Here is a 57,671-nt window from a genome sequence, read left to right on the forward strand (position 1 = left end):
TTACGTAAATGTAATACTTGATAGAGTTGTGTCGTGGTCAGTTGGGCGTGATGTAAATCCAACCAAATAGTTTTTATCATAAGATATCCTGAGCGATAATTAACAGTCAGTTAAATTGATAGAGATTAAGAAAGTATGTAAAAAAATACCATGTTCATAAAGAGAACAACTTGTATTAATGATATTATTGCAAGATTATAGACAGATAACTATCAAATAATTAATTATTAAAAACGAAAAAGAGACTTAGGAACTGCGGAATGAGCAATACTTCTCAACTAGCGCGTGGCTTAACAGCGCGACATATTTTATTTATTGCGTTAGGCTCTGCCATTGGTACAGGGCTTTTTTATGGTTCAGCCAAAGCGATTCAAATGGCTGGCCCTGCCGTGCTATTAGCCTATTTTATCGGTGGTGCTGCTGTTTTTATGATGATGCGTGCGCTCGGTGAAATGTCTGTTCGTGACCCTGTTTCTGGGTCTTTTAGTCACTATGCTACCAAGTATTTAGGTCCAATGGCTGGCTTTATTACAGGGTGGACTTATACCTTTGAAATGGTGGTGGTTTGTATTGCGGATGTCACGGCATTTGGTATTTACATGCGGGTGTGGTTTCCTTTCGTTGATCAGTGGATCTGGGCATTGGCGGTTATTTTATTAATTGGTGGCATTAACTTATTTCATGTTAAAGCTTTTGGTGAAATGGAGTTTTGGCTTTGTTTAGTGAAAGTATTGGCCATCATTGCGATGATTGTGGGTGGAGGTATTTTACTATTAATCGGTTCTAATTTGGGGCATCCCATAGGCATTAGCAACCTTTGGACAAACGGTGGCTTTATGCCCAATGGCATTATGGGGGTGATTGCTTCGCTTGCCATTGTCATGTTTGCTTTTGGTGGTGTTGAGGTTATCGGGGTCACTTCCAGTGAGGCGGAAAGTCCAGAAAAGACAATTCCTAAGGCAATTAATGCAGTTCCTTTTAGAATTTTATTTTTCTATGTATTTACTTTATTTATTTTAATGTCGCTGTTCCCATGGAATGAAATTGGTTTAGAAGGTAGCCCATTTGTGACTATTTTCGAAAAACTGGGTATTCCGTATGCGCCTCATATTTTAAATGTGGTTGTGATTGTAGCGGCTGTTTCAGCGATTAATAGCGATGTTTTTGGTGCAGGCCGTGTCATGTATGGTATGGCAAAAAATAAACAAGCCCCACAGGCCTTTTTAAAAGTTAACAAGCACGGCGTACCTTGGGTTACAGCTATTGTATTATCTGTGGCTTTAGGGGTTGGTGTTTATTTAAATTACCTTATTCCTAAAGATGTTTTTATGTTGGTTGCTTCCATTGCAACATTTGCAACAGTATGGGTGTGGTTGATGATTTTATGCTCGCACCTAATGATGCGCCGTAAGATGACTAAACAAGAAGTCGCTGAGCTTAAATTTCCTGTCCCTTTCTGGCCGATAGCTCCTATATTAACAACACTGTTTATGGTGTTTGTCGTCGTACTCTTAGGTGTTTTTAAAGATTCTCGTATTGCTTTATACGTTGGGTGTGTGTGGGTTGTTTTATTGGTGGTTGCGTATACTTTATTTGTTAAAAATAAAGCATTAAAAAGCTAAACCACTTAAGCGCACAGTTTGCCGTTTGATGGCCTCATCAAGAATACGTTGTTGGCTTTCAATTAGGGTGAACTTGTGTCGTGCTCTTGTAATAGCCGTATAAAGTAGCTCTCTATTTAGAACAGGATTTAGTTGGTCAGGAAGAATGAGAGCTGTATGTGAAAACTCAGAACCCTGGGATTTATGTACGGTCATAGCAAAAACAGTTTCTGCCGAGCTTAAACGGCTTGGCAAAACCTCTCTTAAATTTTGAGTGCCATCATTATAAGGGAACACTACTTTCAGAACGGTTTGTTCTGGTGCGTTTTCAATAGGGAATGCAAGGGTGATCCCCACATCGCCATTCATCAAGCCCAGCGCATAATCATTATGCGTGATTAGTACGGGGCGCCCCTCGTACCAACCATCAAAATGGTTAATATAGCCATGGTGATATAGATGGTAAGCAATACGTTTATTGAGCTCACTCACCCCCCAAATTCCCTCACGTAGTACAGCCAACACTTGGAATTGATTAAAAGCACTGAGTACTTGATTAGCCCATTGTTTCCAAGCAGGGTCGTAAATGGGCGTTGTATTGTTAGGGCGTTGTTTTTTCAAAATTGTTAGGTAGTGATGATAACCGTCATGAGGTTGGCTACCCTGTAAAATGAATTGTTCAAAGGCTTTGTCATTAGGCTGATTAAGCATTAAATGCCTCAAATCATTTGAGGTCTTTTCTAATAAATGACGTGCCTGCTTAATATTGCCTGTATTTACTTGTTGTGCTAACTGGCCAATACCGCTATCACTAGCAAAGCGTCGGGAGTGGCGTAGCATAACAGTTTGTTGGGCTAGCGGGTGCTGTTGGTTATTGCCGGCTTTTAATGGTAACGAATTAAGCGCTTCCCCCGTGGTTGTTTCCAGCCATTTCAGAGTTTCGGGGCTGTAAAAGCCTTGCTCTGCATTGCGACATAAGTCACCTAAAACAGCCCCTGCTTCTACGGAGGCTAATTGGTCTTTATCACCCAGTAAGATAAGCCGAGCTTGTGTGGGAAGTGCTTCGAGTAAATGAGCAAATAATTCCAGATCAATCATGGAGGCTTCGTCAATAATTAAAATATCCAAGGCTAACGGATTAGTTTTATTGTGTTGAAAATGTCTAGTATCAGGCCGGCTTCCGAGTAAGCGATGCAGTGTACTCACACTGGTTGGAATGTAAGACCTTACTTGCTCATCAATCTTCAAGGAGGCAACTTGCATTCCTATAGATTCTGAGAGTCTTGCAGCAGCTTTCCCTGTGGGGGCAGCAAGTTGGATGTTAAGTGGTTTTCCGGCTTCTACAGCCGGTGTTTGTAAAAGCGCAAGTAAGCGGATAACGGTGGTTGTTTTCCCTGTGCCAGGACCGCCAGTAATAATGCTAAAAGCTGTTCGCGTAGCGATGGCACAAGCGATTTTTTGCCAATCAGGTTTATCATTATTATTGTTAAAGAGCTTATTTAAGCGTGCTGATAAATCTTTTGGGGGTAGAAGTGTTGTATTGAGTCGTTGATTAATATGGATTGTTAATAGTTTTTCATAATACCAAAAACGCCATAGATAGAGTCTACCGTTATGCCATACCAATGGAGCTTGTTGTTCTCCCGTCGAAACAAGGCGACTGTCTTCAATAGCCAGTTGCCACTCATGGAGTTTAATTTGCTTGAGTAGCTGGCTTGGAAACCAAGGTTGCTGTTGAAACTGATGAGTTAACGATAAAGTAAAAGCAGGCTGTTCAATTGACAAAGCCAAATCTAAGCACACATGCCCATGGCTTAGTTGATAACTGGTTAATGCAGCAGCTAGTAATACCGTGGGTGTGACGGTTGGCTCTTGCTCCGCCAAAAAGGCAGTAAATGCATGGTCTAAAGGACGTAACCAACCTGCGCTTACCCAAAGCTGTAAAACCAATAACATATCTGTGTTCGAGTTTAATGGGCGCAACGTTAGCCATTGGTCTGTTTGTTCAAGTTGCTGTAATGGGATGGGTAGTAGAGGGTTTAACTTCATACATTACCTTTCGTTTTCTTTGCAAACAACCGATCTAACTTTTCAATGAGTTCAAATGGAGCACGCTCATAAAATACCCCGTTTGTTTGGCTGTGTATCCCTCGTAAGAAGAGATAGAGTATACCACCGGTATGTTGTTCATAATCATATTGGGGGAGACGAGCGGTTAACTGGCGGTGTAACGCCAGTTGATACAGTGCAAGCTGCAAGTCATAACGATGAGTTAACATGGATTCTTGAATAGCTTGTGTGGTATAAGCTGCATTATTTTCACCTAACCAGTTTGATTTATAGTCTGCTATATAATAGCGTCCTTCGTACTCAAACGTTAAGTCAATAAATCCCTTGAACATACCATTTAGCATACCCGGTTCAAGTTTGGGGCGTACTTGATCGGGGAGAATGTAGTGACTAACCAACTGATCCAATTGCTCCAGATTAAGGTAGTGGCTAGCAAACATAAACTCCATTTCTGAAAGGTAATAGGAGAGTTCGGCTAAACAGGCCGTTGTATTAGAAAGAGGTAGCGGTTGTTTTAAAAAATCTTGTAGCCACCTATGTAAAATATCAATCCAATGCTCCCAGCCTCTGATATTACAGCGCCTAGCAATAATGTCGCGCGTTTCTTCTGGGGTAGCCAAAACGGCTTGAAACCCTTTGTCTGCTGCCCACTCTAAAATATCATGTAAGAAAGTACCCGCTAATGCGCCTTTAGGAAAGCCATGAATATCTTGTGTCATCACGGTGTTAACTAACGACAATGGTTGTGTATCATCATCCAATAGGTTTTGGTTGGTAGCCGTTTCAGGTGGTGTGGTTTGTTCATCAAGTGGATTGATGTTTTTGGCAGCTAATTGTAATGAGCTATAAGATGAGATCCACCAAAAACGGGAAATAGCTTTTTCCATTTCTCTGGCTTGAGGTTTTGTTGTTGTGAGCGGCTGTTCGTTAAAAGTCAGCGCGGTGGGTTCGGGTAATGGTTGGAGCTGAATATTCTGACAACCCTCGGTTAGCTTCGATAAACAGGCAGTGAGTTGGTTGCTGTCTTCAAGTGCTAGACCATTATTAAGTAAGTAGCCAAGGGCAGATAAATGTAAAACAGAAGACTTCGTGTTTCCCTGTTTTAAATCACTAATGCCTAACCAGCAACTGTATTTGGCGCGGGTTATAGCAACATAAAGTAAGCGCAGATCTTCTGCTAAACGCTCTTGGTCGGCTTGTTGGATAATCTCTGGCTTTCTAAAAAGGGAAACTTGTTGTTTTCCTCGCTCATCGTGGTAACGAATGGGTAAAAAATGGCCATTCACGGCTTTGAAAGAGCAAATAAAAGGTAAAAAAATGAGTGGGTATTCAAGCCCTTTGGATTTATGAATGGTGATAACTTTAACTAACTGTTCATCACTCTCTAAACGAACAATGTATTCATTATTTTGTGTCTTGTTTTCGGAGAGTCTTTCGGCCAAATAACGAATCAACGCTTGTTCACCATCTAACTCATTAGCCGCTTGTTGCAGTAATTCAGCTAGATGTAATAAGTTAGTGAGTTTTCTTTCCCCTTCTTGTGAGTTGCTTAATAAGCGTTCGGGTAACTCAAAGTCTTGTAACAGGCGGCGTAACATGGGCAATACCCCTTGTGCGCGCCAAAGCGATTGGTAGTCCCTAAACTGGAGAATTCGTTGCTCCCAAATATTCTCATGCAGATTATAACTGTCTAATTCTTGTAACGATAAGTTAAGTGTCGCACTGGCGAGCGCTGCTCTTAATAAATATTCATTTTCGGGTTGGTAGCAGGCTTCAAGCCATAGCAATAAATCTTGTGCTTCTTGGGTATCTAATACAGAGTCTTTATCTGATAAGTAAACACTGCGAATATTACGTGCACTGAGTGCATCACGAATAATTCTTGCTTCTTTCCCACTGCGTACGAGTATTGCAATATCAGATGGACGCAAAGGGAGCAGATATTTTTCTTGTTGAAAGCCTGCTTTACTTTGTTGGCCTAGATTCAGTAGGCGGACTATTTCGGTTGCACAGCCCTCTGCAAAGCTTAGATAGTACTGTGTTGTAGTTAAAGGCTCAGGTGTTTCTTGATACCATAAGGTTAATGCTGTTTGTTGTTGGTTATTGATAACAAATGCATCTTTTTTTCCTTGTGCTTTGACGGGGTGGAAAGGGAGTGCATTGGTTTCAGGTGTTTTAAAGAGAAATGCCCCGCGATTATTATGTTGTTCTGCATAGTTAAATAAATGGTTGGTTGCATTAACCATGGCTTGACTAGAACGGTAGTTAGTATCAAGCTGATGAAGTCGTTGTTCGATATGTCGCCGTGCTTGTAGGTAGGTATAAATATCTGCACCGCGAAAGGCATAAATAGCTTGCTTAGGGTCGCCAATCAAAAATAACCCAGTTCCCTCTGCGTCTTCTAGGTAAACTTTACTTAAAATACGGTATTGGATGGGGTCAGTGTCTTGAAACTCATCCACCATCGCAACAGGAAACTGCTGGCGAATAACCTTGGCTAAGCGTTTACTCGATGACCTCTGTAACGCATCATCTAAACGGGTCAGTAAGTCATCAAAGCCGATTTCAGCGCGACGAATTTTTTCTTGATGAAAACGTTGCTTCACCCAGTTTACCGCATGGCTTAGTAAGTCAAGTGTGGGGTTAGGTAAGTTGTTTAAGGAATGACGTAGTGTCGATATGGCCGTTAATGCGGGATGATCAGGCGGTGTGCCTTCTTTCCAAGCTTCTTCCAAACCTTCTTTTGTTAAACGTTGAAAGCCTGCTGCTAGATTAAGGTCAATAAGGTCTGGATCACTTGCCCAGACAATGAGCTTATTGCACCAATCATTATAAAAGCGCTCATGTAGTTTTCTTTTATCTACTTGCTTTTTAGCAATAGCTTCATTGCATAGTAAACGCAACTCTTCCGCCCAAACTAGCCAAGGTTTTTTTAATTCGGCTAATTGCTCTTTTTGTAATGTCAGTTGTGTTTCAATAAGCGCTGTAGGTGTCTGAGTTATGACGGGTAGTTCCGTATCAAGTAAATCAAGTAATTTATTTTGTAAATGCTCGGGTGTTTGCCAATGCTCTCTTACCCAGTCGAGTGCTAGTCCTGTCATGGGATAGCAGAAAATTCGCCAATAATCTCGAATAACACTGGCTAAAAGTTCGCTATGATCCGTTTCTAGATGTTGGTGGAATAGGTTGCCACTATCAAATGCATGCTCTCTTAACATGCGTTGGCACCATGAGTGGATGGTGGATACCGATGCTTCATCCATCCACTGTGCTGCTATTTCAAGTTGTTGTGCACAGTTTGGCCATTCCATTTCAAGATAATCATTACGTAAGCAGGTGAGAATTTCATCGGGTGTTGCTAATTCATTACGAAAATAACGCGCAGCTTCTGATAGTCGGCTTCTAATTCTATCACGAAGCTCTTGTGTTGCCGCCTCAGTAAATGTCATTACCAATATTTCTGGTGGTAATAGTGGCTTATTAAACCGTGTTTTCTCACTTCCGTGTCCTAGCACTAATCGCAGGTACAGTGTGGAGATGGTAAATGTTTTACCTGTTCCTGCGCTGGCCTCAATAAGTTGACTTCCTTGTAGTGGAAAGTTTAAAGAGAAGGGAAGTGGTTGTGTCATAAGTCATTATATTATCAGTAGAATAGCCTTGGCTATTCTACAAAAAAAACAAGGCATGAGTGATTTTATTTATGCATGCAATTCATTTATTAGAGCACAGCATTAAAACATTCCAACTGTGGAGGCCCTAAGTAAATCTCTCTTGTACTTGGATTACCCGCATTAGCGTGAGCTTTACGAAAGGCTTCTGATTGTGTCCAGTTTTTGAATGCCTCTTCTGATTCCCACTGGGCATGAGAGGCAAAAAGAGTATAGCCCTCTTGGGTTGATCCTTGTAAAAGGTTGAAGTTAATAAAACCGGGAACTTCTTTAAGCTGGCTATCTCGGTTTCTCCATAATTCAATAAAGCGTTGCTCTTCACCTTGTTTTATTTTAAAGCGATTCATGGCTATGTACATCTTTTATATCCTTTTGTGTTTTATTTGTCAGAATTATAGTAGATAAAAAATACAAGGTATAATAGTTCGAGTTTTAGCTAATAGAGTTATAATAAAGAAATTGTTATATATTTTGCGAAACAGTATTGTTAATAACGATAAAGTTATTTCATAGATTTTAAGGGAAGTATTAATGGATATTATCAAAAAATTAAAAGATTATCAGCCAATGGATTGGAGAAGTACAACAGGAAAAAGTACTGAAGTTGCGAGGAATGAAGATTCGCCTAGCAAAGAAGTGTTTGATTGGCGCTTTGCGATAGAAGATGTGCAACAAAGAGCACTACCTCCTTTTCCTGGGTTTATGAGAGTTTTTTCTGTATTAGAGGGAACGGTCGCGGATGTTGTTATTAACAGCCAGTTCGAAAATACTCTCAAAATTCATGAGCATGTCCGAGTGGATGCTGATAGCGTAACTATGGTTAGTTTACCGTTAGGGCCAGTAAAAGATTTAAGTTTATTGTATAACGATGATCTTTATACAGGAGCTTATCAATGGTGTGATGTGGGGCTTGAACCCAAAACTTTTGCTTCTATGGCTGATACGTTATTGATTTTTTGTTCTGCACCTAAAATTACGGTACAAAGAACTGGTGATATTCCTAAGCCGTTAGATAATTATGACACTTATATTACATCAGGCGGACAAGAAATTACCATTGCAGGTTTTTTACCAACAGATCATGCTTGTGTTGTAGAGCTTTTTAGAAATGCTTAAAAAGCCTTTGTAAGTTATTAAAAAAAGCTTAGCAAGTCATAGATAGTCTGAACAATTTTTTTAAAGTGTGGAGTTAAATTTGTATGAATTTAATTTCGCATGGCTTTTTTTGTATCTCCTCTTCTTTATTTTTCATGTGGTTCATATCAGTTTAAAACAATATATATCATTTTTAGTGTTTTAAAAATATTAGACTTAGGTCGTTATTGTTTGGTCAATAGGTATTATATTAAATTACTTAATGAAGCCTTCAATGAAAGGTTTTTAAAATTTATTCTGGCTTCTGGCTTATCTTTATACTATCAATATTAAAAGTTATTGGTAGTTATGTATTGTCAGGAATATGTATAAATATCGCTATTGCTTAAATGGACAGTTAGCTGAAGTTGTTGATATTTATTAGTCTAACAGGGAATTTGTTTGATAAGAGATTACAGGGTTATGTCAACAGAGACTGAAGTGGTTATTCAGGACAAAGCAAAAGTAAAATTAACACCTTACCAATTGATTTTTTACTATGAATGGCTACAAAATCCACTACGTAGTGATTATAGTATTGTCATAGATAACAATGTTGAAGGTGAAATTGACTTTAATAAAGTTAACCAGAGTTTTTTAGCAGTAGCTAATGAGCACTTTATTCTATCTCACAGTATTTGTGATCAGGATGATGAAATCTATTGGAAGCCGAGGAAACCTGCAAAAAGTATTGCAATTTATCATCCTACCCCTCTCTCGGATCAAGAAATTTACAACATTATTTCTGCCCCTTTTGATCTTGAAAATGATTTGTACATGCGGGTACATCTGATTCGGTTGTCAGATAAAAAGTATCGAATGATTTTTATCCTGCATCACATTGTTGTTGATGGTGTGAGTACAGCTGAAATATGGGATAAGTTTAGAAAAAATTATAATGGAATTACTTACGATAACTTCTCCATGAATCAGCAAAGAGCTCTTCATGAGGAAGTTAATCAATATTTTAAAGGGTTATTAGTAGAGCATAAAGAAACGATTGTTGATTTTTGGAAAAAGCATTTACAAGGTATCGAGGGAATCGACCTAGGCTTTTTGAAAAAGAAAGATACTACACCGTCGACTTTACGTCGCGTTGTTGATGAGTATATGTTTAGTTTTGATGAAGAAACATATAATCAAGTTAAAAAACTAAGGTATCAATATAAGATAACCCCCTATATTTTAGGGCAAATGGTATTAGCGATTGTATTCCATAAATTAACTAATAAGAATGAGCTAGCATTGGCTTATCCTATCGCATTCACAGAAGCTAAAGAGTTAATGTATGGTTCACATATCAATACAATGTTAATTGATTATCGGTTTGATCAAGAGACAACTCTTAAGTCGTTAATGGATTATACGACGTCCTACTTCAAAGAACAAAAGCAAACAAAAGCAAAATACCTACCGATCAAGGAAATCGTACAATACGCTGATGCGGCTAATGTATTGGATGTAGCCTTTGCACAAACCTTTTTTCGCGACCATCAAAGCGGCTTAAATGGTGTGATTGATGGCGAAGTGAACCATGATTTTCATATTGACCTTGTCAGTACTTTACTTTTTGAACAGCAAGAGCATAACAGTAAGATTAACTATAGGATTAGGTTTGATCGTGATGTATTGGATGCAAAAGCGATTGAGCAACTGGTATCCATTTATCAGTATTTATTCCGTCAAATCGTTGCGCTTTTGTCAAGTAATCAAGCCGATACGGCTATTAAAGACTTAAGTTTATTGGATGAGCAAACCAGAGATCTTTTGGTTTATCAATACAATACGACGTATTCTACTGATTTTTTAAATGATACTATCATTGAGCATTTTGAGTCGTTAGTTGAAAAAATACCTGATCAGACGGCTGTTGTTTATAAAGATCAACGTTTGTCTTATCAAGAGTTAAATAAACGTGCTAATTTATTGGCGGCTTATTTAAAAGATAAGCTTTCATTAGAAGCCAATGACATTGTTGCGCTTTGCTTAGACCGCTCGGAGCTGATGCTCATCAGTATGCTGGCGGTATTAAAGGCAGGGGCTGCATATGTTCCAATCTCTCCGTCTGCACCTGATGAGCGGATCGCTTTTATTGTTACAGATGCCAATGCTAAAGGCATTGTAACTAACGAGGTTTATCAAGAGCGATTTACTCAATTATTATCAGAAACCCCTGCCGTTATTCTTGAACAACACACGCCGGAGTCTTTAGCAGAGAATTATTCAACACATAACCTTTTAGTGAATGTGTTCCCTAAGCATTTGGCTTATGTCATCTATACCAGTGGTACTACAGGGACACCTAAAGGGGTAATGATTGAGCATAAAGGGCTAATGAACTTATCTGTTATGCAGGGCAAGTCATTTGGTCTTGTTGAAAAGGGCTTGGGACAACATTGCTTGTGGTATTCTGATTATGTGTTTGATGCCCATGTGTCTGAGATTTATACGGCAATTGTTAATGGTCATACGCTATTTATTTTAGAAGAAGAAAAGCGTTTAGATTTTCAGGCATTACAGCAGTATATTGCTACTAACCGAATTGCGATTGCGACTATTCCTCCTGTGTTATTGGATAAAGACTCACTACTTGCTTTGCAAACGTTAGTGGTTGCAGGGGATGTGACACATCCAAGCATTATGGACAGTTACCGCAAGCAAGGGACCTGTGTGATTAATGCCTATGGTCCAAGTGAAGGGAGTGTTTGCTCAAGCCTACACTATTATGAAATAGGGGATGGTTATACCAACATTGGTCGTCCTTTAGGAAACGTTACCTGTTATATATTAAATCAATATTTAGAGCCTGTTCCCGCTGGTGTTACAGGGATGCTCTATATTGGTGGGATTGGTATAGCACGAGGCTATTTAAATAATATTACCCTAACTGATCAGACATTTATGGCCAATCCTTTCCAGAGAGAAGAGGAAAAAATTAGCCATTATAACGATCGTCTTTATAAAACAGGGGATTTAGCGCGCTATACAAAAGATGGTTCTATTGAATATATGGGTCGTAATGACTTTCAGGTAAAAATACGAGGTTTTCGTATTGAGCTTGAGGAAATAGAAAGTCGTTTATTGACCTTCCCAGAAGTAGATAAAGTAACGGTTTTGGTAAAGGAAAATCCTACCACTAAGGCCAAATACCTAGCGGCGTATTATGTGGCCAAGCAAGCATTAAATAATAATGAGTTAATCGCCCATTTAGCACAAACGTTACCTGATTATATGGTACCGAATGTATTTGTTTTTATGGATGCATTTCCAGTGTTGTTGAGTGGTAAGATCGATCGTAAAGCGCTTCCAGAACCACAGCTTTCAACAAATACCCATTATGTAGCGCCAACCAATGAAATGGAGCATAAACTCTGTGCCTTATTTGCACAAGTATTAGGTTTAGAGCTTTCTCAAGTAGGTATTGAGGACGATTTCTTCCGCCTTGGTGGTGACAGTATTAAAGGGATACAGCTTGTCAGCCGTATTCGCCAGCAGTTAGGCGTTAATATTGGTGTTAATGACATCTTTAGTTGTCGTACCATTAAGTCACTGTGTCATCACTTTTATTTAAATCAAGGCACGATCTTCAAGTCCATTGAAACAGAACAAGGTATTTTAGAAGGATTAGTTCCTCTATTACCTATTCAGGCTTGGTTTTTCAATAAATGGAAGAGAGGAACTTTCAAAAATGTTAACCATTGGAATCAATGTTTTGTGCTTCAGATCCCCTCATTGTGTAAGGCAACCTTACAAGAGGCGGTGGCTAAATTAATTAATTATCATGATGCATTTCGATTGTCTTATACGATAAAGACTGAAGGATATCAAGCTGAGCAGTTTTATAATAAATCGCTGGAGAACGTACCTATTGAGTTTGTTAATGAAAGCTCTTTAACACCCAGTTTGTTGGATGAAAAACTAGCTATTTTAAATACAGATTTTGATATTAGTCAACCTCCGTTATTAAGAGTATTAGGCATTACAGATCAAAATAATCGCTGTGTGAAACTCTATTTTATCGTGCATCACTTAATTATTGATGCTGTCAGTTGGCGCATTATCAAAAGCGATTTACAAAAAATCTATGATGGATTAATTGAAGACAAAACGGCAAATGTTGAACAACTCTTAGGGGATAAAACCAGTAGTTACCGCCAGTGGTCAAATGCGATAAAAAATTATCAGGCAGATAATTTAGAAGGCATGGTTTTTGAAAAAAATCATTGGACAGACGTTGCTCAACGAGCAGGTGTTATCAATAAAGCCATTGAGTCAATTGCACTAGAAGAAACCACTGAGCAAAAAATTGTTTTTGATAAAGCATTTACAAAACAATTAACGCAAACAATCCCTGAGGTCTTTAATACACAAATTAATGATTTACTGCTTTGTGCATTAGCGTTGTCTATTCATCAATTGACAGGTCAGGTAGGGTTGGCTGTTACTGTTGAGGGGCATGGGCGACAAGCAGATATTGAAACACTTGATATTACTAATACAGTGGGTTGGTTTACCTGTATTTACCCTGTTGTTTTATCAGTAGTTGCCGATGATCCTTTATTGACACTTGTTAATACCAAGGATTATTTAAGACGTATTCCCAACAGTGGTATAGGTTACGGTGCTTTAAAAGGCTATTCAGAAAGCTCGCTACCAAGCATTAGCTTCAACTATTTAGGACAGTTTGATAGCACAGATGATGAGCAAAGTTGGTGTTTTATTAATGACCAACATGCAGGGCTTAATAGTTCTCCAGAAAATAAGGATGATAGCCTGCTAGCACTTAATGGTGGCATCATTGATGAAGCATTACAGTTTTTAGTGGCAGCCCGTTTATCGGCGGAGCAATTACAACGTTTTACTTCAGCGTTTGAGCAACAGTTAAAAAATATAGTCAACTCTCTGGCGCAGAAGAAGCGTAATTATTTAACGTTGTCAGATATTGATTATAGAATCAGTGCTTCATTATTAAATACCTTGCAAGCTAGCCGAGAAGTTGAAAGTATCTATCTGGCTAATAGTTTACAGCAAGGTTTTATATACCACGCCATTAGTCAGGGTGATGAGGATGAGGCTTATCGCTCACAGCTTTTATGGGATTATCATGTCGCGATTGATGTTGATAAGCTAAAACAAGCATGGCAATTAACACAACAAAAATACCCGTCTCTAAGATTACGTTTCTCATGGGATGAAACGCTAATTCAAATAGTTGATAAGAAAGGCGAGGTTGACTGGCGCTTTATTGATGTAACGAATACAACCGAAGCTGAAAAACAACATACTTTTGAACGTGTGTTAGCACAAGATACTAAAGAACCTTATGATTTAACAGCGGGCAACCTATTTAGAGTGTACGTGATTAAATACAGTGATAATTTCTACCGTTGTATTTTTAATAATCATCACGCTATTTTAGATGGTTGGAGTAACCCTATTTTATTAAGCTTTGTTCATAATAGTTACTTAGCATTGCTTGATAACCAGAAGGTTACAATTAATGAAGATACTTGTTATCTGAAAGCGCAAGCTCATGTACAGCAACATAAGCAAACACAACAAAAGTATTGGCAAGAGTATTTACAAGTTGCTCAAGATAAAGAGCAAGAAAATTTAAGTGCATTGTTTAAAGTAGAACATAAGCAAGTACTGCTATCTGAGCATAAAGAAGTTAAAGAACCGCAATCAACTACTGTTATTATTGAGAGTGATCGTTATGTGGCCATGAAAGATTTTTGTATGGCGCACGGCGTGACAGTTAATGCGCTATTACAATACTTGTGGCACAAATTGTTGAGTTTATACAGCCGTAGTGATATTACGGTAGTGGGCATGACTGTGGCAGGTAGAAGCTTGCCGCTCGCAGGAATTGAAGAGTCTGTCGGGCTATACATTAATACCTTGCCGATTGTTCTCAGCCATACGGATGTAGAGGTCATTACCTTAATTAAGCAGTTGCAAGAAGCGATTAACGAAGGAAATCACCGCAGTAATATTGATTTGGTAACACTGCAAAAAGCGGGTGAGCGTTTATTTAATACCCTCTTTGTGTATGAAAACTACCCAATGCCTGAAGATATTAAAAAGGGTGATCAATTAGCCATTAAGTTTAATAAAGCTATTGAAAAACAAGATTATCCTTTGGTTGTTACTGTGCATGAACTGTATCAACAAGTCAGCATAAAAATACAATATGCTGGAGAATTGTTCGAGAGTAAAGCAATTGAATTATTGATGGCGCGTTTCCCACTGCTGCTTTCACAACTGTTAGCCTGTCCTGACATTAAAGCTAATGCCTTTAGCTATTTACAGCCTAATGAATATCAACAGTTTGTTGAAAGAAATACCTATCCGCAATCATCAACGCCTGCGCAAACCATCAATACCGTGTTTGCGAAGCAAGTGGCAGAACATGTGGATTGTGTGGCCGTTAAGTCACAAAATCAGCAGTTAACTTACCGTGAGTTAGAGGACAAATCGAATCGGTTAGCAGCGTATTTACAAACCCAATATGCGCTTAAACCCAATGATTTTGTAGCATTGTGCTTAGAACGTTCAACCTATCAGCTAGTGGCTATTTTAGCTGTATTAAAAGCAGGTGCGGCTTATGTACCAATGGATCCTAAGGCAGCAACAGAGCGTCTAAGCTTCATGGTTGAAGACACCCAATCTAAAGTGGTTTTGGTTGATCGAGTAAATCAAGTACATTTACAACAGATTTTACCAGCGCATGTTGATGTTAAAGCCATTGATGAGCTAACGTTTGAGCAAATGTTGGCAGATAGTTTTGCAGAGCAAAAGCCCATTGATAACGTCACGCCAAGTGATTTGGCATATATTATTTACACCAGTGGTACAACGGGTCAGCCTAAAGGAGTGATGGTTGAGCACCGTAATGTGATTAACTTATTCACTTGTACGGATGAGCTTTATCATTTTAATCATCAAGATGTCTGGACACTTTTCCATTCCTATACGTTTGATTTTAGTGTTTGGGAAATTTGGGGTGCCTTGCTGTTTGGTGGTAAGTTGCTAGTTCCTGATGCGGATACCGTTAAAGACACTGATGTGTTTTATGATTTATGCATTAAAGAATCCGTTACGGTATTGAATCAAACACCGAGTGCGTTTTATCAGTTTATTGAGGTAGCTAAAGATAAAGCAAGCAGATTAAACGCACTTCGTTATGTGATTTTTGGTGGTGAAGCATTAAACTTCACCCAATTAAAACCTTGGTATCAGCTCTATAAAGATGATCAACCTTGTTTAATTAACATGTACGGTATCACTGAAACAACGGTGCATGTGACTTATAAAAAACTCGTCGCTGATGATTTAGGTGCTGCCTCTTTAATTGGTAGTGCATTACCTAGCTATACCTCGTATTTACTTGACCCTGCATTGCGCCATGTTCCTGCTGGCGTGGTAGGTGAGTTGTATATTGGGGGATATGGTGTAACACGAGGTTATCTCAATAATACAGCGTTAACAGAACAACGTTTTATTAATAATCCATTCCAAACGGCTGAGCAGAAACAGCAACATTATAATGACAGGCTCTATAAAACAGGTGACTTAGCAAGGTTAATGGCTGATGGAACGCTTGAATATATTGGTCGTGCTGATTTCCAAGTAAAAATTCGTGGGTTTAGAATTGAGCTAGGTGAAATCGAAGCGAAACTGTCTTCTTTTGATGGTATCAAAAAATCTGCGGTGTTAGTGCTTGATCAAGGAGCTAATAAGCTGCTTGTGGCTTATTATGTGGCAGATAAGGTTATTAGCGAAGAAGCCATTGTTGCTTATTTAAAACAGTATTTACCTGATTACATGATCCCCATGGCATTTATTGCCATGGATTCATTCCCATTAACGGTGAATGGAAAGTTAGATCGTCATAAAATGCCGAACCCTGTTATGACACAGTCAACACAGTATGTGGCAGCAACCAATGAGCTTGAGCTCAAGCTGTGTCAGTTATTTGCAGATGTTCTAGGTATTGATTCTGATAGCGTTGGTATTGAAGATGATTTCTTTAGATTAGGTGGCGATAGTATTAGTTGTATCCAGTTGATTAGTCGTATTCGCCAACAGCTTAATGCTAAAGTCTCTGTGAAAGAAGTTTTCGCGAGTCGCACCGTTAAAGCATTAGCACAAAAAGTCTCCTCGCAAGGGCACGTCAATATTATTACTGAGCAAGGGGCTTTATCAGGTAATATTACATTACTACCTATTCAAGAATGGTTCTTTGATCAAACCAAAAAGGGACTTTATAACGCCCCTAATCATTGGAACCAATCGGTAGTTGTGAATGTTCCAACCTTAAATAGTGAGTTGCTTAAGCTTACCGTAGCGAAGCTTGTGAGCTATCACGATGCTTTGCGGATGGTGTTTACAGCAAATCAACGGGCTGAGTTTGGTTATGAGCAAAGCTATCAAGAAAACATAGCCGCTATTGGCTTTACTGCGGTATCGGTTAAAGACTATGCATCGTCTGAACAGCAAGCTAAGCTTTTCACGCAGTGGCAAGCACATTTTAATATTGAAAAAGGTCAGCTTTACCATATAGGTTATTTAGCCGATTACGAGGATGGCCGTGCACGCTTACATATTACATTGCACCACTTGATTGTTGATGCGGTGAGCTTGCGTATTATTAAAGACCATCTGCAGCTGATTTATCAATACCTTGTAGAGCATCCAGAAGAGGCTGAAACAGTCACTGCTGAACATATTCTAGGGGCAAAGGGAACAAGTTATCGCCAATGGAGTGATGCATTAGCACGTTATGCACAAGCTCAACAATCACAAGTGGACTATTGGCAAAATATTATGGCTGAGGGCGAAGCAGTTAATCGCTATTTAATAGAGAAAGCCACCGCCTCAACTTCATTGGTTCAGCTACGTTTAACAGAACAGCAAACACGTCATATCATGCGAGATGTGCACGATGTGTATCAAACACAAATTAATGATTTGCTATTAACTGCGTTAACTTTATCATTAGAGTCATGCTTCCACTTAGGTAAATATGCTGTACTTCTAGAGGGGCATGGGCGTGAGGAAATTGACGAGCAAGTTGATATTAATCGTACCGTTGGCTGGTTTACGTCGTTCTATCCCGTGTTATTGTCAGCAGATATAACAGATGTAAAACAGTTACTAGTATCTGTAAAAGACCAATTAAGAACGATTCCTGATCACGGTGTTGGTTATGGTGCAATAGAGGGTTATTGTCATCGAACACTGCCTAAAATAGCGTTTAACTATTTAGGTAATTTTACTACAGAAGCACAAGAGCAAAGCTGGTATTTTACCCGTGAAGATGCCGGTGTTAGCGTTTCTACCCAAAATACGGATGATTTAGTATTAAATATCAATGGTCTTGTGATTGATAATACGTTGTCATTTTCGATTGCCGGTAAGTTATCAGTTGATCAGTTAGACTTGCTAGCAGAATCTTATAAAGAACACCTGCAACAGTTAATTAATGCGTTATTAGCCGAAAAACATCATTATTTAACGCTGTCTGATATCGACTCGATTATTTCTAAATCCTTATTAGATAAATTGCAAGAAAACCAAGAGTTGGAAGCAGTTTATAAAGCCAATAGCTTGCAACAAGGTTTTGTATACCATGCATTAAGCCAAGGCGATAAAGATGAGGCGTATAGAACACAGATGGTATGGGAGTACCATCGTGAATTGAATACACCGTTATTGCAAAAGGCTTGGTTACTTGCGCAGCAACATTACCCCGTATTACGTTTAAGATTCTCTTGGGATGAAGAAATTGTACAAGTGATTGATAAGCAAAGCCAACTCTCATGGCGTTTTATTGACTTAACAGATCAAACCGTTGCAGCTCAGCAAAATGAAGTAAATGAGATTCTTTTGGCAGACAGAGCACAGGGCTATGATTTAGGTGTGAGTGGCTTGTTTAGAATTACGCTGATTAAGCAAAAAGCGAATCACTTTGTGTGTGTATTTAATAATCACCATGCCATTTTAGACGGATGGAGTAATCCACTTTTAATAACGTTTGTACATGATCTTTATTTACAGTTATTAAATGGCCATACGCCTGAACTCAGTGTTGATAAGAGTTATTTAAAGGCACAAGCTTATTTACAGGAACACGATCAGCAAGATAAGCAGTTCTGGGATGATTATTTAGGGCAACTAGAAGAAGCAGAGGACTTAAGCGCACTGTTAAAACCTGTCTTAAAATCAATTAAGTTATCTGATTATAAGCATATTAAAGAGCCTAAAGAACAAGAGTTAGCGATAAAAAATCTTGATTATCAAGCATTAAAACAGTTATGCCATAGTCATGGTATTACCCTTAATGCAGTGATGCAGTATTGTTGGCATAAGTTATTAAGTATTTACGGCAATACGCAAACCAGTGTTTTAGGTATGACCGTATCGGGGCGTAACATCCCTGTGGACGACATTGAACAGTCCGTTGGATTATTTATTAATACCTTGCCTGTTGTGTTAACGCACAGCGAAAAAATGGTCACAGATAAATTAGTTGAGCTACAAAACTCGATTAATGAAGTTAATAATCGTAGCCATGTTGAGTTGGTGAAGTTACAAAAAAATGGACAACGGTTATTTAATTCGTTGTTTATTTTTGAAAACTACCCAGCGCCAGATGAAGGCCAAGATAATCCTCTTGGCTTGTACTTTAATGCCATTCAAGAAAAAATGGATTATCCGTTAGCGATTACAGCGTATGAAGCAGATGCAAGCCTTATTATGAAGTTAAGGTATGCGGGTGAGCTATTTAGCGAAAGTACCATTGCTAAGCTGTTGACGGGTATTAATGGCTTGCTTAAACAATTATTGGCTAATCCATTTATTACTGAGAATAATTTCCAGTATTTAACCAATGCTGACTATAACAAGGTGATTGTTGATTGGAATAAGACCCAAAAGGATTATCCAAAAGATAAAACTATGAGTAGTTTGTTTGTCGATCAAGCGGCAATAACGCCTGATGCAATAGCAATAAAACATAAGGATACAACGCTTTCTTATCGTCAGTTAGATGAGCAAACAAACTTATTAGCGAATCATTTAAAAACGAAATATCAGATCAAACCTGATGATATTGTGGCTATCTGTTTAGATCGTTCGCCCTTCATGCTCATTTCTATTCTGGCTATCTTAAAGGCGGGTGGTGCTTATGTGCCTATAGATGTGCATGCACCGGATGATCGTTTTGCTTATATTTTAGAGCAAACCAATGCTAAGGCGGTGATTACGGATCATGCTAACCAACACCGATTTGATTCTCTCTTAAGTTCAGCACTTCAGCTTGAGTTGATTGATGATGAAAGCTATTGGCAGTGGTTGGCAAAAAACTATACCAATACGAAGCCTAGCACAGAGACAAAATCAAATAATCTTGCCTATGTATTATTTACCAGTGGTACAACGGGCAACCCTAAAGGGGTGATGATTGAGCAACGTGCATATATTAATTTAGTTTATCATTACAAAAATACTTATTTTAATGAGTTGCCTAAGGTTGATACCTTCTCAATCACTAATTATGTTTTTGATATTTGGGGGCTTGAATATGGCTTGCCGTTGTTCTCAGGCGGTTTTATTGAGCTAGCCACCAGTGATTTTGAGAAGATCAATACGGCAGATTACAGCTTTATTCAAATGACACCGAGTGTATGGTCAGCCTGCCTTGATAAAATAACATTTAATAACCCTCAGTTGTATGTTTTAGCGGGGGGGGAGCCTGTTACTCATCAGCTACTTGATAAATTCTTTACAGGGCATGAGTTAGCTGGTGTACTCAATGTTTATGGGCCAACAGAAACCACGATTTGGTCAACTACTGAGCTCAATACGGCAACGCATTACAGTAATAGTATTGGTCGACCCATTAGTAATACCAGTATTTATGTATTAAATACCTCGTTACAGCCTGTACCTGTCGGAGTATTAGGTGAGTTATATATTGGTGGCGACGGGGTGGCGCGCGGTTATTTAAATAATCCTGATTTGACGCATAAGAGCTTCATTAATAACCCCTATCAGACTCAGCAAGAAAAAGACAGTGGCTACAACGATCGGCTTTATAAAACGGGTGATTTAGTCCGCTATTTAGAAGATGGGTGTTTAGATTTTGTTGGGCGCAACGATTTCCAAGTAAAAATTCGTGGCTTTAGAATTGAGCTGGGTGAAATTGAATCAAGAATTAGTGCATACCCTACCATTAAGCAAGCTATTGTGGTGGCTAAAGAACATAGCTCAGGTAATAAATACCTTGTAGCTTATTATTTAGCCAATGAACCTATTGTAGAAGAAGAGCTTAAAGCGCACCTTAGCCAGTATTTGACGGATTACATGATTCCGTCAGTTTTTATTGGTTTAACCGAATTCCCATTAACACCAAGTGGCAAGGTTAATCGAAAAGCATTGCCTGATGCGGCATTTGGTGGCGATGAAGCGCGTTATGTTGCACCAGAAACCTCTCTGGAAGTATCCCTCTGTGGTTTATTTGCTAAGGTATTGGCACAGCCAGTGTCTACAATAGGCATCGAGGATAACTTTTTTGAGTTAGGTGGTGACAGTATTTTGGTGATTAAGTTAGTGAACCTCATTAACAAATCAGCATTAGGTTCTCTACAGTTGGTTGATGTGTTTAATTGTCCAACAGTAAAAATGCTTGCACAAAAATTACAGAGTGATGAGAGCGTAGAGAAGGGGATTACCATTGATCAATCAATAAACGAGCAAGAGAAAATCTTATCTTTTGCACAAGAGCGATTATGGTTTATTGAAAAATATGAAAAAGGCAGCAACGCTTATAATATTCCGATGGTTTTTAAACTAAAAGATCAGGTAAATATTAGCCGCCTACAGTTAGCCTTGCAAACGGTGATGAATCGCCATGAGGTGCTCAGAAGTTTAATTAAAGAAAATGATTTAGGCGAGGGTTATCAAGAGGTTTTAGACTATCCATTAGTTATTGATAGTGTCACTTTAGAGTCTCGTAAAGAGTTGGACAATGCTCTTGAAAGTGCTATTAATCATATCTTTAATTTAGCGGTTGAATATCCGATTAAAGCAACTGTTTATCGCCTGCAAAATAGTCATTATATGACGGTGGTTGTTCATCACATCGCTTTTGATGGATGGTCGACAGATATTTTCATTAATGAAGTCATTAATCACTATTATTATTTTGAGTCAGCAGCGGTTGGTGCTTATGAAACAGCTCAAAAATACATCATGCCTGCGCTCAATTTGCAATACAAAGATTATGCGCGTTGGCAAAAGAATCATTTAAGTGGTGATTTTTTAAATCAACAAAAAGCCTATTGGGTTAATAAACTCACTGACTTTGAAACACTTAACTTACCTACAGACAACGTAAGACCTCCTAAAGTCAATTATCAGGGCGAAGATTTTGTTTTTGAACTTGATGCTGAGTTAAGTGAAGCCCTGCATAAGATAGCCAAAAAACTGGGTGTGACTTTATACAGTGTATTACTCAGTGCTTATTACTTGATGTTAGGTGTCTTTAGTAATCAAAAAGATATTGTGGTGGGTGCGCCTATTGCAAACCGTAATTACAGTGATATTGCAAACTTGATCGGTTTCTTTGTCAATACGCTAGCATTACGTCAACAGATTGATAAAACGCAAACCCTGCAACAGTTTATTAAGCAAGTGGGTACGGCTATTGCCGAGGCCCAGGCTTATCAAGAGTTGCCTTTTGAGCGATTAGTAGAAGAGCTTAAGCTAGATAAAGATCCTTCTAGACATCCTATTTTCCAAGTGACTTTTGGGATGGAGTCTTTTGGTAAAGATCAAATGGAGGAAGTATCTCGGCTATTTGAACCTTACCATGAGATTATGCCTAAAGTAGCTAAGTTTGATTTAAGCTTGGTGTTGAAAGATATAGATGGTCAATTGTCGGGAACATTTAACTATGCCACGGCGTTATTTAATAAGCCAACAATTGACTCGTTTGCACAGACTTATAAAGTGTTATTAAGTCAGTTTGCAGATAGCGTTTTCTTAGAGGCACCTATAAAAGAATTAAACTATGTAACTGAGGCGCAGTTTAATCAAATCATTCACCAGTGGAATAAAACGGACTATCCTTATCCTGCAAATCAAACACTTCATAGTCTCTTTGAAGAGCATGCTGCTGCAATACCAGAGTGCATAGCCTTGGTATGTAACGGACGGTCATTGAGCTATCATGAGCTCAATACCCGTGCTAACCAATTAGCGCATTATTTAAAAGAGCAGTGCCAATTAGACCCTGAAGCGATGATAGGCCTTTATTTAGATCGCTCTGAGCTAATGATTATTGCGATGTTGGCTGTCATGAAAGCTGGTGCGGCGTATGTACCCATTGCCCCTGATGCGCCTACGGAAAGAGTATCGCACATTATTAATGATACTCAAATGACGGTTATTTTAACCAATCAGGCCTATATCAATACATTAAGTCAGTTGGTTGATACCGATTCTGTCGTTTTATTAGGGATTGATTGTGAAGAGGTTATTAAAGCACTAGGATCCATGACAGATAAAAACCTACCTGCTGTAGGTGTTCATCAGTTGGCGTATGTTATTTATACCAGTGGTACAACAGGTTTGCCTAAAGGGGTAATGATAGAGCATACAACAGTGCTTAACTTCATTTGGTCCGTTTCTTGTCGAATGGGTCTATTATTTGATAAAGGGAATCAAAAAAATATTTTATGGATTTCTAATTATGTTTTCGATGCCCATGTTTTCGATATTTACTCAACTTTATTGCAAGGACACTGTTTATACATTTTAACTGGTGAGGAGCGGACTGATTTATTAAAAATAAAACAGGCGGTTAAAGATAACAACATCGATATGGGATATATTCCACCGGTATTACTCGATAAAGAAAATATTATTCCGCTTAAGACATTAATTGTTGCGGGTGAGGTAGCTAATGCCGAAGTAGTTGAAAGTTATCTGCAAAAAGGTATCACTGTCTTTAATATGTATGGTCCAACGGAAATCTCTGTGGGCTCTAATACTCATTGCTTTAAGCTAGGTGATAAGAATACTAATATTGGTAAGGCAGTGGCGAATGACCGCTTATACCTTGCTGATGAGTATATGAAACTCTTGCCGATAGGCGCATTGGGTGAGTTATACATTGGTGGTGTTGGGGTCGGGCGTGGTTATTTAAATAATCCTGAACTGACAAAAGAGCGTTTTTTATCTAACCCATTTAGAACAGAGGAAGATAAGCAAAAAGACATTAATCACCGTGTGTATAAGAGTGGTGATGTTGTTAAGTATTTAGCCAATGGTGATATTGAGTACATAGGCCGCAACGACTTTCAAGTGAAAATCAGAGGGCTACGTATTGAGTTGGCAGAGATAGAGAACAAGCTTTCTGGTTATGACATCATTCAAAAAGTAGCTGTATTAACGCGTAAATATCCCAGTGGTGAAGCCTACATTGCTGCTTATTATGTGGCTGATCATGAGATTGATAAGGATCATTTAAATGAATACCTTGCTCAATATCTACCAGACTATATGTTACCAAGTAGCTATGTGTATATGGATGATTTCCCTTATACGTTAAATGGCAAGCTAGACCAAAGAAAACTACCAGACCCTATGCTTAACTATCAGAAAAATTTAGTTGAACCCATTAATGATACAGAGGTTCAATTAAGAGGCTTGTTTGCTGAGGTCTTAAAACTAGAGGCTTACAATGTCAGCGTAGAGGATAGCTTCTTTGAGTTGGGCGGTAACAGTATTTTAGTGATTAAACTGGCTAATTTAGTAAAAAAAACGTTTGGTAGTGAACTTCCGATTGCGGTTATTTTTACTCATAAAACGATTAGAAAATTAGCCCATTATCTTTTAACAACAGGTGTTTCTGAAAGCATTACTATTAACCCTGTAGTGGTTGAAAGGCCAGAGCAAGAACTGCTATCGTTTGCTCAGCAAAGACTTTGGTTTATTGAGTCATTCCAAGGGGGAAGTAGTGCTTATAATATCCCTATCTTGTTAGCATTAGAGCTTTCGACGGATAAAGCGATTTTTATTCAGGCCTTACGAGCAATTATTCATCGCCATCAAGTGCTTCGCACGGTGATTAAAAAGAACGATGAAGCCAATGCTTATCAGCAAATTATTGATGATGAAGTCTCACCTTTAGAAATAAATAGTGTGAATGTTGCAAGCGAAGATGAGTTAAAGCAACGCTTATTGGCCGATATTAATTACCTGTTTAAGCTAGACCGTGAATACCCGATTAAGGTAACGCTGTATCAAGTAGCAGATAAGTATTATATGAGCATTGTAGTGCATCATATCGCGTTTGATGGTTGGTCAGCTGATATTTTAATCAGGGAAATGGATCAGTTTTACCATTATTACTTGTTGTTGCAACAGGGTAAAACAGAAGAGGCATTAAGCTATTTACCTCAAGAATTACCTATTCAATACAAAGACTACGCGTTATGGCAAAGGGCTTATTTAGCCAGCGAAAAGGCACGTGATCAGCTTGATTTTTGGAAAAATAAATTAGTTGATTATCGAATGTTAGCACTGCCTTTAGATAAGCCTAGACCTGCACGGGCCGATTTTAGTGGTGATAATGTTAGCTTCAGTTTAAGTATTGACGTGAGTAGAGATTTGCGAACAGTAGCAAAAAACCTAGATATTAGTCTCAATAGCTTATTGCTCAGTGGTTATTATCTTTTATTGATGGCCTATTCAAACCAAGATGACATCGTGTTGGGTATTCCTGTGGCGAATAGGAACATCCATGAAGTGGAGTCATTAATTGGATTTTTTGTGAACTCATTAGCGTTAAGGCAACAAGTTGATCGCGAAGTATCACTCGTTGACTTTATCCATAACGTGGCAGAGTCGATTACTCAAGCACAGCTGAATCAAGATTTACCTTTTGATTTATTGGTGAGTGAGTTAAAAATTGAACAAGACTTGTCGAGAAATCCTATTTTCCAAGTAATGTTTAGTTTGCAATCTTTTGGTGAAATGAAAGAAAGTGGTGTGAATGATCTGGTAACACTGTATAACATTGAGGATTATCTAAAGCAAACCGTGGCTAAATTTGATTTAACTACCATGATTGACGACTCAGCAGAATCCATTACAGGCATATTTAATTTTGCAACCAGCTTATTTGAACGCCAAACCATTGTTTCTTATGTTGATACCTATGTATTGATATTAGAGCAACTAACGTGCCTATGTCATAAAGATTCGCATGATTTAACGATAGGTGATTTGACTTATGTTAGTAATCACAGCGTTTCTGATGATGTTGAAGCAATAGATGACGATTGGTCTCAATACGAAGTATAAATTAGGGATAAACATGCATATTTACGAACTTAATGGTAAGAAGTATAAAATTCCAACAGAGAAAGTGAGCGATTTTTTGATCGCTAACCCTAATGCAAAATGGATTTTTGAACCTGTAAAGGTGTTGTTTGAGCAGCAAGTCATACAAAAGCCAGATAGTATGGCGCTTGCTGATGATGAGCAAAAGCTAACCTATCAAGAGCTTAACGCTCGAGTGAATCAATTAGCCCATTATTTAATAACACGCTATCATCTTCAAGCGGATGATTTAGTGGCTGTCGTATTAGATAGAACGGTTAATACAGTGATTACTATGTTAGCGGTACTTAAGGCCGGTGGGGCTTATGTTCCTATTGACCCTTCTGTTCCTGATGAACGTATCAGCTATATATTAGGAGATGCTAAGCCCCGAATCGTCTTAACACAAGGGCATTATGTACAAAAGCTTAGTCAGTTAGACAATAGTTTATTGATTAAAGCGATTGATGATGAGGCTTTTATTACAGAGCTTGAAAACTATAGTACTGAGAACCCTAGTGTCAACATTACGGCTCATCAATTGGCGTATGTCATTTATACGAGTGGTACAACAGGTAATCCTAAAGGTGTAATGGTTGAGCAAGGGAACATGGTAGGGTTTCTTTCTGCTGTTAATAGGTTATATAAAACGATTTGGCATGACCCCCTCAACCGTCCAAAGCATTACTTGTGGTATGCTAACTATGTATTTGACTCTCATATTTATGAGGTTTATCCCTGCTTAATAACAGGTGCTACCTTATTTGTTGTGAGTGGTGATACGCGCTATGATTTATCTTTATTAAAGCAATATATTGAACGAAATCATATCGAAGCCGCTTGTATTCCCCCTGTGTTATTGGATAAAGATGACCTGTTACCGTTGACTTTATTAACCGTGGCGGGTGACACTACAAACCAAGAGATTATTGACAGTTATCTTGATCATCAAGTTAATGTTTTAAATGCGTATGGCCCAACAGAGTGTTCTGTATGTACGAACATTAATTTGTACAAGAAAGGGGATAAAAACACCAATATAGGCCCTGTTTTATCAGGTTATAAGGTGTATGTGGTTAGCGAGAAAATGCAGCAGTTGCCTGCTGGGGCGATAGGCGAGCTTTGCGCTGCTGGGGTTGGTGTGACAAGGGGCTATTTAAACAATCCACAGTTAACGGCTGAACGCTTTCCGATTAATCCTTTTCAAACAGATACTGAGAAGAAACTTACTATCAATGAACGTATTTATAGAACCGGGGATCTAGTTAGAAAATTACCAGATGGTCGTTTTGAGTATTTTGGGCGTAATGACTGCCAAGTTAAAATTAGGGGCTATCGTATTGAGTTAGGCGAGATAGAAGCACGCCTAGCCGCTTATAAAGCAATTAAAAAAGCAGCGGTGTTAGCAAAAGAACATAGCTCAGGGATGTTATATTTGGCTGCTTATTATGTTTCTGAGAAAATTTATGAGCAAGAAGAGTTAGCCAATTATTTAGCTGAGTTTTTACCTGATTACATGATTCCATCGGCGTATGTTCGTATGGAACAGTTCCCAATGAATGTTTCTGGTAAGCTAGACCGCAAAGCGCTGCCTGAACCAACTGTTACCCTTGAGCAATACAAAGCGCCAGAAAATGAGTTAGAAGAGCAATTACAAGCGTGCTTTGCAAAAGTTTTAGGAGTGAATACAACAGAGATTAGTGTTGAAGGTAATTTCTTTCGTTTGGGCGGAAACAGCATTTTAGCCATTAAATTGATTGATCACATCAATCATACATTAAAGACCAACATCAATATAGCTGCCGCGTTTACGTATAATACTGTTCGTAAGTTTGCAAATAATTTTGATGCTTTGCAAGGAAGCAGTGTAGTTATCAGTAGTCAGCCTGTAGAGAGTGTTGAGGCGCAATTACTATCCTTTGCACAAGAGCGCTTAAAATTTATTGATCTATATGAAGGAAAAAGTAAGGCATACAATATTCCATTAATTTTTAAGTTAAAAAAATCTATTCATATTGATCATTTATTAACAGCCATTAAAGCGGTTATTCATAAGCACCATGTCTTAAGAAGTCTGATTAAAACCAATAGTCAAGGTGTTAATTATCAGGTAGTACAAGATGATATTGAAAATCCTGTATTAATTGATGTTAAAACCGTGCATGACCAAGAGGCATTAAATACTATACTGGGCAAGCAGGTTGATTATTTATTTGATTTAGAAAATGAATACCCCATCAAGATTAGCCTGTTAAAGCAGGCTGATGATTTGTATATGGCGATTGTTGTGCATCACATTGCTTTTGACGGTTGGTCAGGGGATATTTTTATCAATGACTTGTTACAGGCTTATGATAAATTACAAGAAAAAGGTCAAGTACTGTTAAATGAACCGAATCATTTTTCAACACTGCTAGACCCTCTTGCGATTCAATATAAAGATTTTGCTTTATGGCAACAAAGCTATTTAAGCGGAGAGGTGTTAGAAAAGCAGCTGGCTTTCTGGAAAGATCAGTTAGCAGGTTATGAAGCGCTCAACCTGCCAACCGATAAACCAAGACCTAGTCAAGTGAGTTACCATGGAGATACCATTAATTTTGTACTCGATGAGTCGTTAAGTACAGCACTAAGAAATACTGCCCAAACAATGGATGTCAGCTTATTCGCTTTATTATTAAGTGGCTATTATTTGCTATTGTCGACTTATTCTAATCAAAAAGATATTGTGGTTGGTTCTCCCATTGCAAACCGTAATCATAAAGAAATCATGGACATGATCGGTTTCTTTGTGAACAGTGTTGCGTTAAGGCAGCAGATCAATACAGAAGAAACGCTGCTTAATTTTGTTAAAAAGGTAGGGCATTTAACCAATGATGTCCAACAGTATCAAGACTTACCTTTTGAACATTTAGTTGATGCATTGAAGGTCAAGAAGGACACTTCACGCCATCCTATTTTCCAAGTGATGTTTAGTGTGCAATCTTTTGGACATGAACAACAACAAAGATTAAACGAGTTTTTAGAATCTTATGGTGAAGAACTTGGGCAGGATGTTGCTAAATTTGATCTCACCACGATGCTTGATGATAATGGTGTACAGATTAAAGGATTCTTCAATTATGCAACCAGTTTATTTAATAAGGAAACGATTGAGTCTTTTATTACCAGCTATCAATTAATTCTTAATGAGCTAGTGAGCAGTTTAGCTGCGAGTAAAAAAATAAAAGAGTTATCGCTCTTAAATACACAGGATTATCAAAAGATTATTTATGATTGGAATAAAACAACTGCAGTTTTCTCTGATACCACGGTTGTGTCGCTATTTAATGAGCAAGTAAAGCGCACGCCTAATCATATTGCTGCTGTGTTTGACGATCGACGACTCACTTATAAAGAATTAGACAGTATTGCCAATCAATTGGCGCATTATTTAAAAGAAACTTATACCATTCAACCGGATGATATTGTCGCATTGGCACTGTCACGTTCGATGGAAACGGTCATTACTATTTTGGCAGTGTTAAAAGCGGGGGCAGCCTATGTTCCTATGGTACCTGAAGCGCCTAAAGAGCGTGTGAGTTATATTGTTAAAGATACCAAGGCGAAAGTGCTTTTAACCAATCAAGCGCATCAAGCCAATTTCACGTATGTTGAGCAAACGTTAGATGTTCGTGTTGAGGCCATTGATGATCAAGCCTTTGTTCGTCAGAAGTTAGCTCAATATCCAACGACTAGCCCCTTGGCGGCGCTTACGCCTCAGAATTTGGCTTATATTATTTACACCAGTGGTACGACAGGTAATCCAAAAGGGGTGATGGTTGAGCATCATAATGTTGCTCACCTATTTATAGGGGCTGAGCAGTTATATCATTTTAATGAGCAAGACGTGTGGACGCTATTCCACTCTTATGTCTTTGATTTTAGTGTGTGGGAACTGTGGGGATCATTGCTCTTTGGTGGGCGTTTAGTCATCCCTAATCAAGAGCAAAGTTATGATATTGGGCTTTTCTATCACCTTTGCTTAAAAGAGCAAGTTACGATTTTAAACCAAACGCCCAGTGTGTTTTATCAGTTTATTGAGTCAGCGATTAGTCAAGGCGTGAAGATAGATGCTTTACGTTATGTGATCTTTGGTGGTGAACCACTGAATGTGGCCCAATTAAAACCTTGGTACACCTTATATGCTGATAATGCGCCTTATTTGGTTAACATGTACGGTATTACTGAAACCACTGTGTTTGCAACCTATCCTGATGCATTAACGGTAAAAGATTTAGATAAGTTACCGCTGATCGGGCGAGTGCTAAATGGTTACACAGGGTATGTGTTGAATAATGAGCGCATCCCTTTGCCTATTGGCGCGGTTGGTGAATTATATTTAGGGGGAGATGGTGTCACTCGTGGTTATCTAAATAACCTTGAATTAACGGCTGATCGTTTTATTGACAATCCTTTCCAAAGTGATGAGGAAAAAGAAAAGGGAATTAACGGACGACTTTATAAGTCAGGTGATTTAGTCCGTTATGCGCAAGATGGGCAGTTAGAATACATTGGCCGTAACGACTTCCAAGTTAAAATCCGTGGTTTTAGAATTGAGTTGGAAGAGATTGCTACCCGTTTATCGAATTACCCTGAGATTAAACAGTCGGTAGTGTTGACGAAAGAAAACCATCTTAATGAAAAGTATATTGTGGCCTATTATGTGTGTGATCATGAGATTAATAGACACGATATCGTTAGTTACCTATCGTCTTATTTACCCAGTTACATGATTCCTTCGTACTTTATTCAGTTAACGAAATTACCTGTAACCATCAATGGCAAGTTAGATCGTCATCAGTTGCCTGAACCAAGTTTTGTTGCTAAAAACTATGTTGCCCCTGAGACACCTATTGAGAAAGTTATTTGTGAGTTGGTTGCGTCATTCCTTGATTTAGTGGTGAATGATGTTGGATCAACGGATAATTATTTTGAACTGGGTGGTAACAGCATTACTGCAACGCGCTTAATTTATGAAATTAATACTCAATTTAATGCCAAATTAAAAATTGTTGATCTTTTTATGTTACCAACATTAGGAGATTTGGCGAAGTTTGCTGAAGAGGCAAAACAGGCTTACCAAGCGGTTGTTTCGCTTAATGGGAGCGAAGCAAGCACTCATTTAATTATGGTGCATCCAGGTGGGGGAGGTTGTGAAGCTTATTTACCTATTGCTCGAGCCGTACAGGAATGCTACCGCTGTTATGGTGTTGAACCTTATAATATTTATCATGATCAAAAAATTGATAATTTACGTGTGTTAGCTGAGTTATATTTACGTAATATTGAATCAACGTTGCCTAAACAATCAACTTATCACTTGTTAGGCTGGTCATTAGGTGGTTTACTTGCGTTAGAAATGGCCTCTATTCTTGAATCAAAAGGCGTTACAGATATTAAAGTGTATTTATTAGATACTATTTTAATAGGTAGCGCCGAACAAGATAAAGTAGCACCTCCTACAGATGAAAGAATCAAAGAAATGATTAAAGATTATACAGGGCTTGATTTTGAGGCAGCTAAAGCCGTGTTGTTGACAGAAAATAAACTGATTAATCAACAAGTTTCAACCTCATTAAATAGCACAGAAATTGTTTTATTTAGAGCTATGTTGAGTAATCAGGAGAAACACGAGGCTGTAGAGAAACGTTATAATCAAATGCTTACCAATCAGGCACAGCTAACGATTGTTAATCTAGACCATTCAAGTCATGATGATTTATTGGAGCAAGAACCAACAGTAATCATTGATAAAATATTACAAGATGCAAGGGCGCTTTAATGACATTACAAACATTTATTATAAAAGGTAATGCGAAGCCTTTGAGTTTGTTGATTCTGCTGAGTTTATTGGCAGGTGGTTTGCACATCGGCTTATTGGTGTTGATTAATACGACACTGTCATGGCTTATTTCAGGGAGAAACGTCGGGGTTAATGAATTTACAAGTGCATTAGCACTGCTGATCGGTTATCTTGTGTTTTCTCGTCTAGCCATTGGCGTGACAGCTAAGTTTTGCCTGAAAATTATCCATGGTATTCGTATGCAATTAGTGCGTGCTGCTTTAGGCGCTTCTTATATGGAGATGAAGAATAAACAAGATTTGCTTTATTCGGCGGTGACTAAGGATATCGTTACTTTATCACAAGCGATTATGGGCGTAACCCAGTTTATTATTTCCAGTCTTGTGGTGGTGGGGTGTCTTATTTATTTGGCTGTCCTATCATTGACGGTGTTTATCTTTATTGTATTGGCTATTGTATTATCGACGCTGGTGTATTTGACCTTTTCAGCTAAAAGCTTTAAACACATTCAATCAGCGAGAGAGAGTGAAGAAGAGTTGTTTATGCACACTCGCCAGTTAATTGATGGTTTTAAAGAGATTTTACTCAATCACAATAAGGGTGATGATCTAGTCGAAGATGCTTTACAAACAGCCTCTAAAGAGAATATTGAAAAAAGTTACCGTGGTTTTTCGGGCTTTTTTAATATGTCCATTATTGGGCAGTTATTATTTTATACGGTGATTCTGTTTTTACTGTTCGCAAGTAGTTTATGGCTTGATTTGGCGATTCCTACTCTAGTAAGTTGCATGATTGTTACGCTCTTTATTGTGGGGCCTGTTGAGAATTTAACAGCGCTTATTCCACGATTAGCAGAAGGGAATGTAGCGGCTAATCGTTTGAGTGATATTTTGACTGCGTTTAAACAAACAGTACCTGCCATCAGAAAAAATACGGTAAAAGAAGATTTTCAACAGCTTGTGTATGATGGTTACCATTATCAATACGATAATAAGTTAGAAACAGGCTTTAAAGTAGGGCCAATCAACTTTGAGCTTAAAAAAGGCGAGATTACCTTTATTCACGGTAGTAATGGTGCAGGGAAAACAACTTTTGTGCATTTGTTATTAGGTTTATTAGAAAAGCAGCAAGGTGCTTCGGTGTTAAACCAACAAGTACTAGATGACTCTTTGTTAAATTATAATTTATTTTCCCCTGTATTCTCGGACTTTCATTTGTTTGATCGTTTTTATGGTCTAAAAGAGGTTGATCTTAATAAAGCCAAGGACTATTTACAGCTCTTTGAGCTAGATAAAAAAGTCAGTTTGGAAAATGGCTATTTTTCGACGATTAATTTATCAACAGGTCAGCGCAAGCGATTGGCACTGATTGCTATTTTATTGGAGAAGCGCCCTATCCTCGTGTTGGATGAGTGGGCAGCCGATCAAGACCCTGCGTTTCGCCAGAAATTTTACACCGAAATATTGCCTTTATTAAAACAAGAAGGCTTTACCATTCTAGCGATTACCCATGATGATAAATATTATCACTGTGCTGATTACCTTTACCGTATGGATGATGGGCAGTTATTAAGGGTAACAAACACCGATTAAGAAGCTTGCCGCCCTTTCAAAAAGGGCGGAATAGCGGCATTGTATTATTTTGTTGCCGCTTTTGTTTTTGCTTGAGTGAAGGCTGCCAACGTTTTTTCACGTGCATCTTTATGTAGTACTATTGGGAGTGGATAATCTAAGGGTTGGCCTGCTTTTTCAGCCCATAGCTGTGGTGTGTGGATATATTTATTAGGGACTTGGCTCAGTTCAGGAAGCCACTGACGAATGAACTTACCCTCGGGGTCAAAGCGTTCTCCTTGAGTCGTTGGGTTGAAAATGCGAAAATAAGGTGCAGCATCAGTACCTGTTGAGGCAGCCCATTGCCAGCCCCCATTATTGGCAGCTAAATTACCATCGGTAAGCTTTGACATAAAATACTGCTCACCCCAACGCCAATCAATGAGTAAATCTTTAACCAGAAAGCTTGCAGTCACCATTCTTAACCGATTATGCATCCAGCCTGTTTGATTAAGTTGGCGCATAGCAGCATCTACGATAGGGAAACCTGTTCGCCCCTCTTTCCATTGTTCAAACGCTTTTTTATCATAATTCCAGTTGATAGCATCTGTCCACTCAATAAACGGTTTGTTTTTGCTTAGGCGTGGATAGGCAATAAGAAGGTGATGGTAGAACTCACGCCAGATTAACTCATTTAACCAGCATAAAGCGCCACTTTTCGGGTTTTGCCAGAAAAGAGGGTGTTCAAGTTGTAGGCGTTGAAAACATTGTCTAACGGAGAGTGAACCAACAGAAAGATAAGCAGAGAGTTTACTGGTGTTATCAAGACTGGGTATATCGCGCGTGATAGCGTAATCAGCAACCTGTTCTTGGCAAAAGCTTATTAATCGCTCTTGTGCTACTTTCTCTCCCGCTTTCATATTGTGATAAGAAGCTAAAGGATAATTAAAGGATTCAAGTTTTTGCTGGGCAACTGTTTGATGACGTTTTTTGGGTATGGGATAAATGATCTGTTCTGTTTGTAACAGTTTACCAACAAATGCTTTGCTAAAGGGGGTAAACACTTTATACATTTCTCGTTGCCCATTAAGAATTGTCATGGGTGGGAAAAATAAATTACCATCAAAACCTTCGCATAGGGTATGGGGTAGAAGCTCTTCCTCTAGTAGAGTATCCCTTTGTCTTTCATTAAATTCATATTGATTATTATAAAATACCTTATCAATAGCTTGTGTTTTACATATCGTTTTAATGAATTCAATAGAGTCTGGAAAATCATCGCATTGCTGATAAATAAAAGAAATGCCTAGTTTAGCTAATGCTTCTTGTAACTGTATTAGGTGATCGTAAATAAAGGCTGCTTGGCTAGCGGACATATGATGTGTTTGCCATTGCTTAGGTGTCGCAATAAAAAGGGCAAAAACTTTTGCCTCGCTATCTTCACAAGCTTTTGATAGTGCAGGGTTGTCAAACGTGCGTAAATCATTTCTAAACCAAACGAGGTGTTTTTTCATAGGATAAGCTCAGTTGTGACGACAGCTATTAAAAAGAGAACGATAAACTAACATAGCGCTAAACCAAGATAGGATGCAATCAGACTATGATAGGGGAAGAGATAACCTTGAGTACTTATTATTGAAATAAGTACTCAGGTAAAATGGATATTTCATTATTTGGCAGAAATATCGAATAAGTCAGTTGAACCAGTTTTTACAAAGTTACCACTGCCTGTATCAACGAGAAAAGCATCTTTATCTTTTCCTTCGGGTAACGGCTTTTCTTTAGAGAGTAAACTGGGGTCAGATATGATAGTGCAGTACCGACCATCACAATAAGCAGTTACATCAGGTGGTAAAGCGGATATCCCGATACTGATATAAGCAGTTTTTAGTAATGACTTTCCTGTTGTTAAGTCATAATTATAAGTACGTTGTGTTCCCGTGCTTGGAACGCATGTTTTTTTATCGGTATTGAAGGGGATAAATGTATTAAACACTAGACGATCAAAATTTGCATAGCCATCAGTGATTACCTTTTCACCTTCAGCTGAAAGTTTAATCATAAATCCGTTTGTCAAATCTCCTGATATCGATTGGCCGTCACTAGAGGCTATCCCAAGCATCTCTTCAGTAATTATTGTCTGGGTCGTAGAGTCTTTTGGGACCCGTAGGGAGTAGATCCTATCTTTTATTACCATATTTAGAGGATGGTTTCTAAAGCCTGAGCCAATATTAACGGATAATGTTTCTATACCATTAATTTTAGTTTCATAAACGGCAGGTGCTTGATAAAATTTACGTTCATCTGCTGCCGATGAACCTGCTAATTGAGCAATAACTTTACCTGTTATGCTCAATTGATTGGTGCTATTTGATTTTGCATTATCAATACTTAGGCGCCAAACTTGTCCACCCATGTCACCAAAGATAATATCGGTAACTAGTTTGTCTTCACTGTCATCGGTTACTAAAGCAACAGCGCTAGGAATACTATAACTCATATTGCCTGTTAAATTTGAGTTAGAGGCTGACCAAATCAAATTACCTGTTTCAGCATTGACAATATAGAGATCATTTCCTTTCGCATTGGTACGGATGCTTTGTGTGTCTTCTTCTTGCGGAGACTTATCATAACCACCACCAAAAACTAAAACAGCTGTTACCTCTCCATTTATTTTCATTTTGCCAAGCATAGGTGTAGACCATGTATAGCCTAATTTAGAAAAGCTGCCTTTTCCTCCCTCGATTTGCCAAGCAAGTTTAATAGCATTTCGAGAGGAAATGTCAAGTGCATAAATATATGCCCCCCCTCTCCCTGATGCAATATAAGCATAGGCATGTTCACCATTATTAATGTAGTGATCATTATTTTTATCATGGTGGTAAATTACGGGTTTGCCATCTAAGCCGTAATAACGTGGTTTTTTAAAAGAGACAACTTCACGGCGCTGTAGCTTTTGAATAAGAGGAAGCATTTCTTCGGGCATGTACTCATAGATTGCTTCTCCAGTATTGATATTATAACCTCGAATAAAACCATCATTACTGGCCAGTAATGCCACTTGGTCTAACTGGAGGCAGTTAATGACATCGCTTTTACCTGATGTATCAGGGGTAATACAGTCATAGGTTGCGAGTGAGATTCTTCCTCGAGCGGCATCCCCCATTTTTTTATCGGCAACAGTTAACGCATTACTATCTGTGTTATAAGTATATCCACGGATAAAGTTTAAAAGTGCATTTTTTTCAGTGAGATCATTCACCCCTAAATCAATACTGGCGGTAGGGTTAGCTTTTAAATCAACTATTTCTGTTTTATTTTGGACCGTAAAAATTTTACGATCCGCAGGGCTTTTTAACTGCTCAAGCACGCCCCCCGACATTACTTTGCCACCGTCACTCTCAGACCAGAAACTTGATGCCGTATTATAAAAAGTACCATCTGGACTCATCGCAGAAGTTCCTTTTTTATCAACAAGTACCGCACGCTGACCTTTCTTAGTACTATTGAATAGGGTGGTTTCAACATACTCTATTTTAAAACGCTTCATATTGCCGGGCCAATAGTTATAGGCATCAGAGGCATAAAGAGAGTAGAAAACTTCTGTTCTTTGCTCGTAACGCGCTTGCTCCCCTACAGTGACTGTTCCACTTGCAGAAGGGCTATCGGCAGCCCTAACGTCACTGATGATTTCTCTAAAGGCTTTGACTAGCGTTTCATCACTATTGGCTTCAAAAGATTTTCCCCCACCATATTTAGCTAAATCCGTTAGAAAGTTTTGTGCATTTTTTCCATCAGAACGATCGGGTTGAGTACCGTTTTGATTTCTGAGGGCAAATCCAATGGTATGTGTTCTGATATAGTTATCACCCTCAAGCTTAGGCGCCTGATCTGTTCTTGACATCCATGAGGTCAATGCACGTCCACAGGTTTCATTAGAGTAGTTGCTGCTACTTTGTCCTAGGGTGCGGTCTAATGTTCTTACTAAGCTACCATCGGTATTTACTTGAGTAACAACACTGCAGTTACTAGCTGACCCTGCACCTATGTAACTTGCAACTTGACTACCATAGTTATTCCCTTCGGGCTTTCCATCCGTCATTAAAATGATATGGCTGAGTTGACAACCTTCGAGTATAGGGCTACTCCCTAGTTTAGTTGCGTGATAAGGGCCTTTAGATCCAGTGTTAGGGCTTATATATTGCCCAACGTCATAAAGTGCTTGTACAGTAGGTGTTCCACCTGCAGCTTTAAGGTCTTGAGCTTTATTCCTAAGTGTTTGGCGTTGATTTCCATTATCTATATCCGCAACAGGTACCACCGTACTTATACCTTGTGAACCTGAGAATTTAACTATGCCTGCTCTAATCCCTGTCGTTGCAGATTCATCAGCCAATACTTTATCTAGAGAAGATTTTAAAATATCCATGCGACTTGAGACGCCCTTTGGAGGAGTTTTTTTGTTGTCGGCGTAAGGGTACCAAGCCATTGATCCGGATACGTCAAGTAGAAAAATAACATTGGGTTTGGCGGGGGCGAGTTTGTCATTAAAGAAAATTTCACCATCGTCGGCAGAGCAAGAATATGAGTAGCTGGTTAGAAGAGAGGAAAGCGCAATAAGATTAATTGTTTTTTTCATAACGATCCATTGATATATGTTGTAATTTCCTATAAACCCATCTAAAAATGCATGTTTATTAAATTTAAGTACGTAGCATACTGAAATTTTTTTTAACATTATTTGATGATAATACCATACTACTTTAGGAGTAAAAAATAAACAAATGATTTGTACGGTATTTTAAAAGGCGATTGCAGAAGATATTCAAAGGGAGAGGTTGCGTATAACATTAAATATTTTCAAAAGTCATAACTTTTCATGGATAAGTCTGTAATCCTGACGATAAAACAGTATATAATCGTAAATCTATAACTTTTTTAGGCAAAGTTATCGTTTTGAGTAATGCTATACTGTAAAATGAGCGATAACGACGAACGGTTATTTGGATGATGATTCCCAGATAATACATGTATTAAAAATTTCAAGAGAAGCGAATAAGTTTATGATGCGCAGTCACTATTGCGGACAATTAAATAAAAGTTTAGACGGACAAGAAGTTACTCTTTGTGGATGGGTAAATCGCCGTCGTGACCATGGTGGAGTAATCTTCTTTGATGTCCGTGACAGAGAGGGATTAGCTCAAGTGGTGTTTGACCCTGAACGCCAAGAAACCTTTGCTAAGGCAGACCGCGTGCGTAGTGAGTATGTGGTTAAAGTCACAGGTAAAGTGAGACCACGCCCAGAGGGTACGGTTAACCCTAATTTGGCTTCAGGTGAAATTGAAGTGGAAGGCATTGAGTTAGAAGTATTAAATGCCTCTGAAACACCACCGTTTGTTTTAGATGAGCATTCTGAGGTAAGCGAAGAAACACGTTTACGTTATCGTTTCTTAGATTTACGTCGCCCTGAAATGGCCAATAAACTAAAATTACGTGCCCGTATTACTTCCAGTATTCGTCGCTATTTAGATGAGCATGGTTTCCTTGATATTGAAACTCCAATTTTAACACGTGCTACCCCTGAGGGCGCGCGTGATTACCTTGTGCCAAGCAGAACTTATCCAGGGCATTTCTTTGCTTTACCTCAATCTCCACAACTTTTTAAACAGTTATTGATGGTGGCGGGGTTTGATCGTTATTACCAAGTGGCTAAATGCTTCCGTGATGAAGATTTACGTGCTGATCGTCAGCCAGAGTTTACTCAAATTGATATTGAAACCAGCTTTTTAGATGAAAATGACATCATGTCGATCACTGAAAATATGGTACGTAAGCTTTTTAAAGAAGTATTAAATGTTGAGTTTGCTGACTTTCCACGCATGACCTATGCTGAAGCAATGCGTCGTTATGGTTCTGATAAACCTGATTTACGTAATCCGCTTGAATTGGTTGATGTGGCTGACCAATTAAAAGATGTTGAGTTTAAAGTGTTTGCTGGCCCAGCAAACGATCCTAAAGCCCGTGTAACGGCATTACGTGTTCCAGGTGGTGCAAGTATGCCTCGTAGCCGTATTGATGACTATACTAAGTTTGTAGGTATCTACGGTGCGAAAGGATTAGCTTATATTAAAGTGAATGAGCGTGCTAAAGGGGTAGAAGGTTTACAGTCTCCGATTGTAAAAAATATTCCATTAGAGAATCTCAACAACATTCTTGACCGCGTTGGTGCGGTGGATGGTGATATTGTATTCTTTGGTGCCGATACAGCTAAAATTGTTAGTGATGCGTTAGGCGCTTTACGTATTCGTTTAGGTTCAGATTTAGATCTATTAACTTGTAAGTGGACGCCAATGTGGGTGATTGATTTCCCTGCATTTGAAGAGAATAGTGAGGGTGGTGTTAGTGCATTGCATCATCCATTTACAGCACCTAGTTGCACACCTGCTGAGCTGAAAGCCAATCCATTAGCAGTCTTATCACGTGCTTATGATATGGTGCTTAATGGTGTCGAATTAGGTGGTGGTTCAATTCGTATTCATAATAAAGAAATGCAACAGGCTGTATTTGATGTGTTAGGCATTAATGAAGAAGAACAGCAAGAAAAATTCGGCTTCTTACTGGATGCGTTAAAATATGGTGCGCCTCCTCACGGTGGTTTAGCCTTTGGTTTAGACCGTTTAGTCATGCTGATGACTGATTCTAGCTCAATTCGTGAAGTGATTGCATTCCCTAAAACACAAAGTGCAGCAGATTTAATGACAGATGCTCCTGGGCTTGTTGATACAAAAGCATTGCGTGAATTACATATTCGTTTACGTGAACAACCTAAAGCAGAAGAGTAAGTAATAAATAGTCGTTGTGGTACAAAGCTGTACCACAATAGTATCCATTAATAGATAAAGTACGGAGTTATGTATGGCTGGACATTCCAAGTGGGCCAACATCAAGCACCGCAAAGGGCGTCAAGATGCTAAGCGCGGTAAAATATTTACTAAAGTAATTCGTGAGCTGACGGTAGCAGCAAGCCAAGGTGGAGGTATTCCTGCTGATAACCCTCGATTACGTTTAGCCGTAGATAAAGCGCTTGCCGTCAACATGACAAGAGATACGATTGATCGCGCTATTGCTAGAGGTGCAGGTACTAACGAAGCAGCTAATGTTGAAGAGTTAACCTACGAGGGTTATGGACCCAATGGTGTTGCTGTTTTTGTTGAGGCGATGACCGATAACCGTAATCGTACTGCGGCAGAAGTGCGTCACGCCTTTAGTAAGTCTGGTGGAAACTTAGGTACCGATGGTTCAGTTGCTTATCTCTTTGAGCGTAAAGGGCAAATTTCTTTTGAACCTGGTGTGGATGAAGAAGCATTATTGGATGTGGCATTAGAAGCTGGCGCTGATGATGTCGTGACCAATGACGATGGTTCAGTGGATGTTTTTACAACATTCCAAGATTTTATTACAGTCAAAGAAGCACTTATTGCAGCTGGTTATAAGTCAGATAATGCAGAAATCACGATGATTGCTACCACAGAAGCTGATTTAACTGATGTAGAGTCTGCGCAAAAAATTATTAGGCTGATTGATGCATTAGAAGATCTAGATGATGTACAAAACGTATACTCTAATGCCAATATTGCAGACGAAATTATGGAGCAGTTAGGCGACTAACTGCTTTGATAGTCGTTTAGAGAGGTAGTGACGTGACAATTGTTTTGGGCGTTGACCCTGGGTCGCGCATTACTGGTTTTGGTGTTGTAAGAGAAAATGGTCAGAAGTGTGAGTATATTGCTTCTGGCTGTATTCGAACGCCTGAGGCTAATTTGCCCGAAAAACTGCATACTATATTCCAGGGCCTTCAAGAAATTATTCAAACTTATCAACCAACCACCATGGGCATAGAACAAGTGTTTATGGCAAAAAGTGCGGACTCTGCGCTTAAGCTTGGTCAGGCGCGCGGTGCAGCTATCGTGGCTGGGGCAACTCAAGGGCTTGATATTTCTGAATACAGTGCGCGTCAAGTTAAAAAAACTGTAACAGGTTCAGGGGCTGCCGATAAAGAGCAAGTCATGCTGATGGTTATGCACTTATTAAAACTTGAAAAGCGTCCGCAAGTGGATGCATCTGATGCATTGGCCATTGCTTTGTGTCATATTCACCACCGTCAAACACTGATTCCATTGGGCTTAGAGACCGCGAAAAGGCGACGAGGTCGATTAAGGCTTTCATTATGATTGGGGTAACTTTAACACAGGTATCAGCAAGTACATGCCCGTACTGCTACAAATGTATCAATGCCGAGTTATTAAAAACAAGACTGTTTAGGCGCAATCAGTATCAATGTTCTAATTGTCTTAACATTGTGTACATTTGTGGTTCAAGTGATTGTAATAATTATGTGAAATCTGAGAAGAAAAGCAGTCGATTTTGTGCTCCGTGCTCTATGGGGCGATCTGATTGTGGCGGAACATATGATGTTGGTGGTGTTGACTCCTCTTCGAACTCAAGCGAATATATTGCCTGTAAGCAAAAAGCACCTGAGTGCATGGGGTCTGGTGATAGCATTAATGATGTCAGTAGTGATTGTGGTGGTAGTGGTGATTAATTATACAAGAGGTGTCTTTTGATAGGTCGTTTGCAAGGGCTATTGGCTGAAAAGCAGCCTCCCCATTTATTAATCGATGTCAATGGTGTGGGTTACGCTGTTGAAGTGCCGATGAGTACCTACTATCAATTACCTAGTCTTGATGAAAGGGTGATATTACATATTCATCAAGTGGTGAGAGAAGATGCCCATCTATTGTATGGTTTTTACGAAAAGAAAGAGCGTGAATTATTTCGAGAACTTATTCGTTTAAATGGTGTAGGGCCAAAGCTTGCGCTTGCGCTGATGTCGACGTTGTCTGTTAATGAAATGATTGAAACAGTCCGTCAGCAAAATACAGCGGCATTAATCAAAGTGCCCGGTGTGGGTAAGAAAACAGCAGAGCGTTTACTTATTGAGTTAAGAGACCGCTTTAAAGCTTGGGAGGGAGGCACAGAGCCAACGACACCGCTTTCTGCTGAAGTAGCGATGACAAGTACTGCAACAAGTGCGGAAATGGATGCTGTTAGTGCTTTGGTTGCTTTGGGGTATAAACCACAAGAAGCAAGCCGCGCAGTAGCTGCCGTGCAAAATAAAGATGCGCTAAGTAGTGAAGAGCTTATTCGTCGAGCACTACAAGGTAAGGGCTAACGATGATAGAAAGTGACCGTTTTTTAACCAGTAATGCACGCGATCGTGAAGAGCAACAGGACCGTGCAATTCGTCCTTTAACACTGGCTGACTATATCGGCCAAAAAGTGGTTAGAGAACAAATGGAGTTGTTCATTAAGGCGGCAAGGGCTCGGCAGGAGTCATTAGACCATACTTTGATCTTTGGCCCACCGGGTTTGGGTAAAACTACCTTAGCCAATATTATTGCCAATGAAATGGGTGTGTCTGTTAAAAGCACTTCTGGGCCTGTTTTAGAGAAAGCAGGTGATTTGGCGGCGCTGTTAACTAACTTAGAACCGGGCGATGTGCTATTTGTAGATGAAATTCATCGCTTATCTCCTGTGGTGGAAGAAGTGCTTTATCCGGCCATGGAAGATTATCAACTGGACATTATGATTGGAGAGGGACCCGCTGCGCGCTCTATAAAGTTAGACTTGCCACCCTTTACATTGGTTGGAGCAACAACGCGTGCAGGCATGCTCACTAATCCACTCCGAGATCGTTTTGGTATTGTTCAGCGTCTAGAGTTTTATGAGGTGGCAGACTTAACGGTTATTGTCACCCGCTCTGCTAATATTTTAGGTATCCCGATTGAACCAGAAGGTGCACAGGAAATTGCTAAACGCTCAAGGGGGACACCACGTATTGCTAATCGGATTTTACGTCGTGTTCGTGATTATGCCGAAGTAAAAGGTCAGGGTGTTATCACCAAATATATGGCAGATCAAGCTCTCAATATGCTTGATGTAGATGCGAGCGGTTTCGATCATTTAGACAGACGCTTATTACTCACCATCATGGATAAGTTCGATGGCGGCCCTGTAGGGTTAGATAATTTAGCGGCGGCTATCAGTGAAGAGCGTAATACTATTGAAGATGTTTTAGAACCTTATCTAATTCAGCAAGGATTTATCATGCGTACTCCCAGAGGTCGTATGGTAACTCGACATGCTTATTTACATTTTGGTTTAAATATTCCAAAAAAAATGGCGGAATCCACTACCCCCGATTTATTTAATGAGTAAAATAGTACAATAAAATAATCATTATTGATTAGCTAGGGTGTAAAGTTTAAACAATGCAAAGCGACAATAAAAATCCAGTGTTTAGCCAGGTGTATCGTGTGTACTATGAAGACACCGATGCTGGCGGTGTGATTTATCATAGCAATTATTTAAAGTTTATGGAGCGTGTGCGTACTGAATGGTTGCGTAGTTTTGGATATTCACAACATGAGTTAGCAAAAGAGGGCTTATTATTTGTTGTGTATTCCATTGCTTTGCGTTATCTGGCACCGGGTCGTTTGGACGATGAGTTAATCGTTACTGCTACGGTTAAAGAAGCCAAAAGAGCAAGTTTTGTTTTTTTTCAACAAATTTATAAACAATGTGTGGATGGTGATAATGTACTGTTATGTGAGGGCGATGTGAGATTGTCTTTAATTGATGGTGTTCATTTTAAAAGTAAACCGTTGCCTGTTGGTTTTATAGATAAATTTTTAAGTTAAATATATAACAGTAGGAGTTTTACCGTGCAGCCAGCCGTACATGACATGTCTTTATGGGGATTAGTTTCCCAAGCGACTTGGGTGGTGCAGTTAATTATGCTTGCATTATTCACGGCATCTTTAATTTCGTGGGTGATTATATTTCAACGCGGTAAAGTGATGCGTTCAGCCAAAAGAGGACTCGATGATTTTGAAGATCAGTTCTGGTCAGGTATGGATCTTTCTAAACTTTACCGACAAGTCACTAATGACCCTGATCCAGATTGTGGTGTTGAGCAAGTGTTTAAATCAGGGTTTAAAGAATTCTCGCGTCTAAGCCAATTACCGGGTATGGAACCTGAAGCTATTACAGTAGGTACACAACGTGCTATGCGTGTAGCCATTGCGAGAGAAGAAGAAAAGTTGCAAAACCACCTGCCTTTCTTAGCAACGGTTGGTTCTACTAGCCCTTACGTAGGTTTATTTGGAACAGTCTGGGGGATCATGCACGCCTTTATGGGATTGGCCAATGTTCAACAGGCAACACTATCAACTGTAGCTCCAGGTATTGCAGAAGCACTCATTGCAACTGCCATCGGGTTATTTGCTGCTATTCCTGCTGTGATAGGTTACAACCGATTTACAGCAAGATCGGAAACATTGCTTAATCGCTATGAAACCTTTGCCGAAGAATTCCAAGCTATTTTACATCGCAAAGTTCACACATACAGTGAATAAAGAGGCTGATTAAGGTGTCCAGACGTAATAAGCGTAAACCTGTTGCTGAGATGAATGTTGTTCCTTACATTGACGTCATGTTGGTGTTGTTGGTGATATTCATGGTGACAGCACCTATGTTAAATCAAGGTGTTAAGGTTGATTTACCCCAAGTAACCAGTGAACCCCTGCCATCCGATACCAATCAAAAGATTTTGACTGTCTCAGTTAAGGCAGATGGTAGTTATTACCTGACTTATGGTGAAGGTGTAGATAATACAGGGGAGGGCGAAAAAGCAGTTTCGCTACCTGAGATGACAGAGAAAGTCGGTAAGATACTAGGCGTACCTGGTAATGAAAAGAGCCAAGTTTTTGTGCGTGGTGATAAGTCTGCTAGCTATGGATTGGTAATGGGAGCGATGTCAGCTTTGCAACAAGCTGGCGTGACGAATGTAGGGCTTGTGACTGAGGCACCTAATGGCTAAGCGTCTGATCTCTTCGGAGAACTATGTCATTCCTGTTATTTTAGCGGTAGGTATTGAACTTATCGTGCTCGTAGGGTTATTTTATAGCTGGTCGAGTACGCCAGATATTCCACCTGCAAAACCTACCATGATCGCTACTTTATATGAGCTAAATTCAAAGAGCCCAGCAACGAAACAGTCGTCAGAAAAATTTGCAGGGGAGTCACAAAAAACAAAAGCAAAAACGACACAAGAAGATCAATTAGCTTCACAGTTAGAAGATCAAAAGAAAATAGCTGATGCCAGAGCCAAAGCAGACGCAGAGGCCAAGAAAAAAGCGGATGCTAAAGCTAAAACAGATGCTGAAGTGAAAAAGAAAGCAGAGGCTAAATCCAAAGCGGATGCAGAGGCCAAGAAAAAGGCGGAAGCTAAGGCTAAAGCTGACGAAGCAAAAAAAATAGCGGATGCAAAAGCCAAAGCAGAGGCCAAGAAAAAGGCAGAGGAAAAAGCTAAAGCAGATGCTGAGGCTAAGAAAAAAGCCGATGCAAAAGCCAAAGCGGATGCTGAAGCGAAAAAGAAAGCTGATGCAAAAAACAAGGCGGATGCAGAGGCCAAGAAAAAAGCTGATGCCGCTCGTAAGGCAAAAGAAGCGAAAGAGGCAGCGGCATTAACAGACTTGTTAGGTGATAAGGTTGAAAGAGCTGCTACAAAAGGGGATCAGGTTGGTAACCAAGTAGTGGGTAGTTTGGATGATTTAGTAAAACAACTGGTAACGGATAATTGGATAGTACAAGGTAACCCTTCTCCCGATACGACAGTTGGGCTTCTAATTGAAATGCTGCCTGATGGGACAATTACTAATGTGACAATAAGCCGTAGCAGTGGTAATACGGCATTTGATAATTCAGCTGTAACAGCAGCAAGAAATGTCGGTAGAATACCAGAAATACAAAAGCTAGACGCGGATACATTTAATCAGCTTTATCGAAAAAGGGCATTTGTTTTTACAGCAAAGGGATTATGACAGTAGAGAATTAGTTATATGATTATCAGTATTGTGGCTATAGGGGCAGTGAGTGGCTAAACATTTAACGTCATATAAAAGTTATACTATTCCTATCGTGTTAGCAATAACTATCGAGGGCTTGGTGTTGCTAGTATTATTTTACAACTGGTCGAATAAACCGGACACTAAGCCAACTAAGAAGCCAATAGTTGCTACACTTTATGACTCAAAGCCAAAAGATACAGTAGTACCTCCAGAGAAGAAAGTACCTCCAGAGAAGAAAGTACCTCCAGAGAAGAAAGTGCCTCCAGAGAAGAAAGTGCCTCCAGAGAGGAAAGTACCTCCAGAGAGGAAAGTACCTCCAGAGAGGAAAGTACCTCCAGAGAAGAAAGTACCTCCAGAGAAGAAAGTGCCTCCAGAGAAGAAAATGCTTCCAGAGAAGAATGTATCTCCTGAAGAGAATAAATCTTCAAAGGATCAAGATAAACTGTTAGATGAGTTATTGGGTGGTAATGTAGCTCCTCCTTCTAGTGGTCAATTAAGCAATCAAATTGTGGGGCAGATAGATGATTTAGTTAGGCAACGAATACAGGAGAATTGGATAGAGTTAGGTAATCCTTTATCGGGTTCTCAGGTAGAGTTATTAATTGAGATGACACCTAATGGTACAATTACGAATGTATCGGTGAACCGTGGTAGTGGTAATATAGCTTTTGATAATTCGGCAGTTACAGCAGCAAAAAATGTCGGTAAAATACCGGAAGTACAAAAATTAGATACCAATACATATAATCAGCTTTATCGAAAAAGAGCGTTTATTTTTACAGCAAAGGGTTTATGACAGTGAAAAAGTTTATTCACATAATTATTTTATACATGGCATCTTTTATAAGTATTGCTTATGCTGCTGATGCAATTGTGATTGATGGTGGTAGCAATAAGGCCATATCGATTGCTATTGTTCCATTTGGGGGTGATACAACACAACCTGATATTGCAACTATTATAGGCAAAGATTTATATAATTCAGGTATTTTTGAGCCATTACCACGCCAGAATATGCTCAGTACGCCTCATAATCCAACAGAGGTTTCTTTTAGGGATTGGAGTGCTGTTAATGCACAGTTTTTATTAATTGGTAATATCGCTTCTGTTGGCGGAAAACTACAAGTTAAATATTACTTATACAATGTGGCTTCTCAGCAGCAGGTATTGAATGGTTCCGTCTCAGGTGCTCCTAATAAGATCAGAGGGTTGGCTCATTATGTGTCTGATCAGGTCTTTGAAAAGCTAACAGCTATTAAAGGGGCTTTTTCGACTAAACTACTGTATGTGAGTGAGTCAGGTAATAATACGAATTACGCTTTAAAAATGGCAGACTATGATGGTGCAAATCCTGTTACTTTATTGACTTCAAAAGAGCCTATTTTATCGCCTCGTTTTTCTCCAGATAATAAAAAAGTGCTGTATGTTTCTTTTGAAAGTAAGCGCCCCCGTATTTATGTACAAGATATTGCAACGGGTACACGTGAACAGCTCACTAATTACACCGGTTTAAATAGTGCTCCTGCCTGGTCACCTGATGGCAAAACCATTGCCTTTGTTCTATCAAAAGATGGTAACCCAGAACTTTATACTATGCGCCTAGACAGCAAATTGGTGCACCGTTTGACCAATAATAACGCGATTGATACCGAGCCTGTTTGGAATAAAAATGGTAATAGCATTTACTTTACTTCTGACCGTTCAGGTGCGCCACAAATTTATAAGATTAATGTGGCATCAGGGAGCACCGAGCGTGTATCTACAACGGGGAATTATAATGCAAACCCCAAGTTATCAGCAGATGATGGCATGTTAGTGATGGTACACCGTCAAGATGGATATCGTAACTTTGTGATTGCAGCACAAAATTTAGTGACAAATAGAGTTACTATTTTATCCAATACAAATTTAGATGATTCCCCCACTATTGCTCCTAATGGAACAATGGTAATCTATGCTACGCGTCAGCAAGGTAAAGGGGCTTTGATGTTAGCTTCTATTAATGGGCGAGTTCATACCGAGTTGCCTGTTGATGATGGGGATGTCCGTGAGCCTTCATGGTCATCTTTTGCTAGGTAGGGTGTTTTAAGATCAATTATTTTATTAATAGTGTTTTGGAGTGGTGGGTAGATGAAAATTACTAAACTGGCTATTTGTGCATTGATAATGGCTTTTGTTGTAGGGTGTAGTTCTAATAAGTCGAGTGATTCTTCCAGTGAAACGGATGGTAATTCAGGATATGGTTCTTCTGATAATAATGGGGCGGGAGTTGGTGTCGGCGTTGGTAATGGTGATCTAAACGGTTTTAATGGCATGAGTGCTGAAGAAGTTGCCGCATTACGTGCGATTACTACTTTCTATTTTAATTATGACAGCTCTGATATCCAACCGGATTCTATGCGTGCGCTTGATGTTCATGCACATGATTTAATGCAAAATGGTAAGCACATTGTTTTACAAGGTAATACCGACGAACGTGGTACACGTGAATACAATATGGCTTTAGGTGAGCGTCGTGGTAATGCAGTTAAGAATTACTTAACAATGCAAGGTGTTTCTCCTTCACAAATCGAAGTCGTTTCTTATGGTAAAGAGCGTCCTGCGGTTAGTGGCCATGATGAAGCAGCATGGGCAAAAAATCGTCGTGTAGAATTAGTATTTCAATAAAAGGTAGTGGTGTATGAAAGTGAAGTTTTTGCAGTTAGCTGTATTTGCAGTATGTAGCTTATCGTTAATAACGTTAGGGCAGACAGTAGGGCAGGGAAATGCTAATTCTTCTCTTTCAGGTCAAGCGCAAGTGTTTATGCAGCTGCAGGACATGCAGAATCAAATTAATCAGTTGCGTGGTACCGTTGAAGAACAGCAGTTACTAATTAAGCAATTACAAAAAGAAAGTTTAGACCGTTATCAGGAATTAGATAAGCGCTTGTCGAACACGAGTACCCAAACGCCTGTAAATAATACAGCGAGCGGTGGTACTAATAATGCAATTGATGCTAATGCTTCTTTGACTCCTCCAGCAGGTACTACAAAAGCAACGACACCTGCCGATCCAGAGCAAGAAAAGCTGTATTATGATGCTTCATTTAGTTTAATTCAGAAAAAGGACTATCCTAAAGCAGAGCAAGCGTTTACTGCTTTTTTAAATAAATTTCCTAATAGTCAATACGCTGGTAATGCCCAGTATTGGTTGGCGGAAGTTAATTTAGCTCAAGATAAACAACAAGAAGCCAGTATTAATTTTAATAAAGTAATTCAACAATACCCTAACCATAATAAAGTGCCTGATGCAATGTATAAGCTTGCAACAGTGCAAAATCAGTTAGGCAATAAAGCGAAAGCTAAAGAATTACTCACGCAGCTAACAACTAAGTATCCAAGTAGTTCTGCGGCTACATTGGCTAAGCGTATGCTACAAACATTAAAGTAGATGCGTTGGGATAAAGCTATTACAATTAAATAGTTTTATGTTTTTTTAATGCAACGGAGTCGGATGGCCTGTTTTGCTGTTACGACCGGAGCGTATAATGAAGTTACGTATAACAGAAGTTTTTTACTCGTTACAGGGTGAATCGCGAACTATTGGACTTCCAACGGTTTTTATTCGTTTAACGGGGTGTCCACTGCGGTGTCAGTATTGTGATACTACCTATGCTTTTAAAGGTGGTGAAATCATGGCTTTGGAAGCAATTATGGCGAAGGTTGCCTCATATAATCCACGTCATGTTTGTGTAACAGGTGGTGAGCCATTAGCTCAGCCAGATTGTATTCCCTTACTCGTTGAGTTATGTGATAAGGGTTATGAAGTATCGTTAGAGACCAGTGGTGCACTTGATATTTCTAAAACAGATACGCGTGTTAGTCGAGTTGTTGATTTTAAGACGCCTGATTCACAAGAAATGAATCGGAACTTATACGAAAATGTTGATTTTTTGACTAAAAATGATCAGGTCAAATTTGTGATTTGTTCGAAAAATGATTATGACTGGGCAAAAACAAAGTTGATTCAATATAATTTAACTGAACGAGTGAATGAAATCATTTTCTCACCCAGTTATCAACAAGTGAAAGCTCAAGCATTAGCTGATTGGATTGTAGCTGATAATTTACCTGTACGTTTTCAGTTACAGCTACATAAAATTCTTTGGAATGATGAACCGGGTCATTAATATGTCTATTGTATCTACTAAAAAAGCCGTTATATTACTTTCAGGTGGGTTAGATTCCGCCACTGTTTTAGCGATAGCTAAAGCAGAGGGCTATGAATGTTATACCATTAGCTTTGACTATGGTCAACGCCACCGCGCAGAGATAATAGCGGCAGAACAAGTTTCTAAAAAGTTTGGGGCTGTCTCTCATAAAGTCATCAGGTTAGGGTTAGATGAGATCGGCGGTTCAGCGCTGACTGATAAAACACTTGATGTTCCAGAAGCGCTCTCTGAGGGGATTCCTATTACCTATGTCCCTGCTCGAAATACAGTTTTTTTATCGCTAGCTCTTGGTTTAGCTGAGGTGTTGGAGGCTCAAGATATTTTTATTGGCGTGAATGCAATAGACTACTCGGGATATCCTGATTGTCGCCCTGAGTTTATTGAGGCTTTTGAAAAAATGGCTAATTTAGCCACTAAGTTAGGTGTTGAGGGTAAGCCTTTTCATATTCAAGCGCCACTACAAAACTTATCAAAAGCCCAAATTATCCAAAAAGGGATAGCTTGCGGTGTTGATTATGCACTGACCGTTTCTTGTTATCAGGCGAATGATGAAGGGTATGCCTGTGGCAAATGTGATAGTTGTCGTTTAAGAGCTGAAGGTTTTAGACAAGCAGGAGTTGAGGACCCAACCCGTTATATTTAAGCTAGGTAGAACCAAGTTGAAATTATTTATAATAAAAAGGAGCCTATAATTATGCAGAGTGCTTATACGGTACTCAGTTTGTTGATATTAGTTGGAATTTCACAATTAAGTTGTCGCTTGGTTCCTTTTATTCCTGTCCCAATATTGCAAATATGTTTAGGTACTATTGTTGCTTGGCCTGCTTTTGGTCTGCATGTTGAGTTTGAACCTGAGCTTTTTTTGATGCTCTTTTTACCACCGCTCTTGTTTTCTGATGGTTGGCATGTACCGAAAAGGGATTTATGGAAGTACCGATGGCCTATTCTTCTATTAGCGGTTGGTTTGGTAGTTTTTACGGTAGTTGCTGCTGGTTATTTTATTCATTTCTTAATTCCAGCTATTCCACTGCCTGCAGCTTTTGCTTTAGCCGCTATGTTGTCTCCTACGGATGCGGTAGCTGTTTCTGCCGTCACAAGAGGTAAGCTCCCCACGCCATTGATGCGACTATTGCAAGGTGAGTCATTGATGAATGATGCATCAGGTCTGGTAACTTTCCAATTTGCAATAGCGGCGGCGATTACAGGAGTTTTTTCTTTATTAGATGCCAGTGTTGCTTTTCTGATTGTGGCTTTAGGTGGTTTAGCCATAGGCGTAATCATGAGTTGGCTTTTAGGGCTATTGCGCAGTTGGATGATTAATCGAGGTTGGGATGACCCTGCTACGCATGTTATGTTTATGCTTTTATTACCCTTTGTTGCCTATGTTGTGGCTGAGCATTTACATGTATCAGGTATTTTATCAGCTGTTGCAGCGGGGATGATGCAAAGTTGGGTTGATTTACTACCCAAACAAACATCAACAAGATTATTAAATCGAAGTGTTTGGGGGCTCTTAGAGTTCGTTTTTAATGGTTTGATTTTTGTTTTATTAGGACTCCAATTGCCTAGCATTATTAAAAAAGTATTAGCCAGAACAGCGCCAGAACAACAGCTTTCTACTTTTTTATCTGAGTTGTTTGTGATTTTCCTGATTTTCTTTATTCTTGTTCTCTTGCGTTATCTTTGGATTCAAAGTAACTGGTTTGTGATGAGTAGGTTTAGGCGTCTAAGGAAAAATGTAGTCGATGTACCTAAAACAAAACATGCTGCGCTATTATTAACATTTGGTGGGGTTCGCGGTGCGGTGACTTTAGCCGGTACTTTGTCTATCCCTTTATTTATTAATGCTAAATTAGAAATTCCTTTTCCTGAAAGGGATACCATGATATTTATTGCAGTCGGTGTGATTTTATTATCATTAGTGACTGCTTGTATTTTATTGCCTATACTTTTAAGTAATGTAGAGGCAGAAGTTGATGTGTCACGTAAAAAAGAATTGCAAGATGCTCGTCGTAAAACAGCAGAAGCAGCAATTCATGCCTTAGAAATAGAAGATCTAACCAATGATCCTAAAATTTCACAGGACCCTGCGTTGGCGACCATGGTGGCTGAAGTCAAGGCAAGAATCATGGCCGAGTATCGAGAGCATTTAAATGCGTATGATAATACGGAAGAAATACAAGCCCGTGTGGAAGAGAATGACAAAATAGAAAAAACTCTCCGCTTAAGGGCATTAAGAGCTCAGCGGCTTGAACTGTATTCTTTGCGTAGACATAGGGCAATTGGCGATGATACGGTTAAGAAAGTGTTGGATGAGTTAGATATACAAGAAGCTAGTTTAGGTGGTGTGGCCTCCTCGCATTAATGGTTCAAATAGGTTGAGCAGTTTTAGCCTATTTTCTGTTGTGATGAGGTTTTGTCTTAAGAGGGTGGGTAAAGCGAATGGATCAGCAAGATTATTTTATATTATGGTCAGTGTATTTGTGTGCTGCATTTGTTTTATTGTTGGCTAGTATTTTTTTTACGGGCTTTTTGTGGCGTTTTCTTAAAGAACCTATCGTTATTATTGTTGCTATCTTATTGTTTTATCCAATTTTAATTGATCCTGAAAAGGGACAGTACGCCCCTGCAATTGCTGTCATGGCTATGGATTTCTTAATGCATGTAGGCGATCACCAAGTTGAAATAGCGAATGATTTATTTTATAAAATAGAGATGGTATTAATTGCCTATTTTATATTTGCTATTTTCATTCGTTCGCCTGTTGAGATCGTTGCTCGTAAATGGTGGCAAAGCCGTCGTAAAAAAAGCCAAGAAGATCATGCTCCAGAAGACGTAATGCAACAAGATGTTACATTACAGGCTAATGAAAAGCTCTAAAGACCAATTTATTGATTCAATGGTTGGACTCCTCAATATTATTCTTGTATAAAGGAACCATTATATTTATATAACTACGTTAGGTTTTTTATGTCTCAAAAAATAGTTGCAGATATTGTTGTTGTCGGTGGTGGTGTTGCAGGGTTATGGCTTACAGCAAGGTTACATCAAGCAGGTTATACCACCTTATTGATTGAGAATAATACATTGGGTGGAGGGCAGACGGTTAAGTCACAAGGTATTATCCATGGTGGCACAAAATATGCTCTTAATGGAGTATTAACGGGCGCATCTGAAGCTATTTCAGGCATGCCAAAACGCTGGCGTGACTGTTTAGAGGGTAATGGTGAATTAGATTTAACGGGCGCGAAGGTCTTAAGTGCTCATCATTATCTATGGTCTCCAGGTGATTTGGCAGGTAACTTAATGAGTTTTTTCGCCAGTAAAGCCATTCGAGCACGTGTTAAACAGGTTAAAAAAGAACAACTACCCCAAGCTTTACAAAATGAGCATTTTAAAGGAAAGGCATATCAATTAAATGAATTAGTTTTTGATATCCCAAGTGTTGTTGCGCGCTTAGCAGCGTTGTCAGAAAATCGTATTTTACAAGCAAGTTCATTTTCATTGGTATCCGCGACAGAAAATAAAGTTATCATCAGAGCAGATGATTTTGAAATAGAAACGCAACGCATGGTTTTATCAGCAGGGGAAGGCAATGAGTCATTGATTCAGTCATGTAACCTCTCGCAACCGGTTATGCAAAGAAGGCCTCTACACATGGTGATGGTTAAATCACCTAATATCAAACCTTTGTATGCTCATTGTTTAGGGGCAGGGGTAAAACCGCGCGTTACAATAACGACACATTATCACCAAGATGGTACCCCTGTTTGGTATGTGGGAGGGGATTTAGCCGAAGCTAGTGGTGTAGCAAGATCACCCGATGAGCAAATAGCCTTTGCTAAAAAAGAGTTAGCAAAAGTTATCCCATGGATTGATTTAACAGACGCACAATGGGCTACGTTACGCGTTAATCGCGCAGAACCCGCACAAAATAATTTAATGCGACCTGATACAGCCTTTATGACACAACATAATGCGATTACCATTGGCTGGCCTACTAAATTGGCATTAGCGCCTGATTTTGCTGATCAGTTTATTACCTATCTTAAAAAAGAGGGTATTCAACCTTTATATAATACGCCATTACCTGGTATTCCTAGACCTTTTGTTGCCACAACACCTTGGGATGAAGTATTTGTATGAAAACCTCATTACATGGCTTAGCTAGGGCATTGGGATCAACAGGAATAAGTGTCTCACCTATTGGCTTGGGAACTGTCAAAATAGGCCGTGATAAAGGGGTTAAGTATCCACAGCATTTTACTATCCCTGACGATGATGCCGTGAGGAAGCTATTAGCAACGGCGCATGAGTTAGGGATTAATACGCTTGACACGGCACCCGCTTATGGTAATAGTGAGGAGCGTTTAGGTCAGTTATTAACAAATCGTAATGAGTGGATTATTGTCAGCAAAGCCGGTGAAACTTTTGCTGATGGTGTTTCTCAATTTGATTTTACGGCAGAGCATATTACGGCATCGATTGAGCGTAGTTTAAAACGTTTAAAAACTGATTATATTGATGTGTTGCTGATTCATTCTGATGGTAATGACTTGCCCATCGCAAATGATTTGGTTTTATGGGAGCAATTAGAGACTTTAAAATCAAAAGGGCTCATTAGAGCTTTCGGTCTTTCTGGTAAAACAGTTGAAGGAGGGATAAGTGCATTACAAAAGAGTGATTGTGCTATGGTAACCTTTAACTTAAATGAGCAGAGCGAGAAGCCTGTTTTAACGTATGCAGAGCAACAAAATAAAGGTATTTTTGTTAAGAAAGCCTTAGCCAGCGGACATGTGTGTAATAATGCAGAGAGATCACCATTAGAAGAAAGTTTTGATTTGGTTTTTTCTCAGCCTGCCGTGGCATCCGCAATTATTGGGACAATTAATTTAGATCATTTAAAGCAAAATGTTGAGATTGCAGTTAATAGTTTGACACGTTAGAAAAATATTTTAAAAGGATGCCGCTTTTTTGGCATCCTTTAATTAAGTCTTTATTGCTGTTTGATACCACCTGTTGCACCCAACACGACACCAGCATTAAGAAGCCCACCTACTGATTGGGCAAGTTCCGCTGGCATAGCGATGACTTTTGCATTGTCACTGGTAGAAATAGCGGCTAGTGCATCGACATACCGAGTGGCTAGCTGGAAGTTTAGGGCTGCTTGTCCGCCATTTTCATTAATACTTGCAGAAAGCAACTGGTTTGCTTTTTGTGTACCCTCTGCTAATGAAATAGCCGCCGCAGCTTGTCTTAGTGCTGCTTCTTGTTCTGCTTCTGCTTTGAGAATGGTCGATTGTTTAATCCCTTCTGCCTCTAAAATAGCAGCTTGTTTATTCCCCGCAGCACGTGTTTCAATTGCTTTACGCTCACGTTCAGCAGCTGCTTGTTGTTCCATTGCTGTTTGCATTGATTGAGAGGGCGCAATGTCTTGTATTTCGATTGAGCGAAGGATAAGCCCCCAGTCAGTCATTTGGTCAGACATAACACTTAAAAGCTCAGCTTTGATAACGTCTCGAGAAGAAAGACTTTCATCTAGCTCCATTTTACCAATGGTCGCCCGTAAAGAGGTCATGCCAAGGCTAACTGTTGCAATTTGGTAGTTTTCAACACCATAAGCCGCTTTTTGTGGATCGGCTACTTTAACAAAGCAGATAGCATTAACGCTTACTACAGCATTGTCTTTAGTAATAACATCTTGGCTAGGAATACTAAATAGCTGATCTTTATTGGATAACTTATAAGCGATTTTATCAAGGTAAGGAATAACAATATTAAGACCAGCCCCTAGGGTTGTTCTATATTTTCCCAAACGTTCAACGATCCACTGTTGCCCTTGTGGAACAATACGAACCCCTTTGTATAAGGTGACAATAACAGCCGCCAATATAAAGATAATAGCAGTTAAACCAGAACCCATAAACACCTCTTTTACAATTAAAAATTACGATTTTTTTTCATAGTCAACACGTACCAGTGTTGCGTTAATTTGCTCTTTTATGATGACTCGAGTATCAGCAGCAATTGGCTGATTTGCAATACATTGCCATTGTGTGGCGCCGCCAACAGGCTTTTGTAATAAAACCGTACCGCTATTTTCCGTATCACAAGATTTGGCCAGTACGCCAATTTGGCCGACCAGTTGGTCATCTATTGCTTGTAAGGGAGCATCTGGTTTTGAGAATTTGACCCACAGTACACCACAAACAATCATAGCAATAATCCAGCTAATAATTTGTATTTCAACAGATATTTCTGGCTTGATAAGTGATATTGCAGCAGGTAGTAATGCTGCTATGGCCATCCATAATCCAAAGAAAGTGCTGGTAAAAAGTTCTATAAAAAGGAAAATGACACCAATAATGATCCATATCCACCAAATACTGTTTATTTCCATCCATTTCTCCAGAATAAACACTTAATAATATGATTTCTCTCTATTATGTATTAAATAACAACGGTTATCTATCACATTTCAAATAAGCTATTTTATTTGAGTAGTTCTTTCCCTAAAAGTCTGGAGCCTACATCATTTAAATGCCCATTATCGCGGTATAAAGGGATGTTGTTTATGATAGGGGTACATTTATTGTTTTTACAGATTATGCGGTTAGGATCAATAGACGAGATTTGTGGATATAAGTCTTTTATTTCACTCCAGTAGTCCGTAAGTACTGGTTGTTTTACAATGCAAGAAATTTGGCGATTGAAAATGAGCTGTCTATTTGGGCAAGTAGCTGCATGATCAATGGTTGGATTATTTTATTTATCATTACAAGGTGCTTAAAACTTAAGATATAACAAAGAGTCATACTATCATTTAGTAAAGATTTAAGCCTATTTTTATGCGTCCATCAGTAAGACGGTTATCCTTATTCTTCGTAAAGATGATGTACATCAAGTTTTTAAATAAGGATATAAAATACCATATATTGTATGTTATTTTTATATTTTTACTATATATAGGTATTTCCATGAATGAGCAGCAGTTCAGACTTCCCAGTAATATTCGTAAACGTGATGGGCATATTGCTATTTTTGATGCTGAAAAAATAGAGCATGCTATCGCGAAAGCGGGACAAGCAACGGGGGAGTTTAAAGCAGAACAAGCTACTCAATTAACGGGCAAAGTATTGGAAAAAATTGCAGGTAATGATTTATTAAATATTGAAACGGTACAAGATTACGTTGAACGTATATTAATGGAAGCAGGGTATTTTAATACAA

General features: G+C 39.0%; 34 protein-coding genes and 1 pseudogene (2 of these 35 cut by a window edge). 26 read left to right on the forward strand and 9 right to left on the reverse strand.

The annotated features are described in order from the left end of the window. On the reverse strand, positions 1–80 hold the beginning of the coding sequence (locus DM558_RS14285) for a GNAT family N-acetyltransferase (RefSeq protein WP_127164561.1). It extends 367 nt beyond the left edge of the window; 80 of the gene's 447 nt are visible here — the first part of the coding sequence; it begins with the start codon at positions 78–80; its stop codon lies off the left edge, out of view. A 180-nt stretch (positions 81–260) separates the two neighbouring features. Between DM558_RS14285 and DM558_RS14290 the strand changes: the two genes are divergently transcribed. Beyond that, the gene (locus DM558_RS14290; RefSeq protein WP_109703901.1) at positions 261–1,622 is read left to right on the forward strand and encodes an amino acid permease; all 1,362 of its coding nucleotides are present in this window, start codon (positions 261–263) and stop codon (positions 1,620–1,622) included. Here DM558_RS14290 and recD read toward each other — a convergent pair. The 3 genes from recD to DM558_RS14305 all read right to left on the reverse strand — a co-directional run bounded on the left by recD (position 1,611) and on the right by DM558_RS14305 (position 7,686). Beyond that, a complete protein-coding gene (gene recD, locus DM558_RS14295; protein WP_127164562.1) occupies positions 1,611–3,650 on the reverse strand; it encodes an exodeoxyribonuclease V subunit alpha in 2,040 nt (679 codons plus the stop codon). The genes DM558_RS14290 and recD overlap by 12 nt on opposite strands. After that, positions 3,647–7,300: an exodeoxyribonuclease V subunit beta gene (gene recB / locus DM558_RS14300; protein WP_127164563.1), complete on the reverse strand. Its 3,654-nt coding sequence runs from the start codon at positions 7,298–7,300 to the stop codon at positions 3,647–3,649. The genes recD and recB overlap by 4 nt, the downstream gene beginning before the upstream one ends. A gap of 89 nt (positions 7,301–7,389) precedes the next feature. Continuing rightward, complete coding sequence (locus DM558_RS14305; protein WP_267128184.1) at positions 7,390–7,686, reverse strand: antibiotic biosynthesis monooxygenase family protein; 297 nt, start codon at positions 7,684–7,686, stop codon at positions 7,390–7,392. Between the two features lie 184 nt (positions 7,687–7,870). Here DM558_RS14305 and DM558_RS14310 point away from each other — a divergent pair, with 184 nt between their 5' ends. From DM558_RS14310 to DM558_RS14325, 4 genes are all read left to right on the forward strand, one after another. Next, positions 7,871–8,455: a HutD family protein gene (locus DM558_RS14310; RefSeq protein ID WP_127164564.1), complete on the forward strand. Its 585-nt coding sequence runs from the start codon at positions 7,871–7,873 to the stop codon at positions 8,453–8,455. Between the two features lie 441 nt (positions 8,456–8,896). Continuing rightward, positions 8,897–25,849: a non-ribosomal peptide synthetase gene (locus DM558_RS14315; protein ID WP_127164565.1), complete on the forward strand. Its 16,953-nt coding sequence runs from the start codon at positions 8,897–8,899 to the stop codon at positions 25,847–25,849. Between the two features lie 13 nt (positions 25,850–25,862). Further along, positions 25,863–31,688, forward strand: a complete 5,826-nt coding sequence (locus DM558_RS14320) for a non-ribosomal peptide synthetase (RefSeq protein ID WP_164731469.1) — start codon at positions 25,863–25,865, stop codon at positions 31,686–31,688. Beyond that, a complete protein-coding gene (locus DM558_RS14325; protein WP_127164567.1) occupies positions 31,688–33,301 on the forward strand; it encodes a cyclic peptide export ABC transporter in 1,614 nt (537 codons plus the stop codon). The genes DM558_RS14320 and DM558_RS14325 overlap by 1 nt, the downstream gene beginning before the upstream one ends. Positions 33,302–33,345: 44 nt before the next feature. On the opposite strand, the gene phrB is transcribed toward DM558_RS14325, so the two are convergent. Together phrB and DM558_RS14335 are read right to left on the reverse strand one after the other, a co-directional pair. Continuing rightward, entirely contained in the window at positions 33,346–34,773 is a 1,428-nt protein-coding gene (phrB, locus tag DM558_RS14330) for a deoxyribodipyrimidine photo-lyase (RefSeq protein WP_127164568.1), read from the reverse strand. Positions 34,774–34,928: 155 nt separating this feature from the next. Then, on the reverse strand, positions 34,929–37,898 hold the full coding sequence (locus tag DM558_RS14335; RefSeq protein WP_164731470.1) for a PilC/PilY family type IV pilus protein: 2,970 nt from the start codon (positions 37,896–37,898) through the stop codon (positions 34,929–34,931). A 424-nt stretch (positions 37,899–38,322) separates the two neighbouring features. On the opposite strand from DM558_RS14335, the gene aspS reads away from it, so the two are divergent. The 20 genes from aspS (at position 38,323) to DM558_RS14430 (ending at position 55,387) form a co-directional block, all read left to right on the forward strand. Beyond that, on the forward strand, positions 38,323–40,101 hold the full coding sequence (gene aspS, locus DM558_RS14340; RefSeq protein ID WP_127164570.1) for an aspartate--tRNA ligase: 1,779 nt from the start codon (positions 38,323–38,325) through the stop codon (positions 40,099–40,101). Between the two features lie 73 nt (positions 40,102–40,174). Next, positions 40,175–40,927, forward strand: a complete 753-nt coding sequence (locus DM558_RS14345) for a YebC/PmpR family DNA-binding transcriptional regulator (protein ID WP_109703890.1) — start codon at positions 40,175–40,177, stop codon at positions 40,925–40,927. A 32-nt stretch (positions 40,928–40,959) separates the two neighbouring features. Then, complete coding sequence (gene ruvC, locus DM558_RS14350; RefSeq protein WP_109703889.1) at positions 40,960–41,490, forward strand: crossover junction endodeoxyribonuclease RuvC; 531 nt, start codon at positions 40,960–40,962, stop codon at positions 41,488–41,490. Between the two features lie 209 nt (positions 41,491–41,699). Beyond that, complete coding sequence (locus tag DM558_RS15690; RefSeq protein ID WP_162540159.1) at positions 41,700–41,861, forward strand: hypothetical protein; 162 nt, start codon at positions 41,700–41,702, stop codon at positions 41,859–41,861. An 18-nt stretch (positions 41,862–41,879) separates the two neighbouring features. After that, positions 41,880–42,491, forward strand: a complete 612-nt coding sequence (gene ruvA / locus DM558_RS14355; RefSeq protein WP_127164571.1) for a Holliday junction branch migration protein RuvA — start codon at positions 41,880–41,882, stop codon at positions 42,489–42,491. Between the two features lie 2 nt (positions 42,492–42,493). Continuing rightward, the gene (gene ruvB, locus DM558_RS14360) at positions 42,494–43,537 is read left to right on the forward strand and encodes a Holliday junction branch migration DNA helicase RuvB (RefSeq protein ID WP_127164572.1); all 1,044 of its coding nucleotides are present in this window, start codon (positions 42,494–42,496) and stop codon (positions 43,535–43,537) included. 53 nt (positions 43,538–43,590) lie between these two features. Further along, positions 43,591–44,019, forward strand: a complete 429-nt coding sequence (locus tag DM558_RS14365) for a YbgC/FadM family acyl-CoA thioesterase (RefSeq protein WP_127164573.1) — start codon at positions 43,591–43,593, stop codon at positions 44,017–44,019. A gap of 24 nt (positions 44,020–44,043) precedes the next feature. Continuing rightward, entirely contained in the window at positions 44,044–44,736 is a 693-nt protein-coding gene (gene tolQ, locus DM558_RS14370) for a protein TolQ (RefSeq protein WP_407644294.1), read from the forward strand. A gap of 5 nt (positions 44,737–44,741) precedes the next feature. Then, the gene (gene tolR, locus DM558_RS14375; RefSeq protein ID WP_407644323.1) at positions 44,742–45,200 is read left to right on the forward strand and encodes a protein TolR; all 459 of its coding nucleotides are present in this window, start codon (positions 44,742–44,744) and stop codon (positions 45,198–45,200) included. Next, complete coding sequence (gene tolA / locus DM558_RS14380; RefSeq protein ID WP_127164574.1) at positions 45,193–46,203, forward strand: cell envelope integrity protein TolA; 1,011 nt, start codon at positions 45,193–45,195, stop codon at positions 46,201–46,203. Before tolR ends, tolA begins: the two co-directional genes overlap by 8 nt. Before the next feature lie 52 nt (positions 46,204–46,255). Then, entirely contained in the window at positions 46,256–47,026 is a 771-nt protein-coding gene (locus DM558_RS14385; protein ID WP_127164575.1) for a TonB family protein, read from the forward strand. Positions 47,027–47,028: 2 nt separating this feature from the next. Next, positions 47,029–48,309, forward strand: a complete 1,281-nt coding sequence (gene tolB, locus DM558_RS14390; RefSeq protein ID WP_407644295.1) for a Tol-Pal system beta propeller repeat protein TolB — start codon at positions 47,029–47,031, stop codon at positions 48,307–48,309. A gap of 51 nt (positions 48,310–48,360) precedes the next feature. Then, entirely contained in the window at positions 48,361–48,897 is a 537-nt protein-coding gene (pal, locus tag DM558_RS14395) for a peptidoglycan-associated lipoprotein Pal (RefSeq protein ID WP_127164576.1), read from the forward strand. A gap of 13 nt (positions 48,898–48,910) precedes the next feature. After that, positions 48,911–49,660, forward strand: a complete 750-nt coding sequence (gene ybgF / locus DM558_RS14400) for a tol-pal system protein YbgF (protein WP_127164577.1) — start codon at positions 48,911–48,913, stop codon at positions 49,658–49,660. 97 nt (positions 49,661–49,757) lie between these two features. Next, a complete protein-coding gene (queE, locus tag DM558_RS14405; RefSeq protein ID WP_127164578.1) occupies positions 49,758–50,399 on the forward strand; it encodes a 7-carboxy-7-deazaguanine synthase QueE in 642 nt (213 codons plus the stop codon). A gap of 1 nt (position 50,400) precedes the next feature. Then, positions 50,401–51,084, forward strand: a complete 684-nt coding sequence (queC, locus tag DM558_RS14410) for a 7-cyano-7-deazaguanine synthase QueC (protein ID WP_127164579.1) — start codon at positions 50,401–50,403, stop codon at positions 51,082–51,084. Between the two features lie 51 nt (positions 51,085–51,135). Further along, entirely contained in the window at positions 51,136–52,806 is a 1,671-nt protein-coding gene (locus DM558_RS14415; protein ID WP_127164580.1) for a Na+/H+ antiporter, read from the forward strand. A gap of 77 nt (positions 52,807–52,883) precedes the next feature. Beyond that, positions 52,884–53,321 carry a hypothetical protein gene (locus DM558_RS14420; protein ID WP_127164581.1) on the forward strand — a complete coding sequence of 146 codons (438 nt, stop codon included), beginning with the start codon at positions 52,884–52,886 and terminating at the stop codon, positions 53,319–53,321. A 90-nt stretch (positions 53,322–53,411) separates the two neighbouring features. Continuing rightward, a complete protein-coding gene (locus DM558_RS14425) occupies positions 53,412–54,587 on the forward strand; it encodes an FAD-dependent oxidoreductase (RefSeq protein WP_127164582.1) in 1,176 nt (391 codons plus the stop codon). Further along, positions 54,584–55,387, forward strand: a complete 804-nt coding sequence (locus DM558_RS14430) for an aldo/keto reductase (protein ID WP_127164583.1) — start codon at positions 54,584–54,586, stop codon at positions 55,385–55,387. The genes DM558_RS14425 and DM558_RS14430 overlap by 4 nt, the downstream gene beginning before the upstream one ends. A gap of 50 nt (positions 55,388–55,437) precedes the next feature. On the opposite strand, the gene DM558_RS14435 is transcribed toward DM558_RS14430, so the two are convergent. The 3 genes from DM558_RS14435 to DM558_RS16090 form a co-directional block, all read right to left on the reverse strand. Then, positions 55,438–56,364 carry an SPFH domain-containing protein gene (locus DM558_RS14435; protein ID WP_127164584.1) on the reverse strand — a complete coding sequence of 309 codons (927 nt, stop codon included), beginning with the start codon at positions 56,362–56,364 and terminating at the stop codon, positions 55,438–55,440. A 24-nt stretch (positions 56,365–56,388) separates the two neighbouring features. After that, complete coding sequence (locus DM558_RS14440; RefSeq protein ID WP_127164585.1) at positions 56,389–56,841, reverse strand: NfeD family protein; 453 nt, start codon at positions 56,839–56,841, stop codon at positions 56,389–56,391. Between the two features lie 92 nt (positions 56,842–56,933). Beyond that, the gene (locus DM558_RS16090) at positions 56,934–57,194 is read right to left on the reverse strand and encodes an SGNH hydrolase domain-containing protein (protein WP_407644324.1); all 261 of its coding nucleotides are present in this window, start codon (positions 57,192–57,194) and stop codon (positions 56,934–56,936) included. Between the two features lie 224 nt (positions 57,195–57,418). Here DM558_RS16090 and DM558_RS14445 point away from each other — a divergent pair. Then, a pseudogene (locus DM558_RS14445) lies at positions 57,419–57,671 on the forward strand (ribonucleoside triphosphate reductase) (its annotated part continues 1,943 nt past the right edge of the window); the annotation flags it as partial.

The organism is Entomomonas moraniae, assembly GCF_003991975.1.
GTDB lineage: Bacteria > Pseudomonadota > Gammaproteobacteria > Pseudomonadales > Pseudomonadaceae > Entomomonas > Entomomonas moraniae.

Excerpts from the sequence above, each read along its gene's own strand:
- queE (WP_127164578.1), top strand. The coding sequence starts at position 49,758 with ATGAAGTTACGTATAACAGAAGTTTTTTACTCGTTACAGGGTGAATCG.
- aspS (WP_127164570.1), top strand. The coding sequence starts at position 38,323 with ATGATGCGCAGTCACTATTGCGGACAATTAAATAAAAGTTTAGACGGA.
- DM558_RS14335 (WP_164731470.1), bottom strand. The coding sequence starts at position 37,898 with ATGAAAAAAACAATTAATCTTATTGCGCTTTCCTCTCTTCTAACCAGC.
- DM558_RS14305 (WP_267128184.1), bottom strand. The coding sequence starts at position 7,686 with ATGAATCGCTTTAAAATAAAACAAGGTGAAGAGCAACGCTTTATTGAA.
- recB (WP_127164563.1), bottom strand. The coding sequence starts at position 7,300 with ATGACACAACCACTTCCCTTCTCTTTAAACTTTCCACTACAAGGAAGT.
- DM558_RS14415 (WP_127164580.1), top strand. The coding sequence starts at position 51,136 with ATGCAGAGTGCTTATACGGTACTCAGTTTGTTGATATTAGTTGGAATT.
- pal (WP_127164576.1), top strand. The coding sequence starts at position 48,361 with ATGAAAATTACTAAACTGGCTATTTGTGCATTGATAATGGCTTTTGTT.
- DM558_RS15690 (WP_162540159.1), top strand. The coding sequence starts at position 41,700 with ATGGGGCGATCTGATTGTGGCGGAACATATGATGTTGGTGGTGTTGAC.
- DM558_RS14320 (WP_164731469.1), top strand. The coding sequence starts at position 25,863 with ATGCATATTTACGAACTTAATGGTAAGAAGTATAAAATTCCAACAGAG.
- queC (WP_127164579.1), top strand. The coding sequence starts at position 50,401 with ATGTCTATTGTATCTACTAAAAAAGCCGTTATATTACTTTCAGGTGGG.
- DM558_RS14315 (WP_127164565.1), top strand. The coding sequence starts at position 8,897 with ATGTCAACAGAGACTGAAGTGGTTATTCAGGACAAAGCAAAAGTAAAA.
- DM558_RS14345 (WP_109703890.1), top strand. The coding sequence starts at position 40,175 with ATGGCTGGACATTCCAAGTGGGCCAACATCAAGCACCGCAAAGGGCGT.
- DM558_RS14435 (WP_127164584.1), bottom strand. The coding sequence starts at position 56,364 with ATGGGTTCTGGTTTAACTGCTATTATCTTTATATTGGCGGCTGTTATT.
- DM558_RS14420 (WP_127164581.1), top strand. The coding sequence starts at position 52,884 with ATGGATCAGCAAGATTATTTTATATTATGGTCAGTGTATTTGTGTGCT.
- tolA (WP_127164574.1), top strand. The coding sequence starts at position 45,193 with ATGGCTAAGCGTCTGATCTCTTCGGAGAACTATGTCATTCCTGTTATT.
- ruvB (WP_127164572.1), top strand. The coding sequence starts at position 42,494 with ATGATAGAAAGTGACCGTTTTTTAACCAGTAATGCACGCGATCGTGAA.
- DM558_RS14325 (WP_127164567.1), top strand. The coding sequence starts at position 31,688 with ATGACATTACAAACATTTATTATAAAAGGTAATGCGAAGCCTTTGAGT.
- DM558_RS14310 (WP_127164564.1), top strand. The coding sequence starts at position 7,871 with ATGGATATTATCAAAAAATTAAAAGATTATCAGCCAATGGATTGGAGA.
- ybgF (WP_127164577.1), top strand. The coding sequence starts at position 48,911 with ATGAAAGTGAAGTTTTTGCAGTTAGCTGTATTTGCAGTATGTAGCTTA.
- DM558_RS14365 (WP_127164573.1), top strand. The coding sequence starts at position 43,591 with ATGCAAAGCGACAATAAAAATCCAGTGTTTAGCCAGGTGTATCGTGTG.
- phrB (WP_127164568.1), bottom strand. The coding sequence starts at position 34,773 with ATGAAAAAACACCTCGTTTGGTTTAGAAATGATTTACGCACGTTTGAC.
- DM558_RS14425 (WP_127164582.1), top strand. The coding sequence starts at position 53,412 with ATGTCTCAAAAAATAGTTGCAGATATTGTTGTTGTCGGTGGTGGTGTT.
- recD (WP_127164562.1), bottom strand. The coding sequence starts at position 3,650 with ATGAAGTTAAACCCTCTACTACCCATCCCATTACAGCAACTTGAACAA.
- DM558_RS14440 (WP_127164585.1), bottom strand. The coding sequence starts at position 56,841 with ATGGAAATAAACAGTATTTGGTGGATATGGATCATTATTGGTGTCATT.
- DM558_RS14290 (WP_109703901.1), top strand. The coding sequence starts at position 261 with ATGAGCAATACTTCTCAACTAGCGCGTGGCTTAACAGCGCGACATATT.
- DM558_RS14430 (WP_127164583.1), top strand. The coding sequence starts at position 54,584 with ATGAAAACCTCATTACATGGCTTAGCTAGGGCATTGGGATCAACAGGA.